This window comes from Isoptericola cucumis (assembly GCF_014635665.1).
Classification (GTDB): Bacteria; Actinomycetota; Actinomycetes; order Actinomycetales; family Cellulomonadaceae; genus Isoptericola; species Isoptericola cucumis.
Genome location: NZ_BMDG01000005.1, coordinates 168,884 through 226,554, shown reverse-complemented (window position 1 = coordinate 226,554; position 57,671 = coordinate 168,884). Strand labels below are relative to the sequence as shown.

At 74.7% G+C, this 57,671-nt stretch carries 51 protein-coding genes (2 of these 51 running past the window's edge); 18 read left to right on the top strand and 33 right to left on the bottom strand.

Features of this window, described 5'->3' with window-relative positions; genetic code table 11:
- The 3 genes in view from dapF to IEW03_RS09230 are tightly spaced (at most 28 nt apart) and all read right to left on the bottom strand, a layout consistent with a single transcriptional unit that may run on beyond the window.
- Positions 1–588: the 5' portion of a diaminopimelate epimerase gene (gene dapF / locus IEW03_RS09240; RefSeq protein WP_188523373.1), read on the bottom strand. Its footprint begins 336 nt before the window's first position; 588 of the gene's 924 nt are visible here — the first part of the coding sequence; it begins with the start codon at positions 586–588; its stop codon lies beyond the left edge, outside the window.
- Positions 585–1,592: a tRNA (adenosine(37)-N6)-dimethylallyltransferase MiaA gene (gene miaA, locus IEW03_RS09235; RefSeq protein ID WP_188523372.1), complete on the bottom strand. Its 1,008-nt coding sequence runs from the start codon at positions 1,590–1,592 to the stop codon at positions 585–587. The genes dapF and miaA overlap by 4 nt, the downstream gene beginning before the upstream one ends.
- Positions 1,593–1,620: 28 nt before the next feature.
- Entirely contained in the window at positions 1,621–2,289 is a 669-nt protein-coding gene (locus tag IEW03_RS09230) for a hypothetical protein (protein ID WP_188523371.1), read from the bottom strand.
- 129 nt (positions 2,290–2,418) lie between these two features.
- Between IEW03_RS09230 and IEW03_RS09225 the strand changes: the two genes are divergently transcribed.
- Complete coding sequence (locus IEW03_RS09225; RefSeq protein ID WP_229737859.1) at positions 2,419–2,997, top strand: YbjN domain-containing protein; 579 nt, start codon at positions 2,419–2,421, stop codon at positions 2,995–2,997.
- 197 nt (positions 2,998–3,194) lie between these two features.
- Positions 3,195–3,593 carry a type III secretion system chaperone family protein gene (locus IEW03_RS09220; protein ID WP_229737858.1) on the top strand — a complete coding sequence of 133 codons (399 nt, stop codon included), beginning with the start codon at positions 3,195–3,197 and terminating at the stop codon, positions 3,591–3,593.
- Positions 3,594–3,605: 12 nt separating this feature from the next.
- On the opposite strand, the gene miaB is transcribed toward IEW03_RS09220, so the two are convergent.
- The gene (gene miaB, locus IEW03_RS09215; RefSeq protein WP_188523369.1) at positions 3,606–5,234 is read right to left on the bottom strand and encodes a tRNA (N6-isopentenyl adenosine(37)-C2)-methylthiotransferase MiaB; all 1,629 of its coding nucleotides are present in this window, start codon (positions 5,232–5,234) and stop codon (positions 3,606–3,608) included.
- 162 nt (positions 5,235–5,396) lie between these two features.
- Here miaB and IEW03_RS09210 point away from each other — a divergent pair, with 162 nt between their 5' ends.
- The 4 genes from IEW03_RS09210 (at position 5,397) to IEW03_RS09195 (ending at position 8,899) form a co-directional block, all read left to right on the top strand.
- Positions 5,397–6,191 (top strand): amino acid ABC transporter ATP-binding protein, encoded by a 795-nt coding sequence (locus IEW03_RS09210; protein WP_188523368.1) that lies wholly within the window; start codon positions 5,397–5,399, stop codon positions 6,189–6,191.
- 141 nt (positions 6,192–6,332) lie between these two features.
- Positions 6,333–7,190: a glutamate ABC transporter substrate-binding protein gene (locus IEW03_RS09205; protein ID WP_188523367.1), complete on the top strand. Its 858-nt coding sequence runs from the start codon at positions 6,333–6,335 to the stop codon at positions 7,188–7,190.
- A gap of 102 nt (positions 7,191–7,292) precedes the next feature.
- Positions 7,293–7,982, top strand: a complete 690-nt coding sequence (locus IEW03_RS09200; RefSeq protein WP_188523366.1) for an amino acid ABC transporter permease — start codon at positions 7,293–7,295, stop codon at positions 7,980–7,982.
- Positions 7,979–8,899 (top strand): amino acid ABC transporter permease, encoded by a 921-nt coding sequence (locus tag IEW03_RS09195; protein WP_188523365.1) that lies wholly within the window; start codon positions 7,979–7,981, stop codon positions 8,897–8,899. Before IEW03_RS09200 ends, IEW03_RS09195 begins: the two co-directional genes overlap by 4 nt.
- A 141-nt stretch (positions 8,900–9,040) precedes the next feature.
- Here the strand turns inward: IEW03_RS09195 and IEW03_RS09190 are convergent, their stop codons facing one another.
- The 5 genes from IEW03_RS09190 to IEW03_RS09170 form a co-directional block, all read right to left on the bottom strand.
- Positions 9,041–9,733: a regulatory protein RecX gene (locus IEW03_RS09190; RefSeq protein ID WP_188523364.1), complete on the bottom strand. Its 693-nt coding sequence runs from the start codon at positions 9,731–9,733 to the stop codon at positions 9,041–9,043.
- 43 nt (positions 9,734–9,776) lie between these two features.
- Positions 9,777–10,907, bottom strand: coding sequence for a recombinase RecA (gene recA, locus IEW03_RS09185; protein WP_188523363.1), 1,131 nt, complete (start codon positions 10,905–10,907; stop codon positions 9,777–9,779).
- 208 nt (positions 10,908–11,115) lie between these two features.
- Positions 11,116–12,063, bottom strand: coding sequence for an MBL fold metallo-hydrolase (locus IEW03_RS09180; RefSeq protein WP_229737857.1), 948 nt, complete (start codon positions 12,061–12,063; stop codon positions 11,116–11,118).
- On the bottom strand, positions 12,060–14,162 hold the full coding sequence (locus tag IEW03_RS09175; RefSeq protein ID WP_188523362.1) for an alkaline phosphatase family protein: 2,103 nt from the start codon (positions 14,160–14,162) through the stop codon (positions 12,060–12,062). Before IEW03_RS09175 ends, IEW03_RS09180 begins: the two co-directional genes overlap by 4 nt.
- Before the next feature lie 29 nt (positions 14,163–14,191).
- Positions 14,192–14,425 carry a DUF3046 domain-containing protein gene (locus IEW03_RS09170; RefSeq protein WP_188523361.1) on the bottom strand — a complete coding sequence of 78 codons (234 nt, stop codon included), beginning with the start codon at positions 14,423–14,425 and terminating at the stop codon, positions 14,192–14,194.
- A gap of 151 nt (positions 14,426–14,576) precedes the next feature.
- Here IEW03_RS09170 and IEW03_RS09165 point away from each other — a divergent pair, with 151 nt between their 5' ends.
- The gene (locus IEW03_RS09165) at positions 14,577–19,700 is read left to right on the top strand and encodes an Lhr family helicase (protein ID WP_229737888.1); all 5,124 of its coding nucleotides are present in this window, start codon (positions 14,577–14,579) and stop codon (positions 19,698–19,700) included.
- Here IEW03_RS09165 and IEW03_RS09160 read toward each other — a convergent pair.
- A complete protein-coding gene (locus tag IEW03_RS09160) occupies positions 19,666–20,490 on the bottom strand; it encodes a DUF998 domain-containing protein (protein WP_188523359.1) in 825 nt (274 codons plus the stop codon). The genes IEW03_RS09165 and IEW03_RS09160 overlap by 35 nt on opposite strands.
- Before the next feature lie 195 nt (positions 20,491–20,685).
- On the opposite strand from IEW03_RS09160, the gene IEW03_RS09155 reads away from it, so the two are divergent.
- Positions 20,686–21,486 (top strand): DNA-formamidopyrimidine glycosylase family protein, encoded by an 801-nt coding sequence (locus IEW03_RS09155; protein WP_188523358.1) that lies wholly within the window; start codon positions 20,686–20,688, stop codon positions 21,484–21,486.
- Between the two features lie 99 nt (positions 21,487–21,585).
- On the opposite strand, the gene IEW03_RS09150 is transcribed toward IEW03_RS09155, so the two are convergent.
- The 3 genes from IEW03_RS09150 to pgsA form a co-directional block, all read right to left on the bottom strand.
- Positions 21,586–21,936: a helix-turn-helix domain-containing protein gene (locus tag IEW03_RS09150; RefSeq protein WP_188523357.1), complete on the bottom strand. Its 351-nt coding sequence runs from the start codon at positions 21,934–21,936 to the stop codon at positions 21,586–21,588.
- A gap of 235 nt (positions 21,937–22,171) precedes the next feature.
- A complete protein-coding gene (locus IEW03_RS09145; RefSeq protein WP_188523356.1) occupies positions 22,172–22,645 on the bottom strand; it encodes a CinA family protein in 474 nt (157 codons plus the stop codon).
- Positions 22,642–23,241, bottom strand: a complete 600-nt coding sequence (gene pgsA / locus IEW03_RS09140) for a CDP-diacylglycerol--glycerol-3-phosphate 3-phosphatidyltransferase (RefSeq protein WP_188523355.1) — start codon at positions 23,239–23,241, stop codon at positions 22,642–22,644. The genes IEW03_RS09145 and pgsA overlap by 4 nt, the downstream gene beginning before the upstream one ends.
- Positions 23,242–23,338: 97 nt before the next feature.
- Between pgsA and IEW03_RS09135 the strand changes: the two genes are divergently transcribed.
- Positions 23,339–24,661, top strand: a complete 1,323-nt coding sequence (locus tag IEW03_RS09135) for a CapA family protein (protein ID WP_229737856.1) — start codon at positions 23,339–23,341, stop codon at positions 24,659–24,661.
- Positions 24,662–24,753: 92 nt separating this feature from the next.
- On the opposite strand, the gene IEW03_RS09130 is transcribed toward IEW03_RS09135, so the two are convergent.
- A complete protein-coding gene (locus tag IEW03_RS09130) occupies positions 24,754–27,276 on the bottom strand; it encodes an FtsK/SpoIIIE family DNA translocase (RefSeq protein ID WP_188523481.1) in 2,523 nt (840 codons plus the stop codon).
- Between the two features lie 343 nt (positions 27,277–27,619).
- Positions 27,620–28,033: a hypothetical protein gene (locus IEW03_RS09125; protein ID WP_188523354.1), complete on the bottom strand. Its 414-nt coding sequence runs from the start codon at positions 28,031–28,033 to the stop codon at positions 27,620–27,622.
- 84 nt (positions 28,034–28,117) lie between these two features.
- On the opposite strand from IEW03_RS09125, the gene IEW03_RS09120 reads away from it, so the two are divergent.
- The gene (locus IEW03_RS09120) at positions 28,118–28,699 is read left to right on the top strand and encodes a TetR/AcrR family transcriptional regulator (RefSeq protein WP_188523353.1); all 582 of its coding nucleotides are present in this window, start codon (positions 28,118–28,120) and stop codon (positions 28,697–28,699) included.
- Between the two features lie 148 nt (positions 28,700–28,847).
- Here IEW03_RS09120 and IEW03_RS09115 read toward each other — a convergent pair whose 3' ends face one another.
- The 3 genes from IEW03_RS09115 to IEW03_RS09105 are packed head-to-tail and all read right to left on the bottom strand — an operon-like array spanning position 28,848 to position 32,065.
- Positions 28,848–30,533 carry a ribonuclease J gene (locus IEW03_RS09115; protein WP_188523352.1) on the bottom strand — a complete coding sequence of 562 codons (1,686 nt, stop codon included), beginning with the start codon at positions 30,531–30,533 and terminating at the stop codon, positions 28,848–28,850.
- Between the two features lie 23 nt (positions 30,534–30,556).
- Complete coding sequence (gene dapA / locus IEW03_RS09110) at positions 30,557–31,492, bottom strand: 4-hydroxy-tetrahydrodipicolinate synthase (RefSeq protein ID WP_188523351.1); 936 nt, start codon at positions 31,490–31,492, stop codon at positions 30,557–30,559.
- Positions 31,493–31,534: 42 nt separating this feature from the next.
- Entirely contained in the window at positions 31,535–32,065 is a 531-nt protein-coding gene (locus tag IEW03_RS09105; RefSeq protein WP_188523350.1) for an AAA family ATPase, read from the bottom strand.
- A 75-nt stretch (positions 32,066–32,140) separates the two neighbouring features.
- On the opposite strand from IEW03_RS09105, the gene IEW03_RS09100 reads away from it, so the two are divergent.
- The 7 genes from IEW03_RS09100 to IEW03_RS09070 all read left to right on the top strand — a co-directional run bounded on the left by IEW03_RS09100 (position 32,141) and on the right by IEW03_RS09070 (position 38,308).
- A complete protein-coding gene (locus tag IEW03_RS09100) occupies positions 32,141–33,613 on the top strand; it encodes an NAD-dependent succinate-semialdehyde dehydrogenase (protein WP_188523349.1) in 1,473 nt (490 codons plus the stop codon).
- 82 nt (positions 33,614–33,695) lie between these two features.
- A complete protein-coding gene (locus IEW03_RS09095; RefSeq protein WP_188523348.1) occupies positions 33,696–34,427 on the top strand; it encodes an AzlC family ABC transporter permease in 732 nt (243 codons plus the stop codon).
- Complete coding sequence (locus IEW03_RS09090; protein WP_188523347.1) at positions 34,424–34,744, top strand: AzlD domain-containing protein; 321 nt, start codon at positions 34,424–34,426, stop codon at positions 34,742–34,744. The genes IEW03_RS09095 and IEW03_RS09090 overlap by 4 nt, the downstream gene beginning before the upstream one ends.
- A gap of 139 nt (positions 34,745–34,883) precedes the next feature.
- Positions 34,884–35,531 (top strand): DUF6318 family protein, encoded by a 648-nt coding sequence (locus tag IEW03_RS09085; RefSeq protein WP_188523346.1) that lies wholly within the window; start codon positions 34,884–34,886, stop codon positions 35,529–35,531.
- A 180-nt stretch (positions 35,532–35,711) separates the two neighbouring features.
- Entirely contained in the window at positions 35,712–36,455 is a 744-nt protein-coding gene (locus IEW03_RS09080; protein ID WP_188523345.1) for a PKD domain-containing protein, read from the top strand.
- Between the two features lie 103 nt (positions 36,456–36,558).
- Positions 36,559–37,068 (top strand): GNAT family N-acetyltransferase, encoded by a 510-nt coding sequence (locus IEW03_RS09075; protein ID WP_188523344.1) that lies wholly within the window; start codon positions 36,559–36,561, stop codon positions 37,066–37,068.
- Between the two features lie 58 nt (positions 37,069–37,126).
- A complete protein-coding gene (locus IEW03_RS09070; RefSeq protein ID WP_188523343.1) occupies positions 37,127–38,308 on the top strand; it encodes an MFS transporter in 1,182 nt (393 codons plus the stop codon).
- A 71-nt stretch (positions 38,309–38,379) separates the two neighbouring features.
- Here IEW03_RS09070 and IEW03_RS09065 read toward each other — a convergent pair whose 3' ends face one another.
- From IEW03_RS09065 to rimP, 14 genes are all read right to left on the bottom strand, one after another.
- Positions 38,380–38,895: a hypothetical protein gene (locus IEW03_RS09065; protein ID WP_229737855.1), complete on the bottom strand. Its 516-nt coding sequence runs from the start codon at positions 38,893–38,895 to the stop codon at positions 38,380–38,382.
- Positions 38,892–39,665 carry a 4-hydroxy-tetrahydrodipicolinate reductase gene (dapB, locus tag IEW03_RS09060; protein ID WP_188523342.1) on the bottom strand — a complete coding sequence of 258 codons (774 nt, stop codon included), beginning with the start codon at positions 39,663–39,665 and terminating at the stop codon, positions 38,892–38,894. The genes IEW03_RS09065 and dapB overlap by 4 nt, the downstream gene beginning before the upstream one ends.
- A gap of 59 nt (positions 39,666–39,724) precedes the next feature.
- The gene (locus IEW03_RS09055) at positions 39,725–41,053 is read right to left on the bottom strand and encodes a M16 family metallopeptidase (protein ID WP_188523341.1); all 1,329 of its coding nucleotides are present in this window, start codon (positions 41,051–41,053) and stop codon (positions 39,725–39,727) included.
- Between the two features lie 7 nt (positions 41,054–41,060).
- Positions 41,061–43,304, bottom strand: a complete 2,244-nt coding sequence (locus IEW03_RS09050) for a polyribonucleotide nucleotidyltransferase (protein WP_188523340.1) — start codon at positions 43,302–43,304, stop codon at positions 41,061–41,063.
- 237 nt (positions 43,305–43,541) lie between these two features.
- A complete protein-coding gene (gene rpsO, locus IEW03_RS09045) occupies positions 43,542–43,811 on the bottom strand; it encodes a 30S ribosomal protein S15 (protein ID WP_188523339.1) in 270 nt (89 codons plus the stop codon).
- Between the two features lie 168 nt (positions 43,812–43,979).
- Positions 43,980–45,188, bottom strand: coding sequence for a winged helix DNA-binding domain-containing protein (locus IEW03_RS09040; protein WP_188523338.1), 1,209 nt, complete (start codon positions 45,186–45,188; stop codon positions 43,980–43,982).
- 37 nt (positions 45,189–45,225) lie between these two features.
- Positions 45,226–47,103: a peroxidase family protein gene (locus IEW03_RS09035; protein ID WP_188523337.1), complete on the bottom strand. Its 1,878-nt coding sequence runs from the start codon at positions 47,101–47,103 to the stop codon at positions 45,226–45,228.
- 283 nt (positions 47,104–47,386) lie between these two features.
- Complete coding sequence (locus tag IEW03_RS09030) at positions 47,387–48,361, bottom strand: bifunctional riboflavin kinase/FAD synthetase (RefSeq protein WP_188523336.1); 975 nt, start codon at positions 48,359–48,361, stop codon at positions 47,387–47,389.
- Between the two features lie 94 nt (positions 48,362–48,455).
- Positions 48,456–49,418 carry a tRNA pseudouridine(55) synthase TruB gene (gene truB / locus IEW03_RS09025; RefSeq protein ID WP_188523335.1) on the bottom strand — a complete coding sequence of 321 codons (963 nt, stop codon included), beginning with the start codon at positions 49,416–49,418 and terminating at the stop codon, positions 48,456–48,458.
- Positions 49,415–49,858, bottom strand: a complete 444-nt coding sequence (gene rbfA, locus IEW03_RS09020; RefSeq protein ID WP_188523334.1) for a 30S ribosome-binding factor RbfA — start codon at positions 49,856–49,858, stop codon at positions 49,415–49,417. Before rbfA ends, truB begins: the two co-directional genes overlap by 4 nt.
- A gap of 79 nt (positions 49,859–49,937) precedes the next feature.
- Positions 49,938–52,766 (bottom strand): translation initiation factor IF-2, encoded by a 2,829-nt coding sequence (gene infB / locus IEW03_RS09015; RefSeq protein WP_188523333.1) that lies wholly within the window; start codon positions 52,764–52,766, stop codon positions 49,938–49,940.
- Positions 52,767–52,949: 183 nt separating this feature from the next.
- Complete coding sequence (locus IEW03_RS09010) at positions 52,950–53,219, bottom strand: YlxR family protein (protein ID WP_268236088.1); 270 nt, start codon at positions 53,217–53,219, stop codon at positions 52,950–52,952.
- A 93-nt stretch (positions 53,220–53,312) separates the two neighbouring features.
- Positions 53,313–54,389, bottom strand: a complete 1,077-nt coding sequence (nusA, locus tag IEW03_RS09005) for a transcription termination factor NusA (RefSeq protein WP_188523331.1) — start codon at positions 54,387–54,389, stop codon at positions 53,313–53,315.
- Between the two features lie 2 nt (positions 54,390–54,391).
- The gene (gene rimP / locus IEW03_RS09000; protein WP_188523330.1) at positions 54,392–54,994 is read right to left on the bottom strand and encodes a ribosome maturation factor RimP; all 603 of its coding nucleotides are present in this window, start codon (positions 54,992–54,994) and stop codon (positions 54,392–54,394) included.
- A gap of 231 nt (positions 54,995–55,225) precedes the next feature.
- Between rimP and IEW03_RS08995 the strand changes: the two genes are divergently transcribed.
- Positions 55,226–56,392 (top strand): DUF4439 domain-containing protein, encoded by a 1,167-nt coding sequence (locus IEW03_RS08995; RefSeq protein WP_188523329.1) that lies wholly within the window; start codon positions 55,226–55,228, stop codon positions 56,390–56,392.
- 102 nt (positions 56,393–56,494) lie between these two features.
- Here the strand turns inward: IEW03_RS08995 and IEW03_RS08990 are convergent, their stop codons facing one another.
- Positions 56,495–57,671, bottom strand: partial view of a proline--tRNA ligase gene (locus IEW03_RS08990; RefSeq protein WP_188523328.1) — the 3' portion only. Its footprint extends 626 nt past the window's final position; 1,177 of the gene's 1,803 nt are visible here — the last part of the coding sequence; its start codon lies beyond the right edge, outside the window; the stop codon is at positions 56,495–56,497.

The window sequence follows — 57,671 nt, the reverse complement described above, 5'->3', positions numbered from 1 at the left end:
CTGCGTGAGGTCGGCCGCCGTCAGGTCGTCCACCTCGGGCAGCGCGACGACGGTGTGCGGGTTGCCCAGGTCGACGCTGAGCGCCGGCCGCGGGGTGGGCCATCCGGCGACGAGCACCTGCGAGTCGGCGCCCGACTCCACGGCGTCCTGCCCCCCGGGCAGCGCCCACGCACCCATGTCGACCGCGTACCACCCGTCCGGGTCCCGGCGCACGCGCCGGACCCCCGCCCGGGTGCCGAGGACCAGCTCGCCCGTCGTGAGGTCCGCGAGGCCCAGGTGCTCGGCGAACGCGGCGAAGACCCGGACACCGTTGCCGCACATCTGCGCGACGGAGCCGTCGGCGTTGCGGTAGTCCATGAACCAGATGGCCTCGGGCTCCTCCGCGAGCACGCGGTCGGCCACCTCCTCGCCGGCGCGGGCGATCGCCGCCGTCGGCACGAGACGGATGACCCCGTCCGCACCGACGCCGGCCCGGCGGTCCGTCAGGCAGCGGACCTGGTCGGCCGTGAGGCCGAGGTCCCCCCGCGTGTCCGCGAGCAGCACGAAGTCGTTCTGCGTGCCGTGCCCCTTGGTGAAACGCAGTGTCATGAGCCCAGACTACGGCGCACCGGGCCGGCTCCCGGTCGTGGCAGACGGTCGTCGTCCGCCGCGCGGACCACCGCGAGCGCGTCGTCGAGCAGGGTCGGGGACGCGGCGTCCAGCCACTGCACGCGGGGGTCGCGGCCGAACCAGCCCATCTGCTTGCGCGCGAGCCGCCGCGTGTTGGCCACGACGGCGGCCCTGGCCTCGTCGAGCGTCGACTCCCCCCGCCAGCACGCGAGCAGCTCTGCGTACCCGACGGCGCGGGCCGCCGTCGCGCCCAGGCCGGGCCCGTCGCCGCCCTGGGCCGGCGAGGCCAGGCCGCGCACCTCGTCCACGAGACCGCCGGCCCACATGCGCTCCACGCGCGCCCCCACCCGCGCGTCCAGGGCGTCGCGGTCGCAGTCGAGCCCGAGCTGCACCGCGGGCCGGACGTACTCCTGCCGCGGCAGGTTGGCGGTGTAGGGCCGCCCGGTGATCTCGATGACCTCCAGCGCGCGCACGATCCGGCGCGTGTTGGACGGCCCGATCGACGTGGCCGCCTGGGGGTCGAGGCGCGCGAGCTCGGCGTGCAGCACGCGCCGCCCCTCGGCCTCGGCCCGCGCGGCGAGCCGTTCGCGGACCTGCGGGTCGGTGCCCGGGAAGTCCATGCGGTCGAGCAGCGCGCGCACGTAGAGGCCCGAACCGCCGACGACGACGGCACGCGCCCCCCGCGCGGCGACGGCGTCGAGGTCGGCCCGAGCCTCGCTCTGGTAGCGCGCGACGGAGGCGTCCTCGGCGGGGTCGAGCACGTCGAGCTGGTGGTGCGTCACCCCGCGGCGTTCGGCCGGCGGCACCTTCGCGGTGCCCACGTCCATGCCGCGGTAGAGCTGGAACGCGTCGGCGTTCACCACCTCGGCCGGCGCGGTCGCCTCGCCCGGCTGCGCCCCGCCCGGGGACAGCGCGCGGGCCAGGTCGAGGGCGAGGTCGGACTTCCCGGTGGCGGTGGGCCCCACGACGGCGACGACGATCACGGCCCCACGGTACGTGGTCGTGACCCGGTCAGCCCCGGTCCCCGGTGCTCCACACGGTGACGTCGTAGCGGTCCGGCAGGTGCTCGTGCCCCTGCGCCGCGGAGCGGACGTCCCGCACCCACCCGGCCCGACGGGCGGCGTCCTCGAGCACCGTCGCGACGGCGTCGTCCTCGCCGGCGGCCGCCACCACGGCGTCCGCACGCGCCACCCGCTCGAGCACGACCTGCCGGTCGGCCGGCGCAGGACGCGCCGGCACCTCGACGACCTCGACGGGCTCGAGCATGCGCGCCCCGCCCCGTGCCTCCAGCGACGCCGCGAGGCACAGGAGGGCGACCGACGCCGGGACCTGCGCCCGCGGCCCCGTCCCCCGGAGCGCCGGGGAGCGCCCCACGGCCGGCAACCAGCGGTCGTCGATGCCCGCCCCGGCGAGGCTGGGGCGCAGCCGCCCCGTGCGCAGCCCACCGGTCCGCGTGCTCCCGGGCCCTCGCGCACCGTCGCGCCCGGCAGGGGCCAGGACGAGCAGGTCGGGGTCCCGGCCTCCGGCGACGCCGGGCGCCCGGTCGCCGAGCAGGTCGTCGAGCAGCTCGGCCAGGGCCCCCGCCACGAGGTCGCGCGTGGCTCCCAGCACGGGCGCGACGCCGGCGGCGCCGGGGACGAGCAGCGGTGTCGCAGGGAGGACGACGGCACGGACGGGCACGGTCGCCAACCTAACGGGTCGCCGCCCCGGCCCCGCGGCGACCCGCGCGCCGGGCGTCCGCACGGTGACGCGGGTCCGCTCCCCGGGCGCTCCGCCGCCCCTCGGCCGGCGACGTGTAGCGTGGGCGGGGTGAGGTTCTTCGGTGCACGCCGGACGAGCAGGTCCCGGTCAGCCGGTGATCGCCGCCCGGACGAACTGGGTGACGACGAGCTGCGCGAGCGGGTCGAGGGGCTCCTGCTGAGTCACGTGGACGGGTCGACGGACGGGGACGGCGAGCCTGCGGCCCCGTTGTCCCGCGACCGGGTCACCGACTGGCTCGAGCGCTCCGGCTTCTCGTACTTCGTCGACTCGGAGGGTGACGTCGGCGGTCTGTGGCACGGCTGGCTCTTCTACTTCCTCGTCCTCGGCGAACGGTCCGAGGTGCTGCAGGTGCGAGGCCAGTGGCACCGCGACCTGACCATCGAGCGGCTCGAGGAGGTCCTCGACGCCTGCAACGAGTGGAACGCCGAGCGGATCTGGCCCAAGACCTACGTCCGGGTGCGTGACGACGGCTCGGTCGTCGTGTGCGCGGAGGTCACGGCCGACGTCGGCAGCGCGGTGACCACGCCGCAGCTCGGCCAGCTCCTCGACTGCGGCCTGAGCACGGCCGCGATGTTCTTCGAGCACCTGGACCGCCGGTACCCCGACCCGCTGCGGGCGGCGTCGTGAGCCCCGGGGGGCGCCGCGGCGCACCGCGCACGGGCCGGGTCGCCGGCGTCGCCCGCCAGGCCGCGGACAGCGCACGCCGGGTCACGGCGTCGGTCGGCCGGGCGGTCGGGCAACGGGTGCAGGACGGGCGGGCGGCCAGCCGTGCACGACGGGTCACCGACCCACCCGCACGGCCCGTCCCGCTGAGCAGCACCCGCGTGGCCGACGACCTCACGCGCCGGGGATACCGCTTCCGCACGGACCAGGACGGCGACGTCACCGGGACGTGGGACGGCAACCGGTTCTGGTTCCTGCTGCTGGGCGACCACGAGGAGATCTTCCAGGTCCGCGGCCGGTGGGCCGGCACGGTCCCCGACCAGGCCCGGCTGTCCGTGCTGCAGGCCGTCAACGACTGGAACCGCGAGCGCGTGTGGCCCAAGGTCTACACGCGGCGAGAGGGCGACGGCCTCGCCCTCTACGCGGAGGTGTCGGTCGACTTCGAGCACGGCGCCACCGACGAGCAGCTCGCGGCCACGGTGTCGTGCGGGCTGGTCACGGCCTCGCAGTTCTTCACCACCGTGGGCACGCTGGTCCCCGGCGGCGCCGACAACGACTGACGGCCGCGGCGCTCAGCGACGCAGCGTCGGCATCCCGAGGGTCACCGGGCCGCCGTCGGCGGGCGCGCCCCCGTGGGAGTGCTCGTCGTCGCCACCCCCGAGCCGCGCGCGCTCCCGCCGCACCCACGCGTCGCCCGACCGGGTCCGGCGCACCGCGAACGTTCCCCCGGCCGGCGCTGAGTCGGCGACGAGGTGGTGCGGGGCGGAGTGCGTGACCTGGACCGTGACCACGTCGCCGGGTCGCGGCACGTCGGGGTCGAGCCCGCCGTCGGCGAGCCGCGGGTCGTCCAGCGACTCGGGGGCTCCCGTGGGCGCCACCTGGCCCGCCGGGAGCGCAAGGTGCACCAGGCGGTTGTCGGGGGCCCGCCCCGACAGGCGGTGCCGCGCCCCGTCCTTCTTGCCGGCGCCCTCGGCCACGAGCACGTCGAGCGTGCGTCCGACCTGGCGCGCCGACTCCTCGGCGCTGATCCGCTCCTGCAGCGCGAGGAGCCGCTCGAACCGCTCCTGCACGACGGCCTTCGGCAGCTGCTCGTCCATCGTGGCCGCGGGCGTGCCCGGGCGCGGCGAGTACTGGAACATGAACGCCGAGCTGAAGCGCGACGCCTCCACGACGCGCATCGTCTCCGCGAAGTCCTCCTCCGACTCGCCCGGGAAGCCGACGATGATGTCGGTCGTGATCGCGGCGTCGGGCATCCGCTCGCGCACCCGGTCGAGGATGCCGAGGAACTTGGCCGACCGGTACGAGCGGCGCATCGCCCGCAGCACCCGGTCCGACCCCGACTGCAGCGGCATGTGCAGCTGCGGCATGACGTTCGGGGTCTCGGCCATGGCGGCGACGACGTCGTCGGTGAAGGCAGCCGGGTGCGGCGACGTGAACCGCACCCGCTCCAGCCCCTCGATCTCGCCGCACGCGCGCAGCAGCTTGGCGAACGCGCCGCGGTCGCCGAACTCGACGCCGTAGCTGTTGACGTTCTGCCCGAGCAGCGTCACCTCGACGGCGCCCGCGTCGACCAGCGCCTGGACCTCGGCGAGCACCTCCCCCGGCCGGCGGTCGCGCTCCTTGCCGCGCAGGTGCGGCACGATGCAGAAGGTGCACGTGTTGTTGCAGCCCACGGAGATCGACACCCAGCCGGCGTAGACGCTCTCGCGGCGGGTCGGCAGCGTCGACGGGAAGACCTGCAGCGACTCGGCGATCTCCACCTGCGCCTCGGCGTTGTGCCGCGCGCGCTCCAGGAGCACCGGCAGCGCGTCGAGGTTGTGGGTGCCGAAGACGACGTCGACCCAGGGCGCCTTGTCGACGATCTCGCCGCGGTCCTTCTGCGCGAGGCAGCCGCCGACGGCGATCTGCATGCCGGGCCGCTCCGCCTTGAGCCCCGCGAGCTGGCCGAGGTTGCCGTACAGCCTGGTCGCGGCGTTCTCGCGCACGGCGCACGTGTTGATGACGACGACGTCGGCGCGGTTCGCGGCCTCGTCCTGGGCCGTGGCCCGGGAGTACCCGGCCTGCTCGAGCATGCCGGCCATGTGCTCGGAGTCGTGCACGTTCATCTGGCAGCCGAGGGTGCGCACGAGATAGGTGCGTGCGCCGGGTGTCCCGTCCGTGGTCGGAGCGGGCGCGACGGGGCTGTGCGTGGTACTGGACATCACATCTAGGGTACGGTGCCCGACGGCCGGGCCCCGACGAGGAGACCCACCCACCTGGACACCGACGCCAGGGCTCGGACGCGCATGCACTGTTACTGAACCGTTGCGGAACCGGACAACCCGGTGCTGGTCGCGGAAACACCGAGTGGATAGGTTCGAGAGATGGATCACGGCGAAGCGACCACGACGACCGAACCGGCGGGCACGTCCCCCACGCTCGGCCCCCCGCTCGTCGAGCTCAAGGACGTCAACAAGCACTTCGGCGACCTGCACGTGCTGCAGGACATCGACCTCACCGTCCGCAAGGGCGAGGTGCTGGTGGTCATCGGGCCGTCCGGCTCCGGCAAGTCCACCCTGTGCCGCGCCATCAACCGGCTCGAGACCATCGACTCCGGCGAGATCCGCATCGACGGCCAGCCGCTGCCGGAGGAGGGCAAGGCGCTCGCCAAGCTCCGCGCCGACGTCGGCATGGTCTTCCAGGCGTTCAACCTCTTCGCCCACAAGACGATCCTCGAGAACGTCACGCTCGGGCCGATCAAGGTGCGCAGGGAGCGCACCAGCGCCGCGAAGGAGCGCGCGCTCGCCCTGCTGGACCGGGTCGGGGTGAAGAACCAGGCCGGGAAGATGCCCGCCCAGCTCTCCGGCGGCCAGCAGCAGCGGGTCGCCATCGCCCGCGCGCTCGCGATGCAGCCCAAGGTGATGCTCTTCGACGAGCCGACGTCGGCGCTCGACCCGGAGATGATCAACGAGGTCCTGGACGTCATGGTCGCGCTCGCCAAGGAGGGCATGACGATGATCGTGGTCACGCACGAGATGGGCTTCGCGCGCAAGGCCGCCAACCGCGTGGTCTTCATGTCGGACGGCCAGATCGTCGAGGAGGCCACCCCCGAGGAGTTCTTCACCGCCCCGCGCAGCGACCGGGCGAAGGACTTCCTGTCCAAGATCCTCAGCCACTGACCGCACCATCCACCGTTCCACTCACAGCTCCACAGCTCGACGCACGGCTCGACCAGGGCGGGAACCCCGCCGACCGTGCGGCACCGGCCGCGACGCCGGGACCGGGGCCGCACGGGCGACAACTCACGAAGGGTAAGAACGATGCGCACACGACACGCAGGTGCTGCCACGCTCGCCGCACTGACCGCGCTCACGCTCGCCGCCTGCGGCGGCGGGGAGGTCGGCGGTGGCGGCGAGGAGACCGGGTCCGGCTCGGACAGCGGTGGCGACTCGATCAAGATCGGCATCAAGTACGACCAGCCCGGCCTCGGGTACCAGGACGGCAGCGAGTACACGGGCTTCGACGTGGACGTCGCGACCTACGTGGCCGACAAGCTCGGGTACTCCGCCGACCAGATCGAGTGGGTCGAGGCCCCGTCCGCGAACCGCGAGACGATGCTCCAGACCGGTCAGGTCGACATGATCTTCGCGACCTACTCGATCACCGACGAGCGCAAGGAGCAGGTCGCCTTCGCCGGGCCGTACTTCATCGCCGGCCAGGACCTCCTCGTGGCGGAGGACAACACCGACATCACCGGGCCCGAGGAGCTCGAGGGCAAGAACCTCTGCTCGGTGACGGGGTCGACGTCCGCACAGCGGATCAAGGACGAGTACGCCGAGGGCGTCCAGCTCGTCGAGCGCCCGGGCTACGCCGAGTGCGTCACCGCGCTCACGGCGGGCCAGGTGGACGCCGTCACGACCGACGACATCATCCTCGCCGGCCTCGCCGCCCAGCCCGCCAACCAGGGCAAGGTCAAGGTCGTCGGGAACCCGTTCTCCGAGGAGAACTACGGCGTCGGCCTCCCGCAGGACAACGACCGGTGCGAGGACATCAACACGGCGATCCAGGAGATGATCGACGACGGGTCCTGGGAGAAGGCCGTGACCTCGAACACCGAGGGCACCGGCTACACGCCCAACGCCGACCTGAACCCGCCGAAGCCCGACGCCTGCGCCTGACGCCTGCGACCGACCGACCCGGGGGGAGCGGCGTCCCGCGCCGCTCCCCCCGTCCGTCCACCGCGGCTCCGGCCGCGCCACCCTCCGGGAGGCTGACACACCGTGGGTGACTTCCTGTCGCAGTTCGCGGAGCTGTTCGCGAACTATGACGTGCTGGGAGCGTTCTGGGTCAACATCCAGCTGACGTTCTGGGCCGCCATCTTCTCGCTGATCCTCGGCACGGTCCTCGCGCTCATGCGGATCTCGCCGATCGCGAGCCTGCAGTGGGCCGGCACGGCCTACGTGAACATCCTCCGCAACACGCCGCTGACCATCATCATGACGTTCATGTTCCTCGCGGTGTGGACGCAGCTGCAGATCAGAATGTCCGACGACTTCGCGACGAACTTCTTCCGCTTCGCCGTGATCGGCCTGACCGTGTACCACGCGGCGTTCGTCTGCGAGGCGATCCGTTCCGGGGTCAACACGGTCCCGCTGGGCCAGGCGGAGGCGGCACGGGCCATCGGCCTGCCGTTCCTGCCCGCGGCTCGGCTGATCATCCTGCCGCAGGCGTTCCGCGGCGCGATCGCGCCGCTGGGCAACACGCTCATCGCGCTGCTGAAGAACTCCACGGTCGCCGCGGCGGCGAGTGTCTCGACCGAGACGTCGACCCTCATGCGGGAGATGATCGAGAGCAACTCGGACCTCATCTACGCGATCTTCATGACCTTCGCGATCGGGTTCGTCATCCTCGTGATCCCCATCGGCCTGCTGACCACGTACCTCTCGAACCGACTGGCGGTGCGCCGATGAGCTCCCAGCACTCCGTCCTCTTCGACGCACCGGGGCCCCGGGCCAGGCGCCGCATCGCCCTCGGCAACGTCGTGGGTGCTCTCGTCGTCCTCGGGATCGCGGCTCTGGTCGTGGCCGAGCTCGCCCGCAAGGGCCAGCTCTCCTGGGACCTGTGGGGCCCGGTCTTCACCGCGAGCGCGTGGCAGGACTACTTCATCCCCGGCCTCCAGAACACCCTGCGCGCCGCCGGGTTCGCCATCGTCGGGGCCGTGGTCTTCGGCCTGGTCTTCGGCGCCGGGCGCCTCGCACGGTCCCGGACCGTGCGCTGGGCGAGCGGCGTCGTCGTGGAGTTCTTCCGCGCCGTGCCCGTGCTGCTGATGATGATCTTCTTCTGGCTGCTGCTCGGCTTCAACCGGATCGGCACGGAGCCGGCGTTCCTCGCCGTGGTGATCGCGCTCATCCTCTACAACGGGTCGGTCATCGCCGAGCTCGTGCGGTCCGGCGTGGGCAACCTCCCCAAGGGCCAGTCCGAGGCAGGCCTGGCGGTCGGCCTCACCGGCGGCCAGACGCTGCGCTCGATCCAGCTCCCCCAGGCGCTCATCGCGATGCTGCCCGCCCTGGTCTCACAGCTGGTCGTGGTCCTCAAGGACACGGCGCTCGGACAGATCATCACCTACGACGAGCTCCTCCGCGCCGCGCAGATCTTCGGCAACGGCAACGGCAACAACCTGCAGACGTTGACGATCGCGGCGCTCGTCTTCATCGTCATCAACTGGGCGCTGACGTCCGTCGCGCGCTGGCTCTCGCGGTACCTGTCGGGCCGCACGTCCGGCGCCACCGCGGCCGGACCAGGCATCGGCAACCCGACCGTCGTCGCGGGCAAGCCGGGCGGTCCGGGCAACGCCATCGCCGCGACCGGGGACCCCAGCGCCATGTGACCCGTCCCCGGCGCGGGCTACCTGCACGCGAAGGCCCCGGACACCGTGGTGTCCGGGGCCTTCGCATGTCCGAGGCCTTCGCATGTCCCGGGACGTCGCCGGTCCCTCCGGAGCGCCCGCCCGAGCGGCACCGCTCGCGGCTCAGTCGTCGGCGCCCGGGTAGCCGCCACCGGCGAAGTCGTCGTCGAGGTCGTCCTCGCCTTCGGCGGCCAGTGCGTCACGCACGGCGCCGAAGGCGACACCCGGCGGATATCCCTTGCGCCCGAGCGACCCGACGGCGCGGCGCAGACGGACGTCACGGTCGAGCCCGCGGGTGCGGGCGACGTGCTTGCGTGCCAGGACCGCGGCAGCGTCCCGCTCGTCGTCGCCGTCCACCTGCTCGAGGGCCTCGCGCGCGGTCTCCTCGTCGATCCCGCGTCGCCTCAGCTCCATGGCGATCGCCCGGCGGGACAGGCCGCGCTCGGTGTGCCGGGTGCGCACGATCATCTCGGCGTACGCGGCGTCGTCGATCAGGCCGACCTCGTCGAACCGGTCGAGGACGGGCCCCGACACGGCGTCGGGGTAGCCCTTGCGGCCCAGCGACTGCTCCAGCTCGGCGCGGCTCTTCGGGGCCGCTGTGAGGGTGCGCAGCAGCGCCTCTCGCGCCTTCTCCGCCGCGTCCTCGAGGCTCAGCTCGCCCGCCTCGAGACGCTCCGCCACGGTCGGGCGCGTGCGGCGTGCCGACGGGGCGGCCGTGCCGTCCGCCCCGTCGTCCGGCCCGAAGGACCGTGAGCCGTTCCGGCGGCCGCGACGCTTCCCCACGCCGCGACCGCCCGAGGTGGTCTCCGCAGTCACGCGCCCCCCTCGTCAGTGCTGCTCGCCGGTCTCACCGCTCACCTCAGAACGGAGCCGCGGCCTTCTTGCCCTTGGCGCCGGCCTTGACCGGCGCCGGGTCGACCGACAGGCCGGTGGCCGACGCCGCCGCCCCCGGGGCGGGCGCCTCGGCCGCGTCACCGGCGGGCGAGTCCAGCTTCGCGCCCACGCCCAGCTTCTCCTTGATGCGCTTCTCGATCTCGTTCGCCAGGTCGGGGTTGTCCCGCAGGAACGCGCGGGCGTTCTCCTTGCCCTGCCCGAGCTGGTCGCCCTCGTAGGTGAACCAGGAGCCGGACTTGCGCACGAACCCGTGCTCCACGCCCATGTCGATGAGGCCGCCCTCGCGGGAGATGCCGACTCCGTAGAGGATGTCGAACTCGGCCTGCTTGAACGGCGGGGCCATCTTGTTCTTGACGACCTTGACGCGGGTGCGGTTACCGACCGCGTCGGTGCCCTCCTTGAGGGTCTCGATGCGTCGGATGTCGAGCCGGACCGAGGCGTAGAACTTCAGCGCCTTGCCACCCGTGGTCGTCTCGGGAGAGCCGAAGAACACGCCGATCTTCTCGCGCAGCTGGTTGATGAAGATCGCCGTCGTCCCCGAGGAGCTCAGGGCACCGGTGATCTTGCGCAGGGCCTGCGACATCAGGCGGGCCTGCAGGCCGACGTGGCTGTCGCCCATCTCGCCCTCGATCTCCGCCTTGGGCACGAGCGCCGCGACGGAGTCGACGACGATGATGTCCAGCGCGCCGGAGCGGATCAGCATGTCCGTGATCTCCAGCGCCTGCTCGCCGGTGTCCGGCTGGGACACCAGCAGCGCGTCGGTGTCGACGCCGAGCTTCTTGGCGTACTCCGGGTCCAGGGCGTGCTCCGCGTCGACGAACGCCGCGATGCCGCCGGCCCGCTGGGCGTTGGCCACGGCGTGCAGCGCCACGGTCGTCTTGCCGGAGGACTCCGGCCCGTAGACCTCGACGACACGGCCCCGCGGGAGGCCGCCGATGCCGAGCGCGACGTCGAGCGCGATGGAACCGGTCGGGATCGTCTCGACCGGAGCGCGGCCCTCGTCGCCGAGGCGCATGACCGAGCCCTTGCCGAAGCTGCGGTCGATCTGGGCGAGCGCGGCCTCGAGGGCCTTCTCGCGGTCTGCCGGTGCAGGCATGTCGGTCACCTTTGCGTTCTGGGCGCGGCGGCTGCGCGCCGGCGTTCGTGTCTGCGTGCTCATCGTGTTGCCGACCGTACGTGCCGCCTCCGACAACGACCGGTGCGACCGGCACGCCTGGGGACGGCCGCGAACGGAACCCGTCTGTGGACAGACTCTCACCGAACAGGTGTTCGATGCCAGTCCCGTCGCACCGGCGTGTCGCGCCTCACGGACCGCGCTCGCCGTCCCCCTCGCCGCCCCGCTCGCCGGACCACTCCTCGTCCCACGTCCCGCCCGGCCGCAGCACCACCGCGCGCGCCTCCGGGGCCGTCCTGCGCAGCGCGGCGGCGAACGCCGCGCCCGCGTGGTCCATCCACCCCGGCGGCAGGTGCCGCCCGCCAGGCGCGTGCAATGTGCCCCAGTGCACCGGGATCGCCACGCGCGCGCCCACCTCCGCGCACAGCTCGGCCGCCTGCACGGGGCCCAGGTGCCCGCCCGACAGCCGCGGGCCCCAGCCCGAGACCGGCACCAGTGCGACGTCCACGCGCCCGCCCGCCAGGTCGCGCACCCGGGACAGCGCCGTGGACCGCTCCGTGTCCCCCACCGCCCAGACCGTCGGCCCGCCGCCGGGCCCCCCGCTGCCGCCGGGCGCGGCGCGCACGACGTGGCCCGCTGCGGCGTTGGGCCGGTGCGGCATCGGGCGATGCCCGTGGACGGCTGGCGTGAGCCGCACCTGCACCCCCGCGACGTCGTACCAGTCGCCCTCGTGCCAGCGGCCCGCGCCCGCCCCGTGCCCGGCGCCGTGCCCCGCCGTCCCGTGCCCCGCCGTCTCGTGCCAGGCGCCGTCGAGGCCCACCCCGCGCAGCCCCTTGTCGCGCAGCCACCGCGCGTTCGCCCTCGCCGCCAGCACCGGGACGTCGCCGAGCAGCCGCAGCGAGCGCAGCTCGGCGTGGTCGTGGTGCAGGTGGGAGACGAGCGCGGCGTCGGCGTGCCGCCACGCCTCCTCGTCGGGCCGCTCGCCCCGACGGCGCAGCAGCCCCGCGTGCCGCCCCAGCAGCGGGTCGGTGACGAGCCGCGTCGTCCGCCCGTCCGCCGCCCGCACGTCGAGCACCACCGTGGAGTGGCCCAGCCACGTCACCCGCAGCGCGGGCGCGTGTTCCGCGGCACCGCTCACAGCCCCTCCCGCAGCCCGAGGCCGTCCAGCCAGGCGACCATCCGCCGGTGCACGCTCTCCGCGCCCACGAGCATGCGGGAGCCGTCCACGTCCTGCCGCTCGCCGTCCGGCACGACGAGCTCCACCGGGTGCACCAGCACGGCCTCGCTCTGGTCCCCGCCGAGCCCGCCGTGCGAGCCGACGAGCCCCTCGAAGGCGTGCACGCGGCCCATCGGGTCGACGGCCGACAGCAGCACGAGGTCGCCGGCCTCGGGCAGCCGCGCGACACGCAGCAGGTCCGCCCGCGCCCGCGTCCCGTACCCCGCCAGGGGGTCCTTTCCGTCGACCTCGCCGCCGACGAGCCGGTGCGCGCCGTCCCGACCGTGGGCCACCACCTCGCCGCCGTCGCGCACGACGACGACCCCCACCGCGGGGTTCGCCAGCAGCCCCGGCAGCAGGGCGGGCCAGCGCCGGGCGACCTCCGCGCCGTCCACCGGGCCCGGCTCTCGGCAGAACCACACCATGCCCAGGTTGCCGGACCCCACCACGGCGACCTCGGGGAGCTCCTGCGCCGGCGGCGCGCCCTCGCGGTGCCCCCACCCGGAAGGCTCCCGGTCCGGGCCCACGAGCACGCGCGCCTCCTCCCCGTCGCCGCGGCGCAGCGCGTGGAGCGCGGTGTTCGCCGGGCCCCAGGCCTCGCTCTCGGCGACGTCGTGACCCGTCGCCTCCGTGGTGCTCCGCGGCGCCGCACCGCGCGCCGCCATGAGCATCCGCACCTCCTGCCCGAGGGAACGGCCGTTCACCTGCTCGAACGTCGCCCCCAGCGACTGCCCGTGGTCGGACACGACCACCACCCGGTACCGGCGCGGCGCGCCGTCCGCCACCTCCTGCCACAGGCCGAGCACGCGGTCCAGCCCTTCGAGCGCGCGGAGCGACTCGGGCCGCAGCGGTCCGGCGTGGTGGGCGATCTCGTCGTAGTCCACGAGGTCCACCGCCACGACGGGGACCCCGCGCACGAGCTGCTCGGCGACGAGCGACGTGTTGAGGTCGCGCAGCAGCACGTTCGTGACGGCGCGCAGCACCGGGTACCAGCCGTGCCGCGGCACCCGGGGGCGCACCCCGCGCGCCGTCTGCTGCCACCCCTGGTACAGCTCCTTGAGCGCCTCGGCCACCGTGCCCACGACGGCGCGCACGAGCACGAACGGGCTGGCGAAGAACCGGACGAACATCTGCCCGGGGCCGAGCCCCGCCGACGCACGGCTCATCACGAGCAGGCTCGTGGCGGCGTCGCCGGAGAACATCGTCGAGACGGCGGCACCCCCGCCCGCGAGCAGGCCGCGCCCGTCGCTGGCCCGGCGTTCCACCGCGGCGGCGTCCGCCGGCCGGTTCGTCACGACCAGCCGGCCCTGCTCGCGCGACCACCACCGGAACGCGGGCACCTCGTCCGTCGTCCCGTGCAGCAGGCCGAGGGTGCTCGCCGGGGTGCTGCACGGCACCCGCGCCCACCAGGACTCCACCCGGTGCGAGCCGCCGCCGAGCCAGCGCTCCAGCGTCGGCGTCAGGCCGGCCTCCAGGGCATGGTCGAGGGTCGCCCGCGAGACGCCGTCGAGCATGACCACCAGGACGCCCGGCGGGCGCTCCGTCCCCTCCTGCCCGCCCTCGCCGGCCCCGCCCCGCGGGGACAGGCCCGCGCGGCGGCGCCCCTGCCGGACCAGGTCGCCGACGACGTACGCGTTGTCGCTCGCCCCGACCAGCCAGTGGCCCACGGCCATGACGACCGCGGCGATCAGCAGCACGGCGACCGCGTCGGCCCACGACCGGCTGGAGATCCCCGGCAGCAGGCGCAGCACGGCCAGGACGACCAGCACCTGGGCGCCGAGGCCGAGCACCAGCGCCCCGAGGGCCCCGGACGCGCGCGCGATCCGGCGCAGCGGGACGCGCAGCAGCGCGTCGCCCGCACCCACCGCGAGCGCCGCCGGGAGCACGGCCCACGGCGAACGCACCGTCACGCCGTCGACGACCGCCACGGCGATCCCGAGCCCCGCGGCCGTGGACAGCAGCGACCACACCGCGAAGCGCAGGTCCGCGACCGTGATCGGCAGGCGGCGGGGGCGGTCCATGGCGCCATGATGCCGCGCGGGCGGGCGGTTCAGCGCGCGGGCGGCGCCGGGCGGCGGGTGTCGTGGCCCCAGCGCTGCGAGTCCGGCACGTCCAGCGCGTCGCACAGGGCGTGCCAGACGACGCGCGGCTCGACCCCCGCCTCCAGGGCCTCGGCCGGCGTGCGGCCCTCGAGGCGGGTCAGCACCTGCTCCCGCACCAGGGTGCGTCCGTAGGCGGGCCCGAAGACCTCGTCGACCAGCTCTCCGAACTCCCGATATCGCACGGTTCCAGCGTGCCACGGCCTGCGGGGTGTCGGTGCCGCCTGCCACGATGACCGGGTGACGGGCAGCACCGAGGACACCCCCGAGAACGCCGGGCCAGCCGCGACGAGCGCGACCGCGGCCGACCGCGCCCCGGGGCCGGCGGCCGACGTCCTGTCGCGCTTCGGGCCCGCGACGCGCGCGTGGTTCGGCGGGGCGTTCGAGGCGCCCACGGCCGCCCAGGTGGGCGCCTGGGAGGCGATCAGCAGCGACCGGCACGCGCTGGTCGTGGCGCCGACCGGCTCCGGCAAGACCCTCGCCGCGTTCCTCTGGGCGATCGACCGGCTCACCACCACGCCGCCGCCCGAGCGGGCGCGCCGCTGCCGTGTGCTCTACGTCTCCCCGCTCAAGGCGCTGGCCGCCGACGTGCAGCGCAACCTGCGCTCGCCGCTCGCCGGGATCCGGCAGGCCGCGGCCCGGCTCGACGTGCCGGTGGAGGAGATCACCGTCGGGGCCCGCACGGGCGACACGCCCCCGTCCGAGCGCCGGGCCTTCGCCACCCGGCCGCCGGACGTGCTCGTCACCACGCCCGAGTCCCTCTTCCTCGTCCTCACGTCGCAGGCCCGTGCCGGGCTCGCGGGGGTCGAGACGGTCGTCGTCGACGAGATCCACGCCGTCGCGGGCACCAAGCGCGGCGCGCACCTGGCTCTCAGCCTCGAACGCCTGGACGCGATGCTGGACCGGCCGGCCCAGCGCATCGGGCTGTCGGCGACCGTCCGACCCGTCGACGCGGTCTCCGCGTTCCTCGGCGGGCACCGGACGCCGGGCGACGGCGGTCGTGAGGTCGTGGTGGTGCAGCCGCCGTCGACCAAGCGGTGGGCGATCGACGTGGTCGTGCCGGTGCCCGACCTGTCCGACCTGGACTCCGCCGCGACCGTCCCCGACCCGGGTGCCCCGCAGACCACGCCGCAGACCGCCCCCCAGGTCCCGGCGGGCGGGCCCGGCGCGGGCGGGGACGGCCCCGCCGGCGACGAGGAGGTCGACCTGACCGGCGCCGCCACCTCGCCCCTGCGCCGGGCGTCGGTGTGGCCGCACGTCGAGGAGCGCGTCGTCGACCTGGTCGCCGAGCACCGCTCGACGCTCGTGTTCACCAACTCGCGGCGCGGCGCCGAACGCCTGACCGCCCGGGTGAACGAGCTGTGGGCGGAGCGCTCGGGGATCGAGCTGCCGGAGCCGGGCACCCAGCAGGCCGCGCAGGTGCAGGCCCAGTCAGGGGTGTCCGTGGGCATCCCCGCCGTGCACGACGCCGGGACGTCCCCCGACGGCGCACCCGGCGCCGAGGTGCCGGTGCTCGCCCGGGCCCACCACGGGTCGATGAGCCGGGTCGAGCGCACCCGCACGGAGTCGGAGCTCAAGGCGGGCCGCCTGCCCGCGGTGGTGGCGACGTCGTCGCTGGAGCTGGGCATCGACATGGGGGCGATCGACCTCGTGGTCCAGGTCGGCGCGCCGCCGTCGGTGGCGAGCGGCCTGCAGCGGATCGGGCGGGCGGGCCACCAGGTGGGGGCCGTGTCGCACGGCGTCGTGTTCCCCACGTTCCGCGGCGACCTCGTGCCTGCGACGGTGGTCGCCCAGCGGATGCGGGCGGGCGAGATCGAGCACCTGCACGTGCCGGCGAACCCCCTCGACGTCCTCGCCCAGCAGGTCGTGGCCGCGCTCGCCGTCGACGACTGGGACGCGGGCGAGCTGCTCGCCCTGGTCCGCCGAGCGGCGCCGTTCGCCGGGCTCGGCGACGCGACGTGGCGCGCCGTGCTCGACATGCTCGCCGGCCGGTATCCCAGCGAGGACTTCGCCGAGCTGCGCGCCCGGGTCGTGTGGGACCGGGCGACCGACCGCCTGTCCGGTCGCCCGGGTGCGCTGCGCCTGGCGGCGACGAGCGGGGGCACCATCCCCGACCGTGGGATGTACGGCGTGTTCCTCGCCACCGACGCGCCGACGTCGGGGTCCCCGGCCGACGACGCGCCGGCCGACGGCGGAGCCCGGCCGCGCGGCGGCAAGCGGGTCGGGGAGCTGGACGAGGAGATGGTGTACGAGTCGCGGGTCGGCGACACCTTCACCCTGGGCTCGTCGACCTGGCGCATCGAGGACATCACCCCGGACCGCGTGCTCGTGACCCCCGCGCCCGGGCTCCCCGGCCGGCTGCCGTTCTGGAAGGGCGACTCCCCCGGCCGGCCGGCCGAGCTGGGGCGCGCCGTCGGGGAGTTCGTGCGCACGACGGACGCGCTGCTCGCCGACGACGAGGCCCAGGGCACCGACCACGGCCTGAGGTCGCTGCGCGACGCGGGCCTCGACGCGTGGGCGGCGGACAACCTCGCGTCGTACCTGACCGAGCAGCGCCGGGCGACCGGTCGGCTGCCGGACGACCGCACCGTGGTCATCGAGCGGTTCCGCGACGAGCTCGGCGACTGGCGGGTGGTGGTGCACTCGCCGTTCGGCGCCCGGGTGCACGCGCCGTGGGCGCTGGTGGTCGCAGCGCGCCTGCGCGAGCGGTACGGCACCGACGTGGCGGCCATGCACTCCGACGACGGGATCGTGCTGCGGCTGCCGGACACCGGGGACACCGGGTGGGATCTGGGCGGGGAAGCACTGCGGGACCAGGGCGGGGAAGCTTCGTGGGACCAGGGCCGGGCGTCTGACGACGGCGGCGCGGCGCCTGGTCTCGGCGCGGAGGACCTGCTCATCGACCCGGACGAGGTGCCGGGCGCCGTGCGGGAGGAGCTCGGCGGGTCGGTGATGTTCGCGGCCCGGTTCCGGGAGGCGGCGGCGCGGGCGCTGCTGCTGCCGCGGCGGCGTCCGGACCGCCGGCAGCCGCTGTGGCAGCAGCGTCAGCGCGCGTCCCAGCTGCTGCAGGTGGCGTCGGCGTTCCCGGACTTCCCGGTGATGCTCGAGGCGGCCCGCGAGTGCCTGCAGGACGACTTCGACGTCGCGGCGCTGGCGGAGCTCATGCGCGGTCTCGCGGGCGGGCAGGTCCGCCTCGTCGAGGTGACGACGTCGCAGCCGTCGCCGTTCGCGCAGGCGCTGCTGTTCGGCTACACCGCCCAGTTCCTCTACGACGGCGACGCACCGCTGGCCGAGCGTCGGGCGGCGGCGCTGTCGCTGGACCCCGCGCTGCTGGCGGAGCTGCTCGGCGACCAGGGGGCGACCCCGCTGGCCGACCTGCTCGACCCGGGCGCCGTGGAACGCACGGAGGCAGAGCTCCAGGCGCTGGCCCCGGAGCGCCGTGCGCGCGACGCGGAGGGGCTGTGGGACGTGCTGCGCCGGTCCGGCCCGCACCCGGCGGCGGCGCTGCGGGACCGCACCCGCGACGACCGCCGCGAGGAGGTCGCGGCGTGGCTCGCGGAGCTCGAGGCGGCGCGGCGGGTGATCCGTGTCCGGCTCGGGGGGATCCCGGCGGACCGGCAGGACGAGGTCGAGCAGTGGGCCGTGGTCGAGGACGCCGGGCGGCTGCGGGACGCGCTCGGCGTCGCGCTTCCCGTGGGCGTGCCCGAGACGTTCACCGAGCCGGTCCCCGACCCCCTCGGCGACCTGCTGCGCCGGCACGCGCGGACGCACGGGCCCTTCGGTGCCGCCGACGTCGCGCGCCGTCTCGGGCTGGGCGTGGCCGTCGCGGCGCAGACCCTGACGCGGCTGGAGACCGCGGGCGTGCTCGTGCGCGGGCGGCTGCGCCCGGAGTCCCTCGGCGGCACGGGCGACGAGTGGTGCGACCCCGAGGTGCTGCGCACCCTGCGGCGGCGGTCGCTCGCGGCGCTGCGCGCCGAGGTCGAGCCGGTCGACCAGGAGGCCCTCGGTGTCTTCCTCCCCCGGTGGCAGGGCATCGCGACATCCGCCGGCACGTCCTCCCGCGGCGCCACCAGCGCCGGCGGCACCCTCCGAGGTCACGACGGCGTGCTGCGGGCGGTGGAGCAGCTCGCGGGCGCGGCCGTGCCCGCGAGCGCCCTGGAGACGCTCGTGCTGCCGGCGCGGGTCGCCGACTACTCCCCCGCGCTGCTCGACGAGCTGACGACGGCGGGCGACGTGCTGTGGTGCGGCCACGCGCGGCTGCCGGGCTCGGGCGGCGGCGACGGGATGGTGAGCCTCCACCTGGCCGACGACGCCCCGCTCACCCTGCCGCCCCTGCCGGGGACGCTGGGCATGCCGGGCGGCGACGAGGCGGACGGCGAGGGCGACGGCGCGCTCGGCAGCACGCTGCACCGCGTGCTGCTCGACCTGCTCACGGGGTCGGGCGGGTTCTTCCTGCCCTGCCTGGCGGAGCTCGCGGACGCCTCCCGGGCCGACACGCTCGAGGCCCTGTGGGACCTGGTGTGGTCCGGGCTCGTGACGAACGACTCGCCCGCGGTGCTGCGGGAGCGGCTCGGCGGGGCCGGGGGCGCGCACCGGGCGCCGCGCGCCCCGGCCCGGGCGCGGCCCGTGCGCCGGTCGCGGTTCGCCCTCGCCCGGCCGTCGTCGGCGCATGCCGGCCCGGTCCCGGGCGGCGGCGGCCGGTGGGCGGCCCTCCCGGCCCGCGAGCAGGACCCGACGGTGCGCACCCACGCCCTCACCCAGGTGCTGCTGGAGCGGCACGGGGTCCTCACCCGCGCGGTCGCCCCGTCCGAGGGCGTGACGGGCGTGTTCCGTGGCATCTACCGGGTGCTGTCGGAGCTCGAGGAGCGCGGCACGGTGCGGCGCGGCTACTTCGTCGAGCACCTCGGCGGGTCGCAGTTCGCCCTGCCCGGCGCGGTCGACCAGCTGCGCACCGATGCCCAGGACCGTGCGCGGGCGCTCGAGGCGGAGGCCGCCGCGCGCGACGACGTGGCGGGCGCGGCCGTCCCCGACCTGCGGCACCAGGCGGTCCTGCTCGCCGCCGCCGATCCGGCGAACCCGTACGGGGCTGCTCTCGCCTGGCCGGCGCCCGCGTCCGGCGAAGGGGACGGCGACGGACGGCCCGGCGCGCGCGGCGGGGTGCACCGCCCCGGGCGCAAGGCCGGCGCGGTGGTGGTCATGGTCGACGGCGACCTGGCGCTGTACGTGGAGCGCGGGGGCCGCTCCCTCCTGTCGTTCGGGGTGGGCGGCCCGAGGCTCGGGCTGGCCGCGACGGTGCTCGCGGACGCGGCGCGCGCGGGCCGCCTCGGCAAGCTCCTGGTGCAGCGCGTCGACGGCGTCCCGGCCCTCACCGCCGCCCGCGACCGCACGCCGGCGGCCGCGGCCCTGCTCGACGCCGGCTTCGGCGTCACGCCGCGAGGACTGCGTCCCGCTCCTCGCTGAGGTCCGCGGTCGGCAGGGGCGTCGCCGAGGTGCCCACCACGAGCTCCGCCGGCCCGGCCTCGCCCGTCTCGCCCGTCTCGCCCGTCTCGCCCGTCTCCAGGTCGATGGTGCGGGCGAGGAGGAACAGGTAGCCGATCATGATGACGAAGCCGGCGCGCTCGAGGAGGCCGAAGGCGGCGATCCCGGACCCGGCCGCCGCGAGCGGCAGGTGGATCGCGAGGAACGCGCCGACGAGCACCGCCAGCGCACCGGCGGTGCGCCGCAGCCGGGCCGGGTAGGCCGACCGTGGGGTCCTGATCGTGCCCGCCATGCTCAGGCCGACGAGCGGCAGCACGCCGAACGCCGTGGCCGCGCTCACGCGGTGCACCACCGCGGAGACGGTCGTGACGGCGGCGTCGGGCGGGTCGGTCGGGAACAGCCCGACCAGCACCATCGCGACGGCGAAGACTCCCATCGCCATCACCGGGACCGCCCCTGCCGCGAGGCCGGCCGCGTACGCGCGGGCCGCCAGCACCAGCCCCAGGACGGCCAGCAGGGACCCGCCGAGCAGGATCAGCTCGCCGCCCCCGGGCACGAAGGCGTAGAAGCTCACCGGGTCCACGAGCGGGTCCACCACGGCGGCCCCGACGACGTGTGCGGCGACCATCGCCGCAAGAGCGGCGGCTCCGACCCAGCCGAGGACGCGGGTGCTCGTGCCGATGCTCGCCCCGGAGGTCCCGACAGCGCCGTGCCCGCCGGGCGGGGTACGTCGTGCCAGGTCGGACGGCTGGACGGCGGGGGCGGCGGGCATGGGACAAGCCTGGCGGACCGCACGAGCGGCCGACCATCGGGTTCGCCCCCGATCGTCCCCTGAGGTTTCCCCGAGCGCGCTCAGGGGAGGCCCGTACTCCTCTCGTACCCCCGGGCGCCGCTAGCCTGGGAGCGGTCCCGGACACCGTGGCCGAGGGCCGCCACGGACGACGCTCACCACGGACGAGGAGGGCTCGTGCCCGAGGGAGACGTCGTGCGCCTCACGGCCGAGCGGCTCGGCGCGGCGCTCACCGGCGCGCCGCTCGTGCGGGCGGAGCTGCGCTGGCCGTCGGCGGCAGGGGCCGTGCTCGACGGGGCCTCGGTGACGTCGAGCGCCGCCTACGGCAAGCACCTGCTCACCCGGCTCGACGACGGCCGCACGCTCCACACGCACCTGCGCATGGACGGCACCTGGCACGTGCACCGGACCGGCACCCGTGACGCGGCCGCCCGCGCCCCCGACGTGCGGGCGGTGCTGGCCACCGCCTCGTGGACCTGCCTGGGGCGCAGCCTCGGGATGCTCGACCTGGTGCCGACCCACGAAGAGGGGCGGCTCCTCGCCAACCTCGGTCCGGACGTGCTCGGCGACGGCTTCCTCGACGCCGGGCTCGCCGACGGCGTGCGACGGCTGACGGCCCAGGGTGCGCGCCCGCTGGCGGAGTCGCTGCTCGACCAGCGGCCGGTCGCCGGGCTCGGCACGATCTGGACCGCCGAGACGTTGTTCGCGCTCCGGGTCTGGCCGTGGACGCCGACCGACACGCTCGACACCGCCGCGCTCGGCCGGGTGCTCGCCACCGCGCACCGCCTCATGGCTCGCAGCGTCCAGGTCGGGCGTGCGCGCGGCCTGCAGGCCGTCGAGCGTGCCGTGCACGGGAGGGCGCGCCGGCCGTGCCGGCGCTGCGCGACCACGATCGCCGTCGGCCGCGCCGGCCGGCCGCCGTACGACCGCCCGGTGTACTGGTGCCCCGGGTGCCAGCGCCCGCCCGCGGCGGCCTGAGCGCCGGCGGCCCGCCCGGTCCCCCGCACGACGAAGGGCGCCCCGTCCGGGGCGCCCTTCGCACAGTACGTGTCGGACCCGCAGGGCGGGCCGCGTCGGTCAGCCGACCGGTGCGAGGTCCTCCCGCAGCGCCGGCTCGGCGCCTCGGGAGTCGCAGCCGCGGCCCAGCATGCCGGCGAAGACGTCCGCCGGGATGGTGTCGGGGATGTGCAGCCCCTCGGCGACGGCGATACGGTCGCTCACCTCGCGCAGCACGAGCGACATCGGTACGTCGAGCGCCTCGCAGATGGACGCCAGCAGCTCCGACGACGCCTCCTTCTGCCCACGCTCCACCTCGCTGAGGTAGCCGAGCGAGACCCTTGCCGCGGACGACACCTCACGCAGGGTGCGCCCCTGACGCTGCCGCGTGTCGCGCAGCACGTCGCCGATCTCTCGTCGCAGTACGACCATCTCGCGCCCCCTCTCCGTGTCCGGCCCCGCCGGCCCGTGTCCGGTCGTGACCGTGGTCCTCGTCCGTCCTGTCCCGCCCCTGGTTCCAGGGGTGGTACTACCGTATCGTGCCCGCGGCCGGTCGGGCCGGGCGGGACGCGCATCGAGACGGGTTCGTGCCCTGTCGGTGATCACAATCGGCCCAACGCCCCGCCCGGCACCCTTGTTCCCGGGCTCACGGGCCCACACGCATCCTTCACCCCACCGCCTCGAGCGTGAGCTCGAGCGCCCCGCGGACGGCGCCGGCACGGATCGCCGCGCGATCGCCGGCGAGCTCCAGCCGGCGGGTCCGCGCACCGTCCGCCGTGCTGACCGCGACGTACACCTCGCCCGGCGGGTGCCCGTCCTGCTGCCCGGGTCCGGCCACGCCCGTCGTCGCGACGCCCACGTCGGCGCCGACCACGCGACGCACGCCGTCCGCCATCTGCACGGCCACCTCCGGGTCGACCGGACCCCGAGCGGCGAGCAGCGCGCCGTCGACCCCGAGCACCGAGGCCTTGACGTCTGTCGCGTAGGCGACGACCCCGCCACGGACCACCACGGACGCCCCCGGCACGTCGACGAGCGCGGCGACGACGAGGCCGCCGGTCAACGACTCGGCCACGCCGAGCGTGAGACCGGTCCCCCGCGCCGCGTCGAGCACGGCCCGGGCCAGGTCCGCCGTGCTCATGCGACCGCGGGCCCCGGATCACGACGGGCGGCGGCCCGCAGCCGCCACCCCTGCACCGCGTAGTCGATCCCCGTGACGACGGTGACGACGATGGCGACCGCGAGCAGCACCCACGCGACGACGAGGAACCATCCCGGCAGGTGCGCGAGCGGCAGCAGGAACACCGAGATGGCGGCGATCTGGAGCACGGTCTTGAGCTTGCCGCCCCGCGAGGCCGGCATCACCGCGTACCGCAGCACCACCATGCGCAGCACGGTCACGCCGAGCTCACGGGCCAGGATCACCGTCGGCACCCACCAGGGCAGCTCCCCGAGCGGCCAGCAGAGCAGGATCAGTGCCGCACCGACCAGCGCCTTGTCCGCGATCGGGTCGAGCAGCTTGCCGACGTCCGTCACCAGCCCTCGGGACCGGGCCAGGTGGCCGTCGACCCGGTCGCTCAGCGCCGCGAGCAGGAAGATGCCCGTCGCGACGAGCCGCCAGGTCACCGACTCCCCGCCCTCGGCGAGCAGCGCCCACGCGAACACCGGCACCAGCAGGATGCGCAGGACCGTCACCGCGTTGGCGATGTTCCAGGGCGAGGGAGCTTCCGTGACCACGTCACCACCCTAGCGGCGCCAGGTTTCACCCGACGACGGCGCCCGAGACGGGCGGACCCCGGTGCGGGGACGTCACGCGGGGCCCTATCCTCCTCGGGTGCCCCGCCACGCGTCCGACGACGGACCGCCCCCGCGCCGACGGCGACCGCTCCTGCTCACGGGGGTCGCGGCCGTCGTGGCCGGCACGCTGGTCGCGGCCGGGCTCGGGATGGCCTTGCCCGGAGGGCTCGCCGGCCTCGTCCCGTGGGAGACGTCGGGCTCGCGCCCGGCGGCGGCCGACCCGTCCGCCGGCTCCCCCACCCCGACGCCGACACCGACGCCGACGCCGAGCCCCGCGCGGTTCTCCCTCCTCGCGGCCGGCGACCTCCTGCCCCACGAGCCGGTCGTGGCCTCGGCCGCCGACGGCGGCAGGACCGACTTCAGCCCCCTGCTGGCCGGCATCGACCCCTGGGTGCGGGGCGCGGACCTGGCCCTGTGCCACCTGGAGGTGCCGGTCGCCCCGCGCGGCACGGCGCCCAGCGGCTACCCGCTGTTCGGCGCGCCGTCGGAGCTGGTGCGCGACCTCGGCGAACAGGGGTGGGACGGCTGCTCGACGGCGTCGAACCACGCCGTCGACCGGGGGTACGACGGGGTCCGCGCGACGCTGCGGCACCTGGACGCCGCCGGCATGGGCCACGTCGGCACCGCCCGCAGCGAGGCCGAGCAGGACGCGCCCCAGCTCTACGAGCTCCGGCGCGCGGACCGGCGGATCACCGTCGCGCACCTCGCCGCCACCTACGGCCTCAACGGCCTGCCGGTGCCCGCCGAGGCCCCGTGGGCCGTCGACCTCATCGACGCCGACGCCCTCGCCGCCGCGGCCCGTGCGGCCCGCGCGGACGGTGCCGACGTCGTCGTCGTCAGCCTGCACGCCGGCGTGGAGTACACCGAGGACCTCACCGACCAGCAGACCGACGTCGTGCGCCGCCTGGCGCGCTCGCGTCAGGTCGACCTCGTGATCGGGCACCACGCGCACGTCCCGCAGCAGATCGCCCGCGTCGGCAAGGGCCCCGACAAGCAGGGCATGTGGACGGCCTTCGGCCTGGGGAACCTGCTGTCCAACCAGAGCGCGGACTGCTGTGACGCCCGCACGAACAACGGGCTGCTCCTGTCGGCCACCGTCACGCAGAAGGCCCCCGGCTCCCGCGCACGGGTGACGGCCCTCGAGTGGACGGCGAGCACGGTCGACATCGCCGCGGGCCACCGCGTGCACACGCTGCCCGACCTGCTCGACGACCCTTCCGGGTCCACCCTGTCCGGCGACGAGCTCGAGGCCCGGGCCGACCGGGTGCGGGCCGCCGTCGGAGACGCCGCCCCCGAACGCACCGCACCGCACGAGACGACGGGCCCGGCGCCCGACGTGGTCCCCCGCACCGACGACTGACCGGCACCGACGCCCGACCGGCGTCCGGGCGTCGGGCCCGCACCATCGGGCCCGCACCATCCGGCCCGCACCATCGGGTACCGCCCGCGCGGTCAGCGCCAGCCGTGCTCCGGGTCGGTGTCGGCGTCGTCGTGGTAGTCCGTGGCGACCGGCGGGGCGTGGCCGTCGGTGCCGTCCGCGTAGGCGTCGGCCGGCGCCGCGTCGGAGTCCTGGTCGTACGCCTGCGGCGTCTCGCCCCGGATGAGCGCGAGCGCGGACGGCAGGTCGTCGGGCAGCACGAGGACCTCGCGCGCCTTCGACCCCTCCGAGGGCCCGACGATCTCGCGGGACTCGAGCAGGTCCATGAGCCGGCCCGCCTTCGCGAACCCGACGCGCAGCTTGCGCTGCAGCATCGAGGTGGAGCCGAACTGCGTGGTCACCACCAGCTCCGTGGCCTGCAGCAGGAGGTCGAGGTCGTCCCCGATGTCGTCGTCGACCTTCTTCTTCGCGGCGGCCGGGGCGGTGACGTCCTCGCGGTACACCGGCTTGAGCTGCGACTTCACGTGCTCGACGACGGCGTGCACCTCGGACTCCGTCACCCACGCGCCCTGCACGCGCATCGGCTTGGCCGCGCCCATCGGCAGGAACAGCGCGTCGCCCTGGCCGATGAGCTTCTCCGCGCCGGGCTGGTCGAGCACGACGCGCGAGTCGGCGAGCGACGACGTCGCGAACGCCAGCCGCGAGGGCACGTTGGCCTTGATGAGCCCCGTGACGACGTCGACCGACGGGCGCTGCGTGGCCAGCACGAGGTGGATGCCGGCGGCGCGGGCGAGCTGCGTGATGCGCTGGATCGAGGCCTCGACGTCGCGCGGCGCGACCATCATCAGGTCGGCGAGCTCGTCGACCACGACCAGCAGGTACGGGTACGGGGCGATCTTGCGCTCCGAACCCGGCAGCGGCTGCACCTTGCCGGAGCGGACGGCCGCGTTGAAGTCGTCGAGGTGCTTGAACCCGAACGTGGCCAGGTCGTCGTAGCGGGCGTCCATCTCGCGGACGACCCAGTCGAGGGCCTCGGCAGCCTTCTTCGGGCTGGTGATGATGGGCGTGATGAGGTGCGGGATGCCCTCGTAGGTGGTCAGCTCCACCCGCTTGGGGTCGACGAGGATCAGCCGCACCTGCTCCGGGGTGGAGCGCATGAGGATCGACGTGATCATCGAGTTGATGAAGCTCGACTTGCCCGCGCCGGTGGCGCCGGCGACGAGGATGTGCGGCATCTTCGCCAGGTTCGCGACGACGTACCCGCCCTCGACGTCCTTGCCCACGCCCATGACCATGGGGTGCTCGGTGCGGCGGGCGGCCGAGGAACGCAGCACGTCGCCGAGGACGACGGTCTCGCGGTCGGAGTTGGGGATCTCGATGCCGATCGCCGACTTGCCGGGGATGGGCGAGAGGATCCGCACGTCGGCGCTGGCCACCGCGTAGGCGATGTTGTTGGAGAGCGACGTGATGCGCTCCACCTTGGTCTTGGCGCCGACCTCGACCTCGTACCGGGTGACCGTCGGCCCGCGGGTGAACCCCGTGACCTGGGCGTCGACCCCGAAGTCGTCGAAGACCTTGGTCAGGGACTCGACCACCCGGTCGTTCGCCGCCGAGCGCGTCTTGTGCGGAGCACCCTTGCCGAGCGAGTCCTCGCTCGGCAGCAGGTAGACGGTGTCGCCGTCCAGCATCGGCTGCTCGCCGCGGCCCATCGGGGGCAGGTCGGACGGCGCCTTGGCCCCCGCCGGCTCGTCGACGAGCGCGGGCGAGTCCGTCTTCGCGGCCGGCGCCGCGCCCGCGACGACCTGCGTCGCCGGGGTGCGGTCCACCTTCCGGGTGGCCCCGGTGCGCAGCGCCGCGGCCTCCTTCTCGAGGGTGGCGGCCTTCTCGAAGGCCTCGTCGCCGGCGTACTCGTCGAGCCCGGCGGCCTCGGCGGCCTCCGCCGCGCGCTGGGCCTTGGTCTTGCGCGTGCGCTTCTTGCGGGGCGCCGGGTCGTCGCTGCCGTCGTGGCGCGAGACGCCGTCGGCGAGCGCCAGGCCGTCGTCGTCCGTGGCGGGCGCGTGGTTCCCGGTGAGCCGGTCGTACAGCCCGCGCAGGCGCTCGGGGATGCGGTGCACGGGCGTGGCCGTGACGACGAGCAGGCCGAAGAACCCCAGCAGGAGGAAGAGCGGGACCGCGACCCACTCGGTCACCCCGGTCACGACGGGCGTCGCCGTGAGGTAGCCGATGATCCCGCCGGCGTCCTTGACTCCCTCGAAGCCGTCGCGGGGCGACGGGTTCCCCTCGGAGATGGCGACGAGCGCCCCCACTGCGATGACGATGAACGTGAGGCCGATCGCGACGCGGGAGTTCGCCTGGCCCCGCTCGGGGTGGCGCATGACGCGCACCCCCAGCCAGATCAGTAGCACCGGCACGGCGACGCCGGCCAGACCGACGGTCCCGGCGACGACCGCGTGCACGACCTCGCCGAAGGTTCCGGACAGCCCCCACCACTCGCTCGCGGCCACGATCAGCGCGAGGGCGATGAGGAAGAAGGCGACGCCGTCTCGGCGGTGCTCGGGTTCCAGGTCTCTTGCTCCCTTGGTGATGCTGCGGGTCATGGCGCCCAGCCCGTGCGCGACCCCCAGGTACAGGCCGCGGACCGCACGCACCGGCCACGCGGGCTCGCTGCGTGCGGGGCGCCGGGCCGGCCGGCGACGCGCGTTGCTCGACGTGCTGCGGCCCCGTCCGGAGCCCTTGCCGCCGGAACGCGTGGTGCCGCTGCGTGCGGGCGCACGCCGGGTCGGGGCGGACACGGAGGCGTTCCGCCCCGTCCTCGCCGCTCCCCGGGGGGTCCCGGTGATCCTCCGGGCGGGTGTCCGGGTCGCCATGATGGTCCACGGTACCCGCGCTCGACCTCCCGACGGCGCAGGTCCGGGGCGCGTGTCCTTCCGCGCGGCCGGTTCAGCCGGCCGTCAGCAGCCCGACCGCCAGGGTGACGACGCCGGCGGCGAGCGCCACCGCCCCGAGCGGCAGGAGGACCACCGCCCGGTTGGGCGACGTCCGGCCCGCTCCCATCGCCGAGAAGAAGAAGCCCGCGGGCATGACGATCGCGGCCACGAGCACGCCGGTGGCGGCCAGCCAGCGGGCGAACCCGCCGAGGTCGGTGGCCTCGGTCAGCAGCACGCACAGCAGGCCCAGGATGACGAGCACCCCGGCGTGCGCGTGCCCCGCCCGGAAGAACGACGTCTGGAACCCCGTGGCGGCCACCCGGCCCGTCACGACCTTCACGAGGAAGTAGCCGCCGGACTCGATGGCCACGACGGTCAGCAGGACGATCCCCGCGGTGATGCGGGCGGCGTCGGTGAGCTCGAGCACGGGGACCTCCAGGGACGGCAATGTTTGCGAACACTGTTATAGAACACCGTTCCCAAACGTGTGTCAACGGGTTAGGCTCTCCGCATGGCCAGGCCCCGCGTGCACGACGACGCCCTGCGTACCCGACTGCTCGAGGTCGCGTCCGAGACCATCTCCACGGGCGGCGAGCAGTCGCTCACCGTCCGGGCCGTGGCGACCGCCGCCGGCACCAGCGCCTCCGCCGTCTACGCGCTGTTCGGCTCGCGCGAGCAGCTGCTCGCGGCCGTGAGCGCGGAGGGATTCCGGCGCTTCGCCGCCCGCCTGCAGTCCGTCCCGCGGGGCGGGGACCCCGTCGGTGACCTGCGGGAGCTGGGTCGTGCCTACCGCGACAGCGCGCTGGCCGACCCGCACTTCTACCGGGTGATGTTCGACCGCGGCGTCCGCCCGGGACCCGACGCGCCGGACCCCGTCCAGCAGCCCACGTTCCTCGTGCTGCGCGACGCGGCGGCGCGGGTCCTCGACGCCCCGCCGGAGCACGTCCAGGACGTGGCCGTCGGCCTGTGGGGCCTGGTGCACGGCCTCGTCTCGCTCGAGCTCGGCGGGCTGCTGCCCGGCGACCTGGCCGCGCGCTCCGCACGCTACGACGCCGCGGCGGGCGCCGTCGGGCCCGCGCTCCTGGCCCGCTGACCCCGCGCCCTCCCTGGTGCCGTCGAGTCGGCGCAGGAGCGAGACGCCGCAGGAGCGATACGCCGCAGGGCCGGCACGGGAGTCCGTGCCGGCCCTGCGGCGGGTGCGTACCTGAGCGCGTCTCGGCCGCGCCCGTGCCCTCAGGCCGTCAGGCCTCGACGACCACCGGCACGATCATCGGGCGGCGGCGCAGGCGACGGTTCACCCACTGGCCGATGACCCGGCGCATGATCTGCTGCAGCTGGTACGTGTCCGTCGCTCCCCCGGCGATGGCCTCCTCGAGGGCGGCGACGACGTCCGGCTGGATCTCCTCGAACACGGCGTCGTCCACGGCCATGGCCCGCGCCTGGATCTGCGGCCCGGCCAGCACCTTGCCCGTGGCGGTGTCGACCACGGCGAAGACGGAGACGAAGCCCTCCTCGCTCAGGGTCCGCCGGTCCTTGAGCTGGTTCTCCGTCACCTCGCCGACGGACGAGCCGTCGACGAAGACGTAGCCGCACGGCACCGCGCCGACCACGGACGCCTTGCCGTCCACGAGGTCGACGACGACGCCGTCCTCCGCGAGCACCACGCGCTCGGCGGGGACGCCGGTGCGCACCGCGAGCGCCCCGTTGGCGACGAGGTGGCGCACCTCGCCGTGCACGGGCATGACGTTCTTGGGACGCAGCACGTTGTAGCAGTACAGGAGCTCGCCCGCGCTGGCGTGGCCGGAGACGTGCACCTTGGCGTTGCCGGAGTGCACGACGCGCGCGCCGAGGCGGGTCAGGCCGTTGATGACGCGGAACACGGAGTTCTCGTTGCCCGGGATGAGCGAGCTGGCGAGGATCACGGTGTCGCCGTGGCCGACCTGCACCTTGTGGTCGCCGTTGGCCATCCGGCTCAGGGCCGCCATCGGCTCGCCCTGGGACCCGGTGGACATGTAGACGATGCGGTCGTCGGGCAGGCTGGCGGCCTGCTTGAGCTCGATGAGGACGCCCGGCGGGACGTCGAGGTAGCCCAGCTCGGACGCGATGCCCATGTTGCGCACCATCGAGCGGCCGACGAGCGCGACCTTGCGGCCGTGCGCGTGCGCGGCGTTGAGCACCTGCTGCACGCGGTGCACGTGCGACGAGAACGACGCGACGATGACGCGCTTCTCCGCCTGGGCGAAGACGCTGTCGAGCACCGGGCCGATCTCGACCTCGTTGGTGACGAAGCCGGGGACCTCCGCGTTCGTGGAGTCGACCATGAACAGGTCGACACCCTTCTCGCCGAGCCGGGAGAAGGCGCGCAGGTCGGTGACGCGGCCGTCGAGCGGCAGCTGGTCCATCTTGAAGTCGCCGGTGTGCAGCACGGTGCCCGCGCCGGTGGTGACGGCGACCGCGAGCGCGTCCGGGATCGAGTGGTTGACCGCGACGAACTCGCAGTCGAACGGGCCGAACCGCTCCGCCTGGCCCTCGGCCACGACCCGCAGCACGGGCCGGATGCGGTGCTCCTTGAGCTTGGCGTCCACGAACGCGAGCGTGAGCCGCGAGCCGACCAGCGGGATGTCGCGGCGCAGCCGCAGCAGGTACGGCACGGCGCCGATGTGGTCCTCGTGACCGTGCGTGAGGACGATGGCCTCGATGTCGTCGAGACGGTCCTTGATGTAGTCGAAGTCCGGCAGGATGAGGTCGACGCCGGGCTGGTGGTCCTCGGGGAAGAGGACCCCGCAGTCGATGATGAGCAGCCGGCCCTCGTACTCGAGGACGGCCATGTTGCGCCCCACCTCCCCCAGGCCGCCGAGGGCGACGATGCGAAGCCCCTTCGACGGCAGGGCGGGGGGCAGGGGAAGTTCGGGGTGAGGGTGGCTCACGGGGCCTCCTGGCCTGTGGTGTCTTACGGAAGTGTGGTGGCGTCCTCCAGGACGCCCGGAAGGATGCGGGCCGCGGCGAGCGCGGCGCGGACGTCGGCGACGTCGGCCTCGCTCGCGGGCACGTTGGGCAGGCGCATCGCGCGACCCTCGGCGAGCCCGAGGACCTCGAGCGCCGCCTTGACCATGACGGCCTGGGCCCCGGCGCCGTTCATCGCCGCGATGACGGGCAGCGTCGTGGTGAAGACCTCGAGCGCGCCGGCGTGGTCCCCGGCGTCGAAACGCCGCACGACCTCGGCGAACCGGCCCCCGACGACGTGCGCGGACACCGACACGATGCCGGCGGCGCCGTGGGCGAGGAACGGCAGCAGCAGGCCGTCGTCGCCCGAGTACCACGCCAGGCCGGTCGCGGCCCGCAGGGCGGGCATGGCGGCCACGTCGGCGGTGGCGTCCTTGGTCGCCACGACGCGCGGGTGAGCCGCGATGCGCTCGTACGTGGCCGGGGCGATGCGCACGCCGGCGCGGCCGGGGATGTCGTAGATCATGACGGGCAGGTCGGTCGAGTCGGCGACCGCCGCGAAGTGCTGGTAGAGCCCCTCTTGCGTGGGACGCGAGTAGTAGGGCGAGACCACGAGCAGGCCGTGGGCCCCCGCCTCTGCGCCCTGCTCGGCCATCCGCACCGCGTGGGCGGTGTCGTTGGAGCCCGCCCCCGTGAGCACGTAGGCGCGGTCGCCGACCGCGTCCACGACGGCGCGCACGAGGTCGGCCTTCTCCGGGGCGTGCGTCGCGGGCGCCTCGCCCGTGGTGCCCGACAGGACGAGCCCGTCGTTGCCGTCGTCGACCAGCCGCTTCGCGAGGCGGGCCGCCGCAGGGAGGTCGACCTCTCCCGCCGGCGTCATCGGGGTGACCATGGCGGTGAGGACCGCGCCGAACGGGCGCGCGGAGGCCGGGGCGAACGTCATGGGTCAACCGTACCGGGCGCACCGTCCTGCGGGACGCCAGGCTCACCCTTCGAGCAGCCGCCCGACGTGCGCGACGACGTCGTGCACCTCGACGCCGTCCGTGCCCAGCACCACGACACCGGGGCCGTCGACGACGGCCCGCAGGCCCTCGCCGTAGGCCGCCATGGCCGGCGCGTCCAGCCCCTGCCGGTGCGCGGCCGCGTCACCGGTCTGGCGCGACGCCACCGTGGCCCACGACGCCTCGAGGACGACGTGCACGAAGACGGCGTCGGCGTCCCGGGCCGCCCGCTCGAACCGGGCGGCCTGGTCGGGGCGCGCCACCAGCTGCGGCACGACCACGTCGCTCCCGCCGCGCAGGTGCTCGGCGGCCATCGCGAGGCCGAGCGCCCGCGCCGGCCCGGCCGTCGAGGCGGGATCGCCGGCGTCGCGGGAGATCAGGCCGCGCACGACGTCGATGTCGAGGTTCAGGGTGCCGGGGCGGCGAGCGGCGACGGCGACCGACACCGTCGACTTGCCGACCCCCGGGAGCCCGTTGAGCAGCAGCAGGGTCGGGCGGCGGCGGCGTGGATCCACAGCGCGATCCTACGGACCGACCCGGTGCCCACCGCCACGTGTCGAGCAGACGGCGGTCCGTGCATACTCGGTGCCATGGCCGCCGCCCCGCTGTCCCCCGCGCTCGTCGCGCACCTGCCGACGGGGATGCTGGCGGGCGGCCACTGGGGTCCCGCCGCAGGCGGTCGCACGTTCGAGGTCGCCGACCCTGCCACCGGACAGGTGCTGTTCGACGTCGCCGACGCCTCTGCCGACGACGGGCGCCGTGCCCTCGACTCGGCCTCGGGGGCCGCCGCCGCGTGGCGCGCCGTCGCCCCCCGCGAGCGCTCGGAGCTGCTGCGGGCGGTCTACGAACGGATCGTCGCGCGGGCCGACGCGTTCGCCTCCCTCATCACCGCGGAGTGCGGCAAGCCGCTGGCCGAGGCGCGGGCGGAGGTGCTCTACGGCGCCGACTTCCTGCGCTGGTACGCCGAGCAGGCCGTGCGCACCGACGGGCTGGTGCGCACGGCGCCGGCCGGGACCAACCGCCAGCACGTCCACCGTCGCCCGGTCGGGCCGGCCCTGCTCGTCACGCCCTGGAACTTCCCGATCGCGATGGCCACCCGCAAGATCGGGCCGGCCCTCGCCGCCGGCTGCACGGTCGTGATCAAGCCCGCCCACGCGACGCCGCTGACGACGATGCTGGTCGCGGAGGTGATCCGGTCGGAGCTGGCCGACCGCGGCCTGCCGGCGGGCGTGGTGAACGTGGTCCCGACCACGAGCGCAGGCGACGTCGTCGGCCCGCTCCTGGCGGACGAGCGCCTGCGCAAGCTGTCGTTCACGGGCTCCACGGCTGTGGGCAGCTCGCTGCTGCGCCAGGCGGCCGACCAGGTGCTGAACTGCTCGATGGAGCTGGGCGGCAATGCCCCGTTCGTCGTGTTCGCCGACGCCGACCTCGACGCCGCCCTCGAGGGCGCCACGGTCGCGAAGCTGCGCAACGCCGGACAGTCGTGCGTCGCCGCCAACCGGTTCCTCGTGCACGACTCCCTCGCCCGGGAGTTCGCCCGGCGGCTCGCGGACCGCTTCGCCCGGCTGCGCGTGGGCCGTGGCTGGGACGACGGCGTCGACGTCGGCCCCCTCATCGACGCGCGCGCGGTCGAGAAGGTCGACGCCCTGGTGTCCGACGCGACGGACCACGGCGCCCAGGTCCTCACCGGCGGGAGCGCGCCGGACGGGCCCGGCAGCTTCTACACCCCCACCGTGCTGGCGGGCGTCGATGCGGGACAGCGCGTGGTGCGCGAGGAGATCTTCGGCCCGGTGGCGCCCGTGGTCGCGTTCGCCGACGACGACGAGGCGATCGAGCTGGCGAACGACACCGAGTACGGGCTCGCCGCCTACGCCTACACCACGTCGCTCGACCGCGCGCTGCGCGCGAGCGACGAGATCGAGGCCGGGATGATCGGCATCAACCGCGGGATGGTCTCGGACGCCAGCGCCCCGTTCGGCGGGGTGAAGCAGTCCGGCCTCGGCCGCGAGGGCGGCGAGGCGGGGCTCGAGGAGTATCTCGAGACCGTCTACGTCGCGCTCTGAGAGCCGCGACGGTCCCGAGCCGCGCCGTCCGCACGTCGGTCGTCTCCGGCCGTGGTGGCCGACCCGTGGTTTCCTGGCGCTCGTGACAGGACGACGGGACCCGGAGGTGCGCGCCGCCGTCCGCCAGGGCGCGTCGGTCGCGATCGCGACCGGCCTGTACGGGATCTCGTTCGGCGCCCTGTCCGTGGTCGCCGGCGTGAGCGTGCCCCAGACGATGGCCCTGAGCCTCCTGCTGTTCTCCGGCGGCTCCCAGTTCGCGCTGATCGGCGTGGTCGCCGCGGGCGGCTCGCCGTTCGCGGCGGTGGCGACGGCGACGCTCCTGGGCGTGCGCAACACGCTGTACGGCACGGTCGTGTCGCCGCTGCTGCAGGTCCGCGGGTGGCGGCGGCTGGCCGCGGCGCAGGTGACGATCGACGAGTCCACGGCGGTCGCCGTCGGCCAGCGCACGCCCGCCGCCGTCCGCGCGGGGTTCTGGACGACCGGCATCGGCGTCTTCGTGCTGTGGAACGCCTTCACCCTGCTGGGTGCCGTCGCGGGCGACGCCCTCGGCGACCCCCGCGCCTGGGGTCTGGACGCGGCCGCCGGGGCGGCGTTCCTCGCCCTCGTGTGGCCACGGCTCGCCGCCCGGCGGGCGCAGGTCGTGGCCGCGCTCGCCGTCGTCGTCTCGCTCGCGCTGATCCCGCTCGTCCCCGCCGGCCTCCCGGTGCTGGCGGCCGCCGCGGTCGCCATCGTCGTCGGGCTCGTGTCGCGCCCGGCGACCGGCCGGCCCGAGCGCGAGGACGGCGACGGCGGGCGCCCCGAGGAGGCCCAATGACGACGGCCCTGCTGTGGGCGACCGTGCTCGTCGCGTCGCTCGCCTGCTTCGCGCTCAAGCTCGCCGGCCACCTCATCCCCGAGCACTGGCTCGCGGCCGAGCGCGTGCAGCGCACCTCGACCCTGGTCACCGTGGCGTTGCTCGTGTCCCTCGTGGTGGTGCAGACGTTCGCGGACGGCCAGGCCGTGGTCGTGGACGCGCGGCTCCCGGCGCTCGCCGTGGCCGCCCTCGCGCTCGCCCTGCGCGCGCCGTTCATCCTGGTGGTCGTGCTCGCCGCCGCCACCGCGGCCGGGCTGCGGGCACTGGGCTGGGGCTGAGCCGCACCGCGACGCCCGCTCCGGGTTCTCCACAGGGTTGGCCTGGGACTTCGCCGCGTACGTGTGACCCGGGCTACTCTCGTGCCGCTGCGGCCGCACGCGTCGCACCGAGCCGACGACGCCCCGGGAGTAGGACCGCATGACCCGCGCCGCACGCGCCACCTCGACGACCGGCAACGCCGCACGCCGGTCGGCCCGACCCTCCGCCACCGTGGTGGCCGCCCTGCTCACCGTGGGCCTGCTCAGTGCCTGCTCCGGAGCGGAGACTCCGCAGGAGGACCCGGGCACCACGACCACGGCTCCGCCCGAGGAGACCAGCGCCTCCCCCACGCCCAGCGCCACCGAAGAGGGCGTCGAGAAGCCCGAGCGCCCGGCGGCGATGGACAAGAAGAACGCTGACGGCGCCGCGGCCGCAGCCGAGTACTTCCTCTCGCTGCGCTCCTACACGCTGTCCACCGGCGACACCTCGGAATGGAAGGCTATGTCCCACAAGACTTGCGGCTATTGCGAGTCGGCACTTGGACAAGCGAAGCGGATCGTCAAAGAAGATGACCACTTCGAAGGTGGCGAGGTCACCGCCAAAGTCACAAAGAAGTATCAGCGCGACGAGGCCACGGGAATCTGGCCGGTGGACGCTGATGTCGAAGAAGCGGCGATTCGCGTCACCGACAAGGCAGGCGACACGATCTTCAGTACCGACACCGCTCGCTACGCCAGCCGGATCGAGGTCGGCCTCATGGGAGACGACTGGGTCATAGTCGAAGTCGCCGACGTTCCCGAGGACTGAGTCGTGATTCGTCGAAGCATGGTTCCCTGGTTAGCAATTCTGTTGCTCGTCGCACCTCTCGGTATACCAAGCGCCTCTGCTGCACCCCTGGGTGCCGCACGGAGTTCCGATGACTTTTCCGGACACACAGATCAGGAGAAGGAGACGGTAAACGTCGAAGCGCTCGAACAGCAGGACGAGTTGCTGGAGGGTTCGAGCTCGAACCCCGGCAAGGAGTCGGCCCCGTCGAAGTGGGTGTACTGGCGCGCCACGCCCGAGATGTGCGAGCTTCTCGGCCTCACAGGATCGGCCGAGACCCAGTTCGCCGCGGCGTGCGCCCGCCCGGAAGCCCGGGTCGGCTACGACGGCATCGAGTGCGAGAACGACCAGTTCGCGATGGAGGCGCTGTTCCGCGCGGAGCGCGACCCGGAGACCGGTGAGCTGGGGCCCGCCACCATCGCCGGCGACGAGCAGTGCGTCTCCCCGGCCGACCTGGCCGAGGCGGCAGCCCGCGAGTTCGCGTCCCTGAAGATCCGGCCCTCCCCGCTGCACGTGCAGCCGCCGGACGGCTGGACCCTCATCAACGTCGACACCATCACGTACACCGAGGACACCCCGCAGGAGTTCGACACCACCCTCCTGGGCGTCCCGGTCACGCTGCGCGCCGTCCCGGCGGAGTACTCGTGGGACTACGACGACGGCACCCGCCCGCTCGTCACCGACACCCCCGGCGCGCCGTACCCGAACCACACGGTGGCGCACACCTACTCCGCCCCCGGCACGGCGACCATCACCCTCGACACCACCTGGGCCGGACAGTTCCGGATCGCCGGCACCGCCACCTGGACCGACGTCCCGGGGGCCGCGACGACCGAGACCAGCACCGACGAGATCACCATCCACGAGGCCCGCACCCGCCTCGTGGAGGATCCGGTCGACGAGTAGCCCTGCGGCCCTCGGCGCGCCGACGGGATCGTCACGAGGAGGCGTGCGGACGACGACGCCACGCCCCGCCCGGGCGACGGTCGGCCGGCACTAGGGTGACGGGATGGCACTCTTCCGCGAGACGGCCGACGTCTCGGTCCGACCGGCCGTCCCGGGCGACGAAGCCCCGATGACCCGCGTCCAGGTGACCGCGTGGCGCGACACCCACGAGGTGGCGCTGGGCGACGGCGTCATCGACGCACTCGACACCGACGCGATGCAGGCCCGCTGGGCCCAGGCGATCACCTCGCCCCCGGGCCCGGGCTTCGCCGTGCTGGTCGCGCTCGACGGGCCCGACGTCGTCGGGTTCGCAGCCGTCGCGCCCGGCCAGCTCCTCGCTCTCGAGGTCCACCCCGACCACCAGCGGGGCGGCCACGGGTCGCGCCTGCTCGCCGCCGCCGTCGACCGCCTCCGCACCGACGGCGCGGAGCAGATCGTCACGTGGATCATGGACGACGACACCGCGCGCGAGCGGTTCTTCTCCTCCGCAGGCCTCGGACCCGACGGCACGGAGCGCGTCCTCGCCACCGGCGTGCGGGACGTCGTCGAGCACCGCTGGTCCGCGGCCGTCTGACCTTCTCGGAGGACGAGCGGGCCACGCCCCGCGCGAGGGCGGATGAAAGGATGAGGCGGTGCCCCGCTCCCCCGAACCCACCCGGACCGTGCGGGACGCCGCCGCCGGCATCACCGTCCTCGCGGTCGCCAACTTCGTCGCCATCACCACCGAGGTGCTGCCGGTCGGCCTCCTGCCGCAGCTGGCGCGCGGCGTCGACGTCACGGAGTCGACGGCCGGCCTGCTCGTCACCGTCTACGCGTTCGTGGTCGCGGCGTTCGCCGTCCCGCTGACGGTCGCCACCCGGGCGGTGCCCCGCAAGCCGTTGCTGCTGGTGACGCTCGGCATCTACTCGATCAGCAACGTGCTCGTGGCGGTGGCGCCGTCGTACGCGATGCTGGTGGTGGCCCGCACGCTCGGCGGCCTCGGGCACGCCGTCTTCTTCTCGGTGTCGATCGCCTACGCGGCGCGGCTGGTCAGCCCGCTGTACACCGGGCGGGCGCTCACGCTCGTCACGGCGGGCGGCACCATCGGGTTCGTCCTCGGCGTGCCGCTGTCCACGTCGCTCGGGGCGGCGGTGGGCTGGCGCTGGTCGTTCGCGTTGCTCGGCGCCGTCTGCGCCGCCACGGCCCTGCTGGTCGCGCGGCTGCTGCCCGCCGTCGCCGTCGAGCCGGAGCCCCCGCGGGACCGGTCCGGGGCCCGCGCCGGCCGGAAGCGGCTCGGGATCGTGGTCGGCACCAACACCGTCCTGTTCGGCGGGCAGTACACCGTCTACACCTACATCTCGGTGATCCTGCTGGCCGCCGGGCTGTCGGAGGCCGCCGTCGGCCCCGCCCTGCTGGTGTTCGGGGCCCTCGGCCTCGTCGGGCTGTGGGCCGCGGCGCGCTACCTGGACCGCACGCCCCGGGCACTGACACTCGCCGCGATGGCGACCATCGCCGTCGCGCTCGTCGCCGTGGCGCTCGCGCTGCCCGCGACGGTCGGGGTGCTCGTCGCGGCGGGGGTGTGGCTGGCGGCCTTCGGTGCCATCCCGGCGACCTTCCAGGCCGCCGCGCTGCGCACGCAGGGCGCCACGGCCGACGTGGCGGGCGCCTTCGTCAACGCGACCTCGAACCTCGGGATCGGCCTCGGCGCGGCCGCCGGGGCCGTGATCGTCGCCGGCCCCGGTCCCGGTGCGCTGGCGCTCGCCGGGGCGGCGATCGTCGCGGCCTCCTGCGTCGCCGTCCTCGTCGCGCGACGGGCGTTCCCCCGCGAGCCCTGACAGCCCTGACAGCCCTGACGACCGCACCCCGTCGACCGTCCGGCCCTCACCGGGCCTCGGTCGGCGCGGTCTCAGTCGGTCCGGGACCCCGGGAAGAGCGCGGAGGCCTTGCGCAGCGCGCCGCGAGCCCGACGGCGGTCCCTCGCGGCGTCGTAGGCGAACGCCAGGTGGTACCACGCCTTCCAGTCGTCGGGAGCCCGCTCGACGGCGGCACGACGCTCCTCGAAGGCGGCGTCGGCCGCGCCGCGGTCGATGCGCCCTCCCGGCGAGCGCGGCAGGTCGTCGACGGGCAGCTCGCCCGCCGCGGCCAGGGCGTCCGCCATGCGTTGCACGCGGGTGGCGAGCCGGTACTCCACCGCGATCAGCACGATGACCAGCAGCGGGATCACCAGGACGGCCACACCGATGCCGATCAGCACCGGTTCGCCGGTAGCGACCATCGACCAGCCGCGACCGGCGATCTGCCATACGTACAGCGCGAGCAGCGCCGTGACCGCCAGCGCGCCGGCGAGCCCGCGCGGCAGCCGGCGGCGGGCGGGTGCCCGGCCTCCCGGGTCCGGCGTCGCGCCCGGACGGTCTGCGCTCACCCGAGGTCCAGGACGTTCTCGAGGCCGACGGTCAGCCCGGGGCGGGAGCCGACCTCGCGCACCGCCAGCAGCACCCCGGGCATGAACGACGCCCGGTCGAACGAGTCCTGCCGGATGACGAGCTGCTCGCCGGCGTTGCCGAGGAGGATCTCCTCGTGCGCGACGAGGCCCCGCAGCCGCACGGCGTGCACCCGCACGCCGTCGACGTCCGCCCCGCGAGCCTCGTGGCCCGTCTCGGTGGCGTCCGGCATCGCGCCCAGCCCGGCTTCCGTCCGTGCGCGGGCGATCGCCGCGGCCGTGTGCCGGGCCGTGCCGGAGGGCGCGTCGATCTTGTCCGGGTGGTGCAGCTCCACCACCTCGGCCGACTCGAAGTAGCGTGCGGCCTTCGCTGCGAACGTCATGGCGAGCACGGCGGACAGCCCGAAGTTCGGGGCGATCAGCACCCCGAGGCCCTCGCCGGCCGGCCGGCCGTCGTTCGCCCGCTCGAGGTGCTCGGACACGCGCCCGCGGGAGGCGTCGTCCCAGCCTGTCGTGCCCACGACGACGTGCGCGCCGGCGTCGAGCGCCGCGTGGACGTTGGCCTCGGTCGCCGCTGGGACGGTGAAGTCCACGGCGACGTCGGCACCGGCCAGCGTGGACGCGTCGACCGTGTCGCCCGCGTCGATGCGGGCGACGAGCTCCAGCCCGTCGGCCGCCTCGACCGCCGCGCAGGTCTGGGCGCCCATGCGCCCGGCTGCGCCGAGGACGGCCACCCGGATCGTGTCAGTCATGTCTCTCCCGTCGTGTGTCTCGGACGCGGTCCGGCCGCTGGAGGGCAGGGCCGGGCCGGTCAGTCGCCGAACGGGCCCACGCGGACCACGGACCGCGGCCGCGACGCCAGGTCCACCGCGAGCTCGCGCACGTCGTCGGCGGTCACCGCGCGGACGCGTTCGAGCGACTCGGCCACGCTCAGCAGCTCACCGTAGACGAGCTCGGCCTTGCCGAGCCGGCTCATCCGCGACCCCGAGTCCTCCAGGCCCAGCACGAGGCCGCCCGAGAGCTGCCCGATGCTGCGCTCCAGCTCGGCGTCGGTGATGCCGTCCGCCGCGAGGCGCTCCAGCTCAGCCACCAGCAGGTCCGTCACCTGGTCGACCTTCGCCGGCGAGCAGCCGGCGTACAGGCCGAAGGTCCCGAGCCCGCCGTGCCCGGACGCGAACGAGTACGTGGTGTAGGCGAGGCCGCGCCGCTCCCGGATCTCCTGGAACAGCCGCGACGACATCCCGCCGCCCAGCACCGCGTTGAGCACCGACAGCGCGAACCGCCGGTCGTCGGTGGCCGCCAGCCCCGTGGAGCCGACGATGACGTTGGCCTGCTCGACCTGACGGCGCACCGTCAGCGCGACGCCCTCGGCCGGGACCCCGGCCGACTCCGGCGCGTCGGAGCGACGGTCGCGCGGCAGCGCCCCGGCGTCCAGGTCCCAGCCGCCGCCCGTGAGCGCGTCCGTCACCTGCCCCACCAGCGCGTCGTGGTCGACCCCGCCCGCGGCCGCGACCACGAGGGTCTCCGGACGGTAGTGCCAGCGGTAGTGCTCCCACACGGCGTCCCGCGGGACCGCACGGATCGTGTCGGGGGTGCCGCCGATCGGGCGGCCGAGCGGGTGGGCGCCGAGCACCGCCGCGGAGAACTCCTCGTGCACGACGTCGCCCGGGTCGTCGTCGCTCATCGCGAGCTCCTCGAGGATGACGCCGCGCTCGGTCTCGAGCTCGTCGCCGTCGAGGCGCGCGGACGTGACCATGTCGCCGATGACGTCGACCGCCATCGGGAGGTCGGTGTCGAGCACCCGGGCGTAGTAGCAGGTGTGCTCCTTGCCCGTGGCTGCGTTCGCGTCGCCGCCCACCGCGTCGAAGGCCTCCGCGATGTCCAGGGCGGAGCGCCGCCGGGTGCCCTTGAAGAGCAGGTGCTCGAGGAAGTGCGTGGAGCCGAAGTGCCCGTCGGACTCGTCCCGCGAACCGACCCCGACCCATGCGCCCACCGTCGCCGAGCGCAGGCCCGGCATCTGCTCGGTGAGCACACGGACACCGCCGGGCAGGACGGTGCGACGGATCGTCGCACCGTCCTGCCCGGCGGTGAGGTCGGCACCGGGCTCGCCCGCGGGGACGAGCGGAAGGTGCCAGGTCATCGGAGCGTCAGGCCTCCGGCTGGTCCGACGCCGCGGCCTCGGCCGGCGCGGACTCGTCGGCCTTGTCGTCGTCCTCGGTGACCGCGACCAGCGACAGCTTGCCGCGCGGGTCGATCTCGCCGATCTCGACCTGGACCTTCTGGCCGATCGACAGCACGTCGTCGACGTTCTCGACGCGCTTGCCGCCCACGAGCTTGCGGATCTGGCTGATGTGCAGCAGACCGTCCTTGCCCGGGGAGAGCGAGATGAACGCGCCGAACGACGTCGTCTTGACGACCGTGCCGACGAACCGCTCGCCCACCTCGGGGACGTGCGGGTTGGCGATCGCGTTGATCGCCGCGCGGGCGGCCTCGGCCGACGGGCCGTCGGTGGCGCCGATGTAGACGGTGCCGTCGTCCTCGATGGAGATGTCCGCGCCCGTCTCCTCCTGGATCTGGTTGATCATCTTGCCCTTGGGCCCGATGACCTCGCCGATCTTGTCGACCGGCACCTTCACCGCGATGACGCGCGGGGCGTTCGGGGACATCTCGTCCGGCACGTCGATCGCCTCGGCGATGACGTCCAGGATCGTCAGGCGCGCGTCGCGGGCCTGACCCAGCGCGGCCGCGAGCACGGAGGCCGGGATGCCGTCCAGCTTGGTGTCGAGCTGGATGGCGGTGACGAACTCGCGGGTACCGGCGACCTTGAAGTCCATGTCGCCGAACGCGTCCTCGGCGCCCAGGATGTCGGTCATCGCGGCGTAGCGGGTCTCGCCGTCGACCGTGTCGGAGACGAGGCCCATCGCGATGCCCGCGACCGGGGCCTTCAGCGGCACGCCGGCGTTGAGCAGCGACAGCGTCGAGGCGCAGACCGAGCCCATCGACGTCGAGCCGTTGGAGCCGAGCGCCTCGGACACCTGGCGGATCGCGTAGGGGAACTCCTCGCGGCTGGGCAGCACGGGCACGAGCGCCCGCTCGGCCAGCGCGCCGTGACCGATCTCGCGGCGCTTCGGGCTGCCGACGCGGCCCGTCTCTCCGGTGGAGAACGGCGGGAAGTTGTAGTTGTGCATGTAGCGCTTGCGCGTGACCGGCCCGAGCGAGTCGATCTGCTGCTCCATGCGCAGCATGTTCAGCGTCGTGACGCCGAGGATCTGCGTCTCGCCGCGCTCGAACAGGGCGGAGCCGTGCACGCGCGGGAGGACCTCGACCTCGGCCGACAGGGTGCGGATGTCCGCGAGCCCACGACCGTCGATGCGCACGCCCTCGGTGAGCACGCGCTGGCGCACGAGCTGCTTCTGCAGCGAGCGGTACGCGGCCGAAAGCTCCTTCTCGCGACCGTCGAAGCCGTCCTGGAGCTCGCCCAGCATCTGGGCCTTGAGCTCGTCGAGGCGGTTCTCGCGGTCCTGCTTGTCGGCGATCGCCAGGGCGTCGCGCAGCGGCGCGGCCACGGCGGACTCGACGGCGGCGTACGCGTCGTCCTGGTACTCGGGGAAGACCGGGAACTCGCGCACCTCCTTGGAGGCCTGCGCGGCGAGCGAGGCCTGCGCCTCGCACAGCGCCTTGAGGAAGGGCTTCGACGCCTCGATGCCCTCGGCGACGACCTCCTCGGTCGGCGCGGAGACGCCCTCGGTCTTGATGAGCTTCCACGCGTCGTCGGTGGCCTCGGCCTCGATCATGGCGATCGCGACGTCGTCACCGACGATCCGGCCCGCGACGACCATGTTGAACACGGCCCGCTCCAGGTCGGAGTGCTTCGGGAACGCGACCCACTGGCCGTCGATCAGGGCGATGCGCACACCGGCGACCGGGCCGGAGAACGGCAGGCCGGAGATCTGCGTCGACGCGGACGCGGCGTTGATCGCCAGCACGTCGTAGGCGTCGTCCGGGTGGATCGCCATCACGGAGATGACGACCTGGACCTCGTTGCGCAGGCCCTTGACGAACAGGGGGCGCAGCGGGCGGTCGATGAGGCGGCAGGCGAGGATCGCCTCCGTCGAGGGACGGCCCTCGCGGCGGAAGAACGAGCCGGGGATGCGGCCCGCGGCGTACATGCGCTCCTCGACGTCCACCGTGAGGGGGAAGAAGTCGAACTGCTCCTTGGGGTGCTTGCCGGCCGTCGTGGCCGACAGCAGCATCGTCTCGCCGTCCAGGTACGCGGCGACGGAGCCGGCGGCCTGGCGGGCGAGGCGGCCCGTCTCGAAGCGGACGGTGCGGGTGCCGAAGCGGCCGTTGTCGATGACGGCCTCGGCGAACTGGATCTCGGGACCCTCCACGGGTGCCCTCCTTGATCTCGAGGGCGCGGCCACGGCTCGGCGGTCTTCGATCGAGGCCCACGGATCCCCGCCGCGCTCCGAAGGGAGCTCGCGGCGGGTTCGGGAGGCCACTACCGAGGACCGGACGAGATACCGGCCGCGCGGTGGTGGTGTGGTCGGGCGGTCACCCGCCACAGGACAATGGCATTACACCAGACCAGCCCGGTCCCTGCGCAGGGACCGGGCTGGTCTGTGAGGTCAGCGGCGCAGGCCGAGGCGCTGGATCAGCGCGCGGTAGCGCTCGATGTCGGTCTTCTGCAGGTAGGCCTGCAGGCGACGGCGCTGGCCCACGAGGAGCAGCAGGCCACGACGCGAGTGGTGGTCGTGCTTGTGGTCCTTGAGGTGCTCGTTGAGGTCGTTGATGCGCTGCGTGAGCAGCGCGATCTGCACCTCCGGCGAGCCGGTGTCGCCCTCGTGAGTCGCGTACTCGGTGATGATGGACTGCTTGGTGGCAGCGTCGAGCGGCATGGCTCTCCTTCGGTGTGTCGTTGCGCGGTGCTCCGGGACTTGTTCACCGGGCGCTCTGGATCCGCGGCCGATCAGACGGCCCGGCTATCTTACCAGCGCGGCGCCGCCGGCCGGACCGGTGCCCCTCAGAGCTCACCGGGGCTCACCGGGGCCGCTCGGGCCCGCCCGTCAGGCGTCGTCGATCTCGACGACCGCCGACGACGCGCCCCGCAACGTCGCGACCTGGTCGGCCTCCGCCCGCAGCGCCGCCGCGTCCCGCTCCCGCAGCCCGCCGAACGTGGCGACGGAGACGGTCAGCCTCCGCCCGCTCTTGCGCGGGCGCCACGTCCCGGCGATCTCACCGTCCACGAGCACCGTGCCCGGCGACCCCACCGTCCTCCACACGTCCCGGTGCCGGCTCGCCTCCACGATCGTCCCCCGGTCGCGGGCCTGGGTGTAGGGGTCGCCCGGCGGGAGCAGGCGCACCCCGCGCGGCATCGGCGCCGACCGCAGCGCGTCCAGGTCGACGGCCCGGGCCCACGCCGCGCGGCCGTCGACGCCGACGGGTTCGAGTTCGTCGGCGACCAGGTCCCACCAGGGGCCGACGTCGCCGGCGCGCACGCCCACCCACGCGGCGAAGTCGGCTCGCGTCGACGGTCCGTAGCACCGCAGGTAGCGGCGCAGCAGCTCGGCGCGCGCGTCCTCGGGACGGGCGCCCGGCAGGGCGCGCCCCAGCCACTCGGACACCAGGACGAACGGTGACCTGTTCCCGGAGCGCGGTGCGAAGCAGACCACCCCCTGCAGCGCGAGGATGCGCAGGCAGAAGTGGACCACACCCTCGCCGAGCGGCTGGCCGGCGGCGTACGGGCCTTCCTCGTCCCAGACGGCACGCCGGGCGGGCGGGAGCCGTGCGGCGACCCGAGCGGCGAGCCCGGCACCCAGCTCGCCCACGTCGAGCCGGCGACCGTGGAGCACGTCGGCGACCTCCGCGCGGCACAGCCCGACGGTCTCGGTCAGGCTCATCCCGAGCCTGTCCAGCGACGGGCCGGCACCGAGCACGACCTGCCGCATCGCCTCCTCGGTCGGCGGCAGCACGCCCGTGGTGAAGACCGGCGCGTCCCGGGTCGGGACGACGTACGGCGCGCCGCGCAGCGACCACGTCCGCAGGAGCGCCTTGTCCTCGGCCACGGCCGTGTCCACCCGCTCCCGCGTCACCCCCGCCACCCTGGCGTGCAGGGCGAGCAGGGCCGAGCCGGGCGGGCTGTCCTGGATGCCGCACCGGCCGGCCGTGTCGAGCAGGCCCGTGGAGCCCGGCTCGTCGCCGCTCGCCCGCTCGAGGAGGTGGTGGGCACCCAGGCGGAACGCCACGACGTCCCGTCTCGACACCTCGGCGGCCATCCGCCGAGGCTACCGCCGCGGTCCGCGGCCCGGAGGCTCAGGCGTCGCCGTCGTGCCCCGCCGGGTGCCCGTCGACCTGGCGGAACGTCCCGTCCGGCAGCGGGAGCGTCCCCGCGAACCGCTGCAGGTCGGGCAGCGTCGTGATCATCCGCCCGTCCGCGAACCGCACGCCGCCGGCCGGCGTCCAGACCTCCGGGACCGCGCGCAGGAACGAGCCCTCGTCCTGGCGCAGGAGGTAGACGAACGTCTCCGCGAGGATCCGGCTGCCCACCTCGCCGAGGAAGTGGCCGTTGCCCTCGACCTCCGCCTCCTTGAGCACGTAGTACCACAGCGGCGTGCCGCCGAGCTCGTCCAGCGCCGCCCCGACCTCGGGGGCCGCGCCCGCCGTGAGCTGTGCGCGGGTCAGCGGGGCGACACCCAGCTCCTGGGCCACCCGCTCCCCCGTGGGGACGGACAGCCAGTACCCGCGCACGAGGTTGCGGCGGGCGAGGTGCTTGAGCATCCGCGCGACCTCGTCCGCCAGCGCGGGGTCGTTGCCCTCGTTGCGCAGGTCCGCCAGCCCCTCGGCCAGGAAGGGGTCGATCTTGCGGGCCGCGTGCGCCGTCGCCGGGTCGCCCTTGCGGACGAAGCGCGCCCACTCGAGCGGCCAGTTCGAGGGCAGCACGTCGCCCCGCGCCCCGGACGGCGCCCCGAGGCCCCCGGACCCCGTGAACTGGAAGAGCTGGGCGAGCGTCGCGACGCCGCCCGCGCCGCCCCTGGTGAAGTTGACGTTGAAGTCGTACGCGCCGCGGACCATCGAGTGCCCGAACCGGTAGGCCGCGGTCGCGAACTCCAGCGGCATGGCGATCGGGTGCGGCGGGTCGAACAGCGACGACTCGGAGAGCAGCACCTGGTCGAGGACCCCCGGCGTCGTCAGCGTGCGCAGGTAGTCGTGGAGCACCAGCCACTGGTAGTGGAAGCGCACCAGCTGCTGCGCCCGGTCGAAGACCGCGCGGTCGTCGGCCAGGGCCGGCTCGTTCTCGCGGACCCAGTCCACGACCGCGTTGTGGAAGCGGATCATGCCCACCTGGAACTGCCCCACGACGAGGTTCTCGTCGTTGCGCGCGTCCGGGATCTTGGGGTCGCCCGCCTTCGGCAACAGCTCCGGCGCCCCCACGAGGCCGGCGACCTCCTCGGCGGAGAACCGCGGCAGGTCGCGCTGCGGGTCGCCGCCGGGCTCGACGAGCTCGAAACCGGGGATCGGGTCCGTGGGCACCCGGCCCAGCGCGAGCTTGACCGGGTCGGCGGTGGCGTACGACGCCTCGCTGCGGGTGCTCCCCCGGCCCGGCTCGCCGGGCAGGACCGGCCCGCTGCCGTAGAGGCTGTCGAGGTCGAACGCCGGGTGCCGCCCGTTGTGCAGCGACCTGACGACGACGTCGGGCGGCACCACGCGGAAGGGCTCGTCGACGATGTCCCCCAGGATCACGTCGCCGTCGCCGGGGTCACCCGTGGAGTCGCGGCCGCCCGTGTTCAGGGTGATGTCGTGGTCGATGAACTGGCCCCAGTAGGTGTAGACCGCGGGGACCACCGAGTCGCGCGCCGGGTCGGGCCCGGCGGGCTCCACCATCGCGTCGCCGAGCGCGGCCAGCGCAGCCAGGACCCGGGGCACGTCGTCGGCGCCGGACGGGAGGTGTGCCGTCGGGTCGTCACGCAGCCCGTCGAAGAGGTAGGCGAACGGGGTGGTCGCGTCGAAGGTGCCGTCGGCGATGTCGTCGTAGACCGCCTTGGCGGTGTCCGGCAGCAGCGGGGCCGCCGACGTCCGGGGGTCCAGCGCCGCTCCCGCCGCCGCGACGGGCGCGACGGCGCTGCCGTGGCGGACGCCGCGCACCGTGCGTCCGGCCGAGCTCTTGCTGAGGTTCTGCTGCTGAGCCGCCATGGCCCTGCCTCCCGTCGAGAGGTCACCACGCACCGGAGCGAGGAGCCGGCGCGTCTCGTCCGGGTCCGGGCCGCCGTCGTGACGGCCCGGACCGGGTGGGCGGCTGGCCGGGGCGCCGCTGCTGGGGGGCAGGGTGCGACGCACCGGAGTCGCGACCGGGACCGCGGTCCCGGGGCCAGGCCTCACCTGGCCCACATCGCGAAGGAGGACGCTCCGGGCCTGTTCGTGACACGCCCGAGCCGACTTCACCCGCCGGGTCGCGGCGGTCGGCGGTCGGGTCGGCTCAGCCCAGGATGGCGCGGGCGCGGTCGACGTCCGTCCGCATCTGCGCGACGAGCGGGTCGATGCCGTCGAACCGCAGGGTCGGGCGCAGCCGCTCGACCAGCTCGAGCACCACGGGCTCGCCGTAGAGGTCCAGGTCGGTGCGGTCCAGGACGTACGCCTCGACGCGTCGCTCGACGCCGTCGAAGGTCGGGTTGGTGCCGATGGAGATCGCCGCGGGGAGGTCGGCGTCCGGGTGACCGGGCTCGGCCTGGGCGAGGCCGGGCCGCAGGAGCCGACCGGCGTACACGCCGTCCGCGGGGACCATCCCCTCGATGCCGCCGAGGTTGGCCGTCGGGAACCCGAGCTCGCGCCCGCGGGCGTCGCCGTGCACCACCGTGCCCCGCACCCGGTGCGGGCGGCCCAGGATCTCCGCCGCCTGCGCCACGTCGCCCTCGGCGAGCAGCGCGCGGGCGGCCGACGACGACCAGCGCTGGCCGGCGCCGTCGGCGGCGGGCAGGCAGTCACCCACGTCGTCGATCGCCACGACCTCGAACCCGTGCTCGCGCCCCAGCTCGACCATCGTGGCGAGCGTGCCGACGTTGCCCTTGCCGAAGCGCACGTCGTGCCCGACGACGACGGACCGGGCGCCGAGCCCGTCGACGAGGTACCGGGTCACGAACTCCTCCGGCGTCTGCGCCGCCAGCTCGAGCGTGTACGGCGCGACGAGCACCGCGTCGAGGCCCGTGCGCGCGAGCAGGTCCAGGCGGTCAGTCAGGCCGGTGAGCAGGTCGGGAGCGGAGTCCGGGCGGTGCACCACGGCGGGGTGCGGGTCGAACGTCAGCGCGACGGCCTGCCGGCCGTCCGCCCGCGCGAGCCGCACGAGCCGTTCCAGCACCGCCTGGTGCCCGCGGTGGACCCCGTCGAAGTTGCCGATCGTGACGACCGACGGTCCGAAGCCGCCCGGGACCTGCTCCAGGTCCGTGAACACCAGCACGCGTCGCGCTCCGTCTCGTCGATGGCTGATCGTGGTCGGCGCCCGTCGCAGGCGCCAACGGTCCAGGATAGTCCCGCGAGCCCGTCCGCCTCCCTCAGGCCGCGGGGGCCAGGACGAGCACCGGCTTCGCCAGCGCCTCGCCCCGGCGGCGGGTGTCCTCCAGCAGCGCGACGAGCACGCCGTCCGGCCCGATGGCGGCCACGGTGCCGCGCTCGCCGCTGGCGGGCACCCACTGGCCGAAGCCGAGCGCCCGGGCCTCGTCCGCGGTCAGGTCGCGCACGGGGAACGTCGCCCGCGCCGCGTCGGCGAGCGGCAGCGTGGCGAGCACGCCGTCGGCGTCGGCCTGGGCCTCGAGCTCGGTCAGCGTGCGGGCCTGGGCGAGGTCGTAGCCCCCCACCCGCGTGCGGCGCAGCGCCGTGAGGTGTCCGCCGACGCCGAGCGCGGCGCCCAGGTCGCGGGCGAGCGCCCGCACGTAGGTGCCGGACGACACCACGACGTGGACGTCGACGTCCAGCACGGCGACGCCCGCGTCCGTGACGGCGGCGCGCGAGCCCAGGACGTCGAAGCGGCTCACCGTCACCGGCCGGGCCGCCAGCTGGACGTCCTCGCCGGCCCGGGCGCGCGCGTACGCCCGCTTCCCGTCCACCTTGATCGCGCTGACCGTCGTGGGCACCTGCGCGATGTCGCCCGTGAGCGCGGCGACCTCGCGCGCCAGGTCGTCGCCGGCCACCCCGTCGCCGACCCCGGCCGCCGCGAGCACCTCGCCCTCGGCGTCGTCGGTGGTCGTGCGGACGCCGAGGCGGACTGTCGCGTCGTAGGCCTTGTCGGCCCCGACGACGTAGGTCAAGAGCTTGGTGGCCCGCCCGACCCCGACGACGAGCACGCCCGTCGCCATGGGGTCCAGCGTGCCCGCGTGCCCGACCTTGCGGGTCCCGGCCAGGCGCCGGCAGCGACCGACGACGTCGTGGCTCGTCCAGCCGGCCGGCTTGTCGACCACCAGCAGGCCGTCGGGTGCCGTCGGGCGCCGCGGCGGCCGACCGGGATCCGCGGTCGTCATCCCTCGGTCTCGTCCTCGGGCTTGCGGTACGGGTCCGCCTCCCCCGCGAACGACTTGCCCTCGCGCAGCGCGGCCAGCTCCGCGTCCTTGCGCCGGGCCTCGACGAGGGCCGCGTCGAGCGAAGCCGCCGACTCGGGCATCGAGTCCAGGTGGAACTCGAGCGCGGGCGTGAGCCGCACGCCGGTCTGCTTGCCCACCTCGGAGCGGATGACGCCCTTGGCGCTCTCCAGCGCGGCCGCCGTCCCCGCCCGCTCCTCGTCGCTGCCGTACACCGTGTAGAACACGGACGCGTTCTGCAGGTCGCCCGTCACGCGCACGTCGGTCACCGTGACAAAGCCCAGGCGCGGGTCCTTGATTCGGGTGTCGAGCATCTGCGCGACGATCTCCTTGATGCGGTCCGCCAGCTTGCGGGCGCGCGGGTTCTCGGGCCGGTCGGCCATGTCCTCTTCCTTCCTCGACGACGACGGCGCCCCACCGCCCGCTCGGGGCGGGCAGCGGGGCGCCGTCGCACGGTGACCGTCAGGAGCGCGGCTTCTCGCGCATCTCGAAGGTCTCGATGATGTCACCCTCGGTGACGTCGTTGAACGACCCCAGGCCGATACCGCACTCGAAGCCCTCACGGACCTCGGTGACGTCGTCCTTCTCGCGACGCAGCGACTCGATCGTCAGGTCGTCCCCGATGACCTTGCCACCGCGCAGCACGCGGGCCTTGGTGTTGCGGCGGATCGTGCCGGACCGCACGATCGAGCCCGCGATGTTGCCGAACTTCGAGGACCGGAAGACCTGGCGGATCTCCGCGGTGCCCAGCTGGGCCTCCTCGTACTCCGGCTTCAGCATGCCCTTGAGGGCCGCCTCGACGTCCTCGATCGCCTGGTAGATGACCGAGTAGAACTTGACCTCGACGCCCTCGCGGTCCGCCAGCTCCTCGACCCGCTCGCCGTACTTGACGTTGAAGCCGATGATCACGGCGTTGTCGACCGTGGCGAGGTTGACGTCGTTCTGCGTGATGGCACCCACACCGCGGTGGATGACGCGCAGCTCGACCTCGTCGCCCACGTCGATCTTGAGCAGCGCGTCCTCGAGCGCCTCGACGGCACCCGACACGTCGCCCTTGAGGACCAGGTTGAGGGTCTCGACCTTGCCCTGCTCGACGGCCTTCGTGAAGTCCTCGAGGCTGATGCGCTTGCGGCGCTTGGCCAGGAGGGCGGCACGCTCGGCGGCCTCGCGCTTCTCCGCGATCTGCCGGGCGGTGCGCTCGTCCGGCGCCACCAGGAAGGTGTCGCCGGCGCTCGGCACCGACGCGAGACCGAGCACGAGCACCGGACGGGCGGGGCCCGCCTCCTTCACGGACTCGCCGTGCTCGTCGAACATGGCGCGCACGCGGCCGTGGGCCGTGCCCGCGACGATCGCGTCGCCCACGCGCAGCGTGCCCGACTGGACCAGCACGGTCGCCACGGCGCCGCGGCCCTTGTCGAGGTTCGCCTCGATGGCCACGCCGCGAGCGTCCTTGTCGGGGTTCGCCCGCAGGTCGAGCGCCGCGTCCGCGGTGAGCAGGACGGCCTCGAGCAGCTCGTCGATGCCCTTGCGCTGGAGCGCGGAGACGTCCACGAACATCGTGTCGCCGCCGTACTCCTCGGCCACCAGGTTGTACTCGGTGAGCTGCTGGCGGATCTTGTCGGGGTTCGCCCCCTCCTTGTCCACCTTGTTCACCGCGACCACGATCGGCACGTCGGCCGCCTGGGCGTGGTTCAGCGCCTCGATCGTCTGCGGCATCACGCCGTCGTCCGCGGCGACCACGAGGATCGCGATGTCGGTCACCTTGGCACCACGGGCACGCATGGCGGTGAACGCCTCGTGACCCGGCGTGTCGATGAAGGTGATCGCCCGGTCGACGCCCTCGTGCTCGGCGTGGACCTGGTAGGCACCGATGTGCTGGGTGATGCCGCCGGCCTCGCCGGCGACGACGTCCGTGGAGCGGACGGCGTCGAGGAGCTTGGTCTTTCCGTGGTCGACGTGACCCATGACGGTGACGACCGGCGGACGGGCCATGAGGTCCTCGTCCGACTCGTCGGCCTCCTCGGCCGCCAGGTCGATGGCGAAGGAACCGAGCAGCTCCCGGTCCTCCTCCTCGGCCGAGACCATCTCGATCTGGTAGCCGAGCTCGGTGCCCAGGGTCGCGAAGGTGTCCTCGTCGAGCGACTGCGTCGCGGTCGCCATCTCACCGAGGTGGAGCAGCACCGTGACGAGCGACGCCGGGTTGGCGTCGATCTTGTCGGCGAAGTCGTTCAGCGACGAGCCGTGACGCAGGCGGATGACGGTCTGGCCGTTGCCGCGCGGGACCTGCACGCCGCCGAGCGACGGCGCCTGCATCTGCTCGAACTCCTGGCGCTTCGCCCGCTTCGACTTCCGCCCGCGGACCGGACGGCCGCCTGCGCGGCCGAACGCACCCTGCGTGGAGCCACGACCGGCGCCACCGCGACCGCGGAAGCCGCCGCCGCCACCGGGACGGAAGCCGCCGCCACCACCGGGCGCGCCGCCGGGGCCGCCACCGCGGCCACCGCCGCGACCGCCGCCGCCGGGAGCCGGGCGCTCGCCCGGACGCGGCATCGAGGTCTTGCCGGGCATCATGCCCGGGTTGGGACGGGGGCCACCCGGACGCGGCGCCGCCGGACGGGGACCGCCCGGACGGGGGCCGCCCGGACGCGGGCCGCCGGAACGCTCCTGCGTGGCCTCCCCGCCGCGGTCGGGGCGCTGCCCCGGACGGGGCATGCCCTGGCTGGAGGCGAACGGGTTGTTGCCCGGACGCGGGGTGCCGCCGCCGCCACCACCGCCGCGCTGCCCGCCGCGGGGCATGCCCTGGCTGGAGGCGAACGGGTTGTTGCCGGGACGCGGGGTGCCCTGACGGCCCTTGCCGTCACGGCCGCCGTCACGCGACGACCCGCCGGGCTTCGGCGCCGCGGGGCGCGGTCCGGGGGTCGGTGCGCCGGGCTTCGGCGCGGCCGCGGGCTTGGCGGCCGCGGCGGGCTTCGGGGCAGGGGCCTGTTCCGCCGCCGGCGTGGCCGACGGCGTCTCGGCCGCGGGAGCCGGGGCGGCAGGCTGCTCGGCGACCTTCTTCGGCGCGGGCTTGGGTGCCGCCTTCGCCGGGGTCGCGGGCGTCGCGGACTGCTGCGCCGGCTTCGCCGCGGGCGCGGCGTCCTTGTGCTTGTCGCGCATCATGCGCTCGACCGGTGCTTCGAGCGTCGATGACGCCGACCGGACGAACTCCCCGGCCGACTTCAGCTCCGCCAGCAGGGTCTTGCTCTCCACCCCGAGCTGCTTGGCCAGCTCGTGAACGCGGATCTTCGCCACATCTCTCCTGTCTCGGCCCTCCTGCGAGACAGGGAGGACCGTCATTCGTATCGAGTACTCATCGCACGGGACTCATCGGGTGCCCATCGGCTTCTGACCCGCTTCCTTGTCGACTTCGTCTGGGTGCGGCCGAGCGTGCTCGGTCGCGAGGGCCGGCGCCGTGCGGCGCCGACCGGAGGGTCTTCAGCGGCCCGCCTGCTCCAGGTGGTCCCGGACCCGCGTCAGGTCGAGAGGGCCGGCGACGCGCAGGGCGCGCGGCACGGCCCGCCGACGTTCGGCGAGCTCCAGGCAGGCGGGCGTCGGATGGATCCAGGCGCCACGCCCCGGCAGGCACGCACGCACGTCGGCGACGACCCGGGGCACAGCCCCGGCTTCGCCGTCCGACGGCTCGAGCACCAGCCGCAGGAGAGCGGACCGCAGGTCACGCACCCGGCACCCGACACACGTACGCACCGGCCCGGTCGTTCCCGGGGTGGTACGAGGGGATGTCGGATCCTGGGCGCGCGGCCCGGTCCCGGACAGTCTAGCGCTCCCGGCCACGTGCCGTTACCGGCCCCCGTCGACGTCCCCGCCGGGCGCCGCGTCGTCACCTGCGGCGTCGCCCGTCGCGGGGGCGTCCGCCGAGCCGCCCTCGTCCGACCGGATGTCGATACGCCATCCGGTGAGCTTTGCGGCAAGTCGGGCGTTCTGCCCTTCCTTGCCGATCGCGAGCGAGAGCTGGTAGTCGGGGACGACGGCTCGGGCGGCCTTCGCGTCCGCGTCGACGACGGTGACGGAGCTCACACGGGCGGGCGACAGCGCGTTCGCGACGAACCGTGCCGCCTCGTCGCTGTGGTCGACGATGTCGATCTTCTCGCCGTGCAGCTCGGCCATGACCGCGCGCACCCGCGAGCCCATGGGGCCGATGCAGGCGCCCTTGGCGTTGAGACCCGCGACCTTCGAGCGGACGGCGACCTTCGAACGGTGGCCCGCCTCCCGCGCGATCGCGGTGATCTCCACCGAGCCGTCCGCGATCTCGGGGACCTCGAGCTCGAAGAGCTTGCGGACCAGGCCCGGGTGGGAACGGCTCAGGGTGACCTGCGCGCCCTTCATCCCGCGGGACACCTCGACCACGTAGGCGCGCAGGCGCTCGCCGTGGGTGTACTCCTCGGTGGGCACCTGCTCGTGGGGCGGCAGGACGGCCTCGGTGCCGCCGACGTCCACGAGCACGACCCGCGGGTCACGGCCCTGCTGGATGACGCCCGCGAGGACCTCCCCCTCCTTGCCCCGGAACATCCCCAGCACCTGGTCGTCCTCGGCGTCGCGCAGCCGCTGGACGATGACCTGGCGGGCGGTCGCCGTGGCGATCCGCCCGAAGTCGGCGGGGGTGTGGTCGAACTCGGGGCCGAGCTCCACGGCCGGGCGGGCCTCCGGGTCCTCGGGGTCCGGGGTGCGGATCTCCTCGCGCGCCCACACGGTGACGTGGCCCGACTTGTGGTCGAGCTCGATGCGCGCGTGGGGGTACGCGTCCGGGGTGCGGTGGTACGCCGAGAGGAGCGCCTGCTCGATGGCGGCGACCAGGACGTCGAGGCTGATGTCCCGCTCCCGTTCCAGCAGCCGCAGCGCGCTCATGTCGATGTCCATCGTCAGGCCTCCTTGTGACGGGCGGAGCCCGTGGTGTCGTGGGTACCGGCCGGGTCGTCGCCCGCGCCGTCCTCGGGGTGGTCCTCGGCCGGGCCGTCGGACGCGTCGTCCGTGTCGGCGGCGTCGGGCCGCTTGAGCTCGACCTCCACCTTGCCCTTGCGCACGTCGTCGACGGCGACCCGCGTGCCGTCCTCGAGCACCAGCTGCGGGCCGGGGGCCTCGTCGACGACGTCGACGAGGCGGCCCTCGACCGTCCCGCCGTCGTGCAGCCGGAGCGTGACCAGGCGGGTGCGGGCGCGCTTGAAGTGGCGCAGCTCGGTGAGCGCCCGCGAGGTCCCCGGCGTCGAGACCTCGAGCGTGTAGGCGCCGGCGACGACGTCCTGCTCGTCGAGGGCTGCGGACAGGGCACGCGAGACGTCGCCGAGGGTGTCGGAGTCGACGCTGCCGACGGCGTCCTCGGGAAGGTCGACGGTGACACGCACGACGGACTTGCTCCCCGCGCGGGTCAGCACGACCCCCTCGAGGAAGAGCCCCGCGCCGGCGACCACCGGTGCGACGGCCGTGGCCACCGAGTCCGTCGTCGTGCGGCCGTGCTGCGCTGCCATCGCTGCCTCCCGTGGGTCACGTGGTTGAACTGCCGTGTGCTCCCCCGCGCCGGGACGTCCCGCGGCCGGTGTGTCGTTGTCGTCGTGCAGCGACCAGCGTAACGAACCAGGCGGACGGCACGAACCGCAAGCAGCCCGAACACCCCCGCCGACCGGCTCGGAGGGCGAACGTCACACCGGTGCGGCGACGCGCGTCCGCCTCCTCGCGCGGGCGTGGCATCATCAGCCTCGATGGACTCCTGCCCCTGCACCGCACCCTCTGCCCGCCGCGCCGAGCGCCGGCGGCGCGCAGCGGGCTCCGTCGCCCTGCTCCTGGCCGCCGGGCTCACCGCGGGGTGCGGGGTGCGGCTCGAGGCCCCGCCCCCGGCCGAGCCCGTGCCCGACGCCCTCGAGGTCGTGCGCCGCACCGCCGTGTCCGACGCCCTGCTGGTCGCCGACCGCGCCGAGCTGGCGCTCGAGTCGGTCCCGGTCGCCCAGGAGCGGATGATCACCGAGCTCAGCCGCGTCGCTGCCGACTCGCGCACGCAGGCGACCGAGCTGGGCGGCGTGTACGACTCCGGCCTCGCCGTCGACGACCCGTCGGTCAGCCCGGCCGGTTCTCCCTCCCAGGAGATCGCGGAGGTGCCCGACGTCGTGCAGGCGCTGGTCGACGCCGCCGCCCGGAGCCGGACCGCGGCGGGGTCGACCACGGACGGGCCGATGGCGCGACTGCTCGCGTCGGTCGGCGCCGCCCAGACGGTGTCGGCCGGGCGCCTCGCGGACCTGGCCGACGTCGCCGGGCCGGAGCCGGTGGACGCGCAGGTGCCGGAGCCGACCGGCGAGGGCCGGGCCGCCGAGCCGGGCTCCCCCTCCGGCAGCGGCACCCCCACCCCGGAGCAGTCGGAGGACGCCCCCACGCAGGACGCCCCGTCCGAGGGCGCCGACGGCGAGAGCCCCGACCCGGACGGGCAGGAGGACGGCGTCGTCCCCGAAGGCCTCACCGCGAAGGAGCTGAGCTCGCTGGTGGTCACGGAGGACTCCGCCGGCTACGCCATGCGGCTGCGCGCCGCGATCGCCGACGGCTCGCTCCGCGACCGCCTGCTCGCCCGCACCCGCGCCCACGGCGACCGGGCCCGTGGCTGGGCCGAGGTGGCCGGCACCCAGGACACGGCGCAGGACCCGCGCCGGGCGGCGTACGCCGTCCCGCGGGTCGCCGAGGAGAACGACAAGGCGCTGGTGCGCACGCTCGAGGACGGGCTCGCGACGGACTACGCGACTCTCGTCGCCCGCACCGCCCCCGGGACACGGATGGTGCTCGTCGACCTGCTCGTGGACTCCGCCGTCGCGCTCGACGACTGGGGCGCCGAGCCCGCGCCCTTCCCCGGCCTGCCGGAGCAGGCCGGGGACGACGCGGGCTGAGGCCGGCCCCGGCTCAGCCGAGTCTTCTGTCGGCCGAGCCTGCGGTTCCGCTACGGGCGAGTGCCTCGTTCCTCGGCCCTCACCCTGCGCTGCACCTCCGGCTCAGCCGAGGAGCTCGTCGACCCGCGCGACCGCGACGTCCACGGCGTCGGCCACGGGCACCTGCTCCGCCTGCCCCGCGCGGGGACGGACCTCCACCACGCCGTCCGCGAGGCCCCGCCCCACGACCACGAGCAGCGGGACGCCGAGCAGCTCGGCGTCGGCGAACTTCACGCCGGGCGAGACCTTGGGCCGGTCGTCGTAGATCACCTCGACGCCCGCGTCGACCAGCCCGGCCGCGATCCGCTCGGCGGCCTCGAAGACCTCCGAGCCCTTCCCGGTCGCGACGACGTGCACGTGGGCGGGCGCCACGTGCGCCGGCCACGCGAGGCCCTTCTCGTCGTGGTTGTCCTCGGCGATCGCGGCGACGGCGCGCGTCACGCCGATGCCGTAGGAGCCCATCGTCACCGTCACGGCCTTGCCGTTGACGTCGAGCACCTTGAGGTCCAGGGCGTCGGCGAACTTGCGGCCGAGCTGGAAGACGTGGCCCATCTCGATGCCGCGCGCGGTGGTGAGCACCCCGTCCCCGTTCGGGCAGGGGTCGCCGGGGCGCACCTCGGCCACCTCGATCGTCCCGTCGGCGGTGAAGTCACGGCCGGCGACGAGGTCGACGACGTGCCGGCCGGGCCGGTCGGCGCCCGTGACCCAGCGGGTGCCGTCCACGACGCGCGGGTCGACGAGGTAGCGGATCTTCGACTCGTTCTCCTCGCCGAGCGCGCCCGGGCCGATGTACCCCTTGGCCAGCGCCGGGCGGGCCGCGAAGTCCTCGTCGCCGAACGGGGCGAACTCGGCCGGGTAGAACGCCGCCTCCATGCGCTTGACGTCGACCTCGCGGTCGCCGGGGACGCCGATGGCGATCGCCTCGGTGGTCCCGTCCGGGAAGGTGAGGCGGAACAGCACGTTCTTCAGGGTGTCGGCGGCGGTCCACGGGCGGTCGTCGCGGCCGAAGCGCTCGTTGAGGTGGTCGACCAGGGTGTCGATGGTGGGCGTGCCCGGCGTCTCCTCGACGTGCGCCGCCGGGGCGTCGTCGAAGGGCACCGCCGCGGGGACGGGCGTGCGGGCCGCCTCGACGTTGGCCGCGTAGCCGCACTCGCGGCACTCGACGTAGGTGTCCTCGCCGATGGCGGACTTCGCGAGGAACTCCTCCGAGCGCGACCCGCCCATGGCGCCCGCGTGCGCC

Bases quoted from the DNA above. Each gene is read 5' to 3' on its own strand.
- miaB (WP_188523369.1), bottom strand. From the start codon at position 5,234: ATGTCCAGTACCACGCACAGCCCCGTCGCGCCCGCTCCGACCACGGAC.
- IEW03_RS09210 (WP_188523368.1), top strand. From the start codon at position 5,397: ATGGATCACGGCGAAGCGACCACGACGACCGAACCGGCGGGCACGTCC.
- IEW03_RS09205 (WP_188523367.1), top strand. From the start codon at position 6,333: ATGCGCACACGACACGCAGGTGCTGCCACGCTCGCCGCACTGACCGCG.
- IEW03_RS09195 (WP_188523365.1), top strand. From the start codon at position 7,979: ATGAGCTCCCAGCACTCCGTCCTCTTCGACGCACCGGGGCCCCGGGCC.
- recA (WP_188523363.1), bottom strand. From the start codon at position 10,907: ATGCCTGCACCGGCAGACCGCGAGAAGGCCCTCGAGGCCGCGCTCGCC.
- IEW03_RS09175 (WP_188523362.1), bottom strand. From the start codon at position 14,162: ATGGACCGCCCCCGCCGCCTGCCGATCACGGTCGCGGACCTGCGCTTC.
- IEW03_RS09160 (WP_188523359.1), bottom strand. From the start codon at position 20,490: ATGCCCGCCGCCCCCGCCGTCCAGCCGTCCGACCTGGCACGACGTACC.
- IEW03_RS09150 (WP_188523357.1), bottom strand. From the start codon at position 21,936: ATGGTCGTACTGCGACGAGAGATCGGCGACGTGCTGCGCGACACGCGG.
- IEW03_RS09145 (WP_188523356.1), bottom strand. From the start codon at position 22,645: ATGAGCACGGCGGACCTGGCCCGGGCCGTGCTCGACGCGGCGCGGGGG.
- IEW03_RS09130 (WP_188523481.1), bottom strand. From the start codon at position 27,276: ATGACCCGCAGCATCACCAAGGGAGCAAGAGACCTGGAACCCGAGCAC.
- IEW03_RS09120 (WP_188523353.1), top strand. From the start codon at position 28,118: ATGGCCAGGCCCCGCGTGCACGACGACGCCCTGCGTACCCGACTGCTC.
- dapA (WP_188523351.1), bottom strand. From the start codon at position 31,492: ATGACGTTCGCCCCGGCCTCCGCGCGCCCGTTCGGCGCGGTCCTCACC.
- IEW03_RS09100 (WP_188523349.1), top strand. From the start codon at position 32,141: ATGGCCGCCGCCCCGCTGTCCCCCGCGCTCGTCGCGCACCTGCCGACG.
- IEW03_RS09090 (WP_188523347.1), top strand. From the start codon at position 34,424: ATGACGACGGCCCTGCTGTGGGCGACCGTGCTCGTCGCGTCGCTCGCC.
- IEW03_RS09085 (WP_188523346.1), top strand. From the start codon at position 34,884: ATGACCCGCGCCGCACGCGCCACCTCGACGACCGGCAACGCCGCACGC.
- IEW03_RS09075 (WP_188523344.1), top strand. From the start codon at position 36,559: ATGGCACTCTTCCGCGAGACGGCCGACGTCTCGGTCCGACCGGCCGTC.
- dapB (WP_188523342.1), bottom strand. From the start codon at position 39,665: ATGACTGACACGATCCGGGTGGCCGTCCTCGGCGCAGCCGGGCGCATG.
- IEW03_RS09055 (WP_188523341.1), bottom strand. From the start codon at position 41,053: ATGACCTGGCACCTTCCGCTCGTCCCCGCGGGCGAGCCCGGTGCCGAC.
- rpsO (WP_188523339.1), bottom strand. From the start codon at position 43,811: ATGCCGCTCGACGCTGCCACCAAGCAGTCCATCATCACCGAGTACGCG.
- IEW03_RS09040 (WP_188523338.1), bottom strand. From the start codon at position 45,188: ATGGCCGCCGAGGTGTCGAGACGGGACGTCGTGGCGTTCCGCCTGGGT.
- IEW03_RS09035 (WP_188523337.1), bottom strand. From the start codon at position 47,103: ATGGCGGCTCAGCAGCAGAACCTCAGCAAGAGCTCGGCCGGACGCACG.
- truB (WP_188523335.1), bottom strand. From the start codon at position 49,418: ATGACGACCGCGGATCCCGGTCGGCCGCCGCGGCGCCCGACGGCACCC.
- rbfA (WP_188523334.1), bottom strand. From the start codon at position 49,858: ATGGCCGACCGGCCCGAGAACCCGCGCGCCCGCAAGCTGGCGGACCGC.
- nusA (WP_188523331.1), bottom strand. From the start codon at position 54,389: ATGGACATCGACATGAGCGCGCTGCGGCTGCTGGAACGGGAGCGGGAC.
- rimP (WP_188523330.1), bottom strand. From the start codon at position 54,994: ATGGCAGCGCAGCACGGCCGCACGACGACGGACTCGGTGGCCACGGCC.
- IEW03_RS08995 (WP_188523329.1), top strand. From the start codon at position 55,226: ATGGACTCCTGCCCCTGCACCGCACCCTCTGCCCGCCGCGCCGAGCGC.